Source organism: Profundibacterium mesophilum KAUST100406-0324 (assembly GCF_009835145.1).
GTDB lineage: Bacteria > Pseudomonadota > Alphaproteobacteria > Rhodobacterales > Rhodobacteraceae > Profundibacterium > Profundibacterium mesophilum.
Window position 1 is genome coordinate 1 of sequence record NZ_APKE01000026.1, and the last position, 56,137, is coordinate 56,137.

Consider the following 56,137-nt stretch of genomic DNA (forward strand, 5'->3'; position numbering starts at 1 on the left):
CGGCCGAGATCGTCCGCGTGGACTGATGACGGCGGGGAAAGGGGGCATCATGTCTCAGGCGTGAGTTACGCAACAACGCCGTGCGGAATGGTGGAGGCCATCGCTCTTTCCAAAGCCCGTCCGGGTGAGAAAAGAGAAGGCCAATTCAGTTCAGAATTGTGCCAGTTAACGATACTTGAATAGAGATATGAATTTCGAGATCTGGTAATTCGTTGAGCGAACCGGCTCGAAATGCTCACTAGAGGACGCGGGTGGGAGCAGGGCACAGAAGGCCTGCTTCCCCGACCCACGTGGATGGTCACTCAGATCGCAAAATCCTCGAGCGAGCCGCCATTCTCGAGCGCAGACTTGATCCAGCCGGGCTGCCTGCCACGGCCAGTCCAGGTTTGGCTTGGATCTTCGGGGTTGCGGTAGCGGGCTGGTGATTTTTTTGGCTTCTTGTCACGGACCATCAATTCATCCAGGGAAAAGCCATGCTCTTTCGCGGCCGTTTCCGCCGCTTTCCGGGCTTGTGCCCGGCGGCGCGCGTCATGTGTGCGAATGGCATTATCCACTTCCGTCCGGAGCTTTTCGAGCTCCTGCTGCGACATTCTTTCGAGATCCATCCAAGTCATCCCCATTGTATATGCATGCAGTTTTTCGTCGGGTCAGATAAGCGTATTATCCGACGGGTGCATGCACATTCGCAAGAAAAATTGTCACCTGTATTTTTATGCAGGTTAATGGTCGGATTTTCTACGCTTGCAGCCGATGATCATTTCATTGCGCGGCCAGTGTTTCGGGATCGGCGAGGGCGACGATATCCGTCATTATCAGATTCAATTCGAAATCCTTCGGCGTATAGACCCGCGCGACCCCAAGCGCCTTCAACGCCTCGGCATCGCTTTGCGGAATGATGCCGCCGACCACGACGGGCAGATGCGACAGCCCCGCTTCGCGCAATTGCTCCATCAGGGTTTCGATCAATGGCATATGGCTTCCCGAGAGAATCGAAAGACCGATGACATGCGGCGTTTCCCGGATTACGGCCTGCACGATTTCCGCGGGCGTAAGACGAATGCCCTCGTAATCGATTTCCATGCCGCAATCACGCGCCCGGGCCGCGATCTGCTCGGCGCCGTTTGAATGACCATCGAGCCCGGGTTTGCCGACCAGCAGTTTGAGGCGGCGTCCCAGCAGGGTGGAAATGGCATCGACCCGCGCGCGGATGTCGTCGAGACCCTCGGTGCGGTTCGATCTGGCGCGGGCGACGCCGGTCGGGCCGCGATACTGCCCGAAGACGGCGCGCACGATGTCGCCCCATTCGCCTGTCGTCGCACCGGCCCGCGCGGCCGCGATGGAGGGGGGCATGATGTTGTCGCCCTCCTGCGCGGCGCGGCGCAACTCGGCGAGCGCGCGCCGCAGGGCATCCTCGTCGCGCCCGTCGCGCCATTCCTGCAGGCGCGCGATCTGGTCGGCCTCCGCCGCGGGATCGCTGGCCATGATCGCGTCCGGCCCCGACGTCAGGGGAGAGGGCTCGGCCTCGATGTTGCGGTTCACCCCGATGACGGCGGTCTCTCCCGTCTCGATCCGGCCGATGCGCTCGGCATTGGCTTCGACGAGGCGCGATTTCATGTATTCGATCGCCTCGACCGCGCCGCCCATCGCGTCGATCTGCGCAAGCTCCTGGCGGGCGCCCTGTTTGAGGGCCTCCACCTTGCGCTCGACAGCCGGGTTGCCGTCGAAAAGGTCCTCGTATTCCAGCAGGTCGGTCTCGTAGGCCAGGATCTGCTGCATCCTGAGCGACCATTGCTGATCCCAGGGGCGCGGCAGGCCGAGTGCCTCGTTCCAGGCTGGAAGCTGCACGGCGCGGGCGCGGGCATTCTTGCTCAGCGTCACGGCCAGCATCTCGATCAGGATGCGGTAGACGTTGTTCTCTGGCTGCTGCTCGGTCAGCCCGAGACTGTTGACCTGAACACCGTAGCGGAATCGGCGATACTTGGGATCGGCGACCCCGTAGCGCGTCTCGCAAATCTCGTCCCACAGATCGACGAAAGCGCGCATCTTGCACATTTCGGTGACGAAACGGATGCCGGCATTCACGAAAAAGGAAATGCGCCCCGCCATTTTCGGGAAATCGGCTTCGGACACCTTTCCGCGAAGATCGTCGAGCACCGCGGTCGCGGTGGCGAGAGCGAAGGCAAGCTCCTGCTCGGGCGTCGCACCGGCCTCCTGCAAATGGTAGGAGCACACGTTCATCGGGTTCCAGCGCGGCAGGTGCTCGCGCGTATAGGCCGCGACATCCGTGATCATCCGCAAGCTGGGGCGCGGCGGACAGATATAGGTTCCGCGGCTGAGATATTCCTTGATGATGTCGTTCTGGACCGTGCCCTGCAACTGGCTGACATCGGCGCCCTGCTCCTCGGCGGCGGCAATATAGAGGGCGAGCAGCCACGGGGCGGTCGCGTTGATCGTCATCGACGTGTTCATCTTCTCGAGCGGGATGTTATCGAAAAGCGCACGCATGTCGCCAAGGTGGCTCACCGGCACACCGACCTTGCCGACCTCGCCGCGGGCCAGTTCGTGGTCGCTGTCATAGCCGGTCTGCGTCGGCAGGTCGAAGGCCACCGAAAGCCCGGTCTGCCCCTTCGCGAGGTTCCCGCGATAGAGCGCGTTCGAGGCGGTGGCCGTGGAATGGCCGGCATAGGTGCGGAACAGCCAGGGATGATCGCGGTTTTCCGTCTCGGACATCTCGAACCTCTGCACATTATTGTTGCTAGAATATCGGCTATACTGGCAATAATATTGCGTGTAAATGCTGCGCCGCAAAAAAAACGGCCGTGGCGCGTCGGCCCTATGCCGATCCGTGCCGCTGGCCGAATTCAGTGCACAAGCGTGCGTCCGGCCGTCTTCACCGGGCAGCGGCGCGGGCGCCCGCCTCGCCATGTCCGGTCTCGCGGTTGATGCCGCCCCGATGCGGATGCGTGAGGGCGCCCGGACGGGCCGGGGAATGGTCCGCCTTCGGCGGGCCGGCATCGCGGGTATCGCGCGCGGGTTTGTCCGGCCGGCCCTGTTGCGGGGCTGCACCCAATCGCGGTCCGTTGGAGCCACCGCACGCTGGCCGCTTTTCGACGGCGGGCAATGATGCCACGGTCCCGTGCAATGTTCGACACCGTACAAATCCCCGTCTGGCTGCTGGTCCTGATCCTGCTCTTCGCGGCGGCGACGTTGCTGACGCATTTCATCAACCCGCCGGTGCGCTGGTTCTTCCGCCGCCGGATGGAGCGGGCGGTAGAGCGGCTCAACAAGCGGCTCGAGCGGCCGATACAGCCTTTCAAGCTGGCCCGGCGTCACGACATGATCCAGCGCCTGATCTATGATCCGAAGGTTGCCGAGGCGGTGACCCGTCATGCGCGCGAGACGGGAATGCGCGAGGACGTCGCCTTCGCCGAGGCCCGGCGCTATGCACGGGAAATCGTCCCATCCTTCAGCGCATCCGCCTATTTCGGCGTCGCGATCCGGGCGGCGCGCTGGCTTTCGACCCGGCTCTACGACATCCGTCTCGGCGAGATCGGGCAGGCGGGGATGCAGAAGATCGACCCCGATGCCACGGTGATCTTCGTGATGAACCACCGCAGCAATACCGATTACGTCCTCGTCACCTATCTCGTCGCGGACCGCTCCGCGCTCAGTTATGCCGTGGGGGAATGGGCGCAGGTCTGGCCGCTCAGCCGGCTGATCCGCGCGATGGGGGCGTATTTCATTCGGCGCAAGTCGCGCAACACGCTCTACCGCAGGGTGCTGGCGCGCTATGTGCAGCTTTCCACCCAGGCCGGCGTCACCCAGGCGATCTTTCCCGAAGGCGGGCTGAGCCTGACCGGAAGCGTGGGCGCGGCACGGCTCGGGTTGCTGAGCTACATTGTCTCCGACTTCGACATGCGCGGGCGCGATGTCGTCTTCGTGCCGATCTCGTTGAACTACGACAGGGTGATCGAGGACCGCATCCTGGTCGAGGCCGCGCAATCGGGTGAGCGCCGCTTCCGCGCCTCCTTCCTGCGGGGCGCCTTCTTCGCCGGGCGATGGCTGCGGCGCCGCATCACGGGGCGGGCAAAGCGGTTCGGAATGGCGGCGGTCACCTTCGGCGAGCCGCTTTCGCTGAAAGCCTTCCTGGCCGCGCGTGCCGTGACGCAAGGCGATGTGACCGGCGAGCGCGGCGTGACCGCGATCGCGCAGGAGGTGATGCAGCGCATCCGCAAGGGGGTTCCGGCCCTTCCCGTGCCGCTCTTTCTCGCCGCGCTGATCGAGGGCTGCGAGACGCTCGGCGAGATCGAACTGTGGATGGCGCGGCGGGTCGAGATGCTGCGCGCGAGCGGTGCCGTTGCCCATCTGCGCGAGGACAGCATCTCGCTGACGGCGCGCGATGCGCTCGAACGGTTGAGGGTGCGGCGCATGCTCGACGAGAGCGGCGGGCGGATCAAGATCGCGCCGGGGCGCATGTCGATCGCGGCCTTCTACGCCGCCTCGGTCGGCGATCCGCTGGCCGATGATGCTGCGCCGCAGGAAAACGAGGCGATCGAGCCGCGACTGGAGACATAAAGTTGCTATAGGCCGCGCACGCGGGTTGCATTATTGCGCTTCGGACGATATTCCCGCAGCAGGGCGCCCAGTTTTCTGCAATGCGGCGCGAGGTGATGCCAAGGAGGTCCGAAATGGCGCTTGACGATGAACAGACCCTGCCCAGCTACGATGCGCCGGTGAAGGATATCTATGCGGTTGGAGAGATGCCTCCGATGGGCCATATCCCGGCGAAAATGCATGCTTGGGCGATCCGCCGGGAGCGTCACGGCGAGCCCGACAAGTCGTTCCAGCTCGAGCAGGTCGACACGCCGCGCCCCGACAGCCACGAGGTCCTCGTTCTGGTGATGGCGGCCGGGGTGAACTACAACGGCGTCTGGGCCGGTCTCGGCATTCCGATCAGCCCCTTCGACGTGCACAAGGCCGAGTATCACATTGCCGGATCGGACGCCTCTGGCATCGTCTGGGCGGTGGGCGACAAGGTCACCCGCTGGAAGGTCGGCGACGAGGTCGTGATCCACTGCAACCAGGACGATGGCGACGACGAGGAGTGCAACGGCGGCGATCCGATGTTCTCCACCAGCCAGCGCATCTGGGGCTACGAGACGCCCGACGGCTCCTTCGCGCAGTTCACCTGCGTGCAGGCTCAGCAGCTCATGCCGCGTCCGCGCCACCTGACCTGGGAAGAGAGCGCGTGCTACACGCTGACCCTCGCCACCGCCTACCGCATGCTCTTCGGCCATCACCCGCACGAGCTCAAGCCGGGTCAGAACGTGCTCGTCTGGGGCGCTTCCGGGGGTCTGGGTTCATACGCGATCCAGCTCATCAACACCGCCGGCGCGAATGCCATCGCGGTGATCTCCGAGGAGGACAAGCGCGACTTCGTCATGGGGCTCGGGGCCAAGGGGGTCATCAACCGCAAGGAATTCGACTGCTGGGGCCAGATGCCGGTCGTGAACACCGACGCGTACAAGAAATGGTTCGGCGAGGTGCGCAAGTTCGGAAAGGCCATCTGGGACTTCACCGGAAAGGGCAACAATGTCGACATGGTCTTCGAGCATCCCGGCGAGGCCACCTTCCCGGTTTCGACCTTCGTGTGCAAGAAGGGCGGCATGGTCGTGATCTGCGCCGGGACGACCGGTTACAACCTGACGATGGATGCGCGCTATCTGTGGATGCATCAAAAGCGCGTGCAGGGCAGCCATTTCGCCCATCTCAAGCAGGCGGCCGCCGCCAACAAGCTCATGGTCGAGCGGCGTCTCGATCCGTGCATGTCCGAAGTCTTCGAGTGGAACGAGATCCCGGCCGCGCATGTGAAAATGCGCCGCAACGAGCACAAGCCGGGCAACATGTCGGTGTTGGTTCAGGCACCAAAGACCGGACTGCGGACCTTCGAAGACACGTATGAGGCGAGCCTCAACCGCTAAGACGATGATCGGCTTCTGAAAAAAGCGCGGCGCTCAGGGCGCCGCGTTAATTTTATCTGCATTTACCACTGAAAAATACGTTCTCCCCATTTTGGGGGAGTTGCGCCGGCACTCCGCCTCGAGTCATAGTTCACATGCTAAGGTTGTATAAACAGCATTGACAGTGCAATGGGAGGTGGTCTTATCATGACCAACGACTGGTTGATCGACGTTCTTGCCGACCTGAAGGCTTTCGCGGACAAGAACGAGTATGCCGCCCTTGCCGTGCAACTTGAACGGACCGCCAATATCACGGCGTCCGAACTCGCCGCACATGAAGTCGGGGCGCTCCAGAGGGAAGCGGGAGCCTGGGCGGAGTGGAATGCAGAAGCGACTGCACGACATCATTGAGCATGTGAGTGGAGCCTCGAATATCGGCGAGATCGGCGCGACCATTCTTGGACTGACGGATGTTCTGGACGTCGAGCATATCGCCTATCATTCGGTCAATGGCGGCGGTGAATATGCAAGCTCCACCTACAAGGACGACTGGATCGATTGCTATCTGGGGAACGGCTACAGCCGCATAGACCCGGTGGTGCAGGCCGGGTTCACGCAATTCGGACCGGTCAACTGGAACGAGCTCGACTGGAGCGGCAAGTCGGCCAGGGCCTTCATGGGCGAGGCCCAGAGCGCCGGTGTCGGGAACCAGGGATTGTCCATTCCGATCCGCGGACCGCGCGGGCAGTTCGCGCTTTTCACCGTCTCGCAGCGTGACAGCATCGAGGGCTGGAAGAGCTATACCGACAATTTCGCGCTCGACCTTGTCATGCTCGCGCATGTCATCAACCAGAAGGCACTGGAACTCGACACCGTCCAGGGACGGGGCGAGATCCCCCGCCTCTCCCCACGGGAAGCGGATGCGCTGACCCTTCTGGCAGGCGGAATGAACCGTGCGCAATCGGCCGATTACCTGCGCATCTCGGAGCATACGTTGCGGGTCTATATCGAAAGCGCGCGCTTCAAGCTCAAGGCCAACAACACCACCCATGCGGTCGCGCGCGCCATCTGCCTTGGCATGATCGCCGTCTGAACCCGCCGCTCAGGCGCCCGAACCGCTCCGCGCAGGCGGCGGCCTTTCCCGCATTCAGGCGGGGCAGGGCGCTCGCCTTGGCATGCCGATTACCGAGCGCGCGCTGCCATCGGCCCCCGTTAACCGTCCCCGAATGAGGCTGGTCTTCCATTCAAGGAGGATCACCATGCTCAGATATGTCCGCGCCGAGGCTCTGCAGGCGCATCCAGTGCTGCGCGACGGCATGTTCCGCGATCGGGCTGCGCAATTCTCGCGCCGTCTCGGCTGGGAGGTGACGGTGGACGCGTCCGGCTGCGAGCGCGATGCATATGACGCCCTCTCGCCCGTCTACATGATCGCGCAGACGCCATCTGGCCATCATGCCGGCTCGATGCGGATGCTGCCCACGACCGGGCGCACGATGCTGGCCGAGCATTTCGCCGAGCTTTGGGGCGACAAGCCGATCGCCTCCCCTCATATCTGGGAGAGCACCCGGTTCTGCGCCGCGCCCGGCGCGCCGCCGCAGATCGCGGCACTGCTGATGCTGGGCGCACTCGAATTCGGCGTCGCACTGGGGCTCAGCCACCTCGTGGGCGTGTTCGACGCGAGGATGATCGGTGTCTACCGGCGGCTTGGCTGGTCCCCGGCCGTGACCGGGCGCTCACATGAGGGGCGCGACGCGATTTGCGCGGGGCTCTGGGCGATCGAGCCGGAGCTGCGCCCGGAGCTGCGCCGGAGGGCGGGCGTGTCGGCGCAGGTCACCGCGCATTGGACACGGCGTGCCTTCGGCACGCCCGGCAAACTGGTCGCGGCCTGACGATCCGATCTGGGCAAGGGCCGGGCCAGAAGTTAGGGTCCGGCCCATGCAAGAGCCGTCCATCCAGTATTCCGAAGACCAGTCCGCCGCCCGTGACCGCATCCTCAAGCTGCTCGAGGATGCCGGCGTGCACCATGCGGGCGATCCCGAGGAGGCCGCGCTGCGTCCCATGCCCGATGCGCGCGAGCAGGTCATGGCCGTCATCGGCAAGGCCGGATCTGGCAAGACCCTCCTGCTGGCCGATCTCTACAAGGCGCTCGCCGCGGCGGGCGTCGAGATCGTCTCGGGGGATTACGAAAGCCGCCGCAAGCGCGAGAGGCGCACGCTGGCCATCCTCGCCCCGACGAACAAGGCCGCGAGCGTGCTGCGCAATCGCGGCGTGCCCGCGACCACCATCCACCGCATCCTCTATACCCCGGTCTACGACCCCGAATACGAGAAGGTCGCCGAATGGCTGGCGGGCAATGGCGATCGCCCGGTGATCGAGGGGCTGAGCGAGGAGGCGCTCGACCGCGCGCTCGCCTTCTTCCAGACCAACAAGTCCGTCCCCGGCGCCCTTGCGACGGCGGGCCTGCGCGGGTCCGACTTCATCACCGGCTGGAAGCGACGCGAGGAGCCGCTCGATATCGGTTTCGTCGATGAGAGCTCGATGCTCGACAAGCGGCAGTTCGACGATCTCAAGGAAATCTTCCCGACGCTCCTGCTCTTTGGCGACCCCGCGCAGCTCGCCCCCGTGCAGCAATCGGGCGAGATGGTCTTCGACGGGCTGTCCGAAAGACAAAAGCTGATCCTGCACCGCGTGCACCGGCAGGACAGCGACAATCCGATCCTCGATCTCGCCCATGCGCTTGCCGATGACAGCCTGACTTTCGAGCAGTTCGAGAGGATGGTCGAAGAGGCGGCGGCCCGCGATGACCGCGTGGTGATGGCCGGGCGCGTCGAGGCACAGAAGATGGCCCGCAGTCCTGTCCTCGTCTGGCGCAACGCGACCCGCATCAGGCTGATCCATGCCTTCAGGGCCGCCTATGGCGCGCCGCCCGACGCGCTTCTGCCCGGCGAACCGCTGATCTGCGACGGGCTCGAATTGCCGCTCAAGCATCGCAAGAAGCGCATCGATCTGGAGGCACGCGGCCTCATCAAGGGTGCGCAGGTCGTCTACCTGGGGGCGGGGCGCAAGCCGGGCTTCTCACGGCTCCATGTCATGGGCGCCGAGGAGCCGCAGATCAGCGCCGCCTCGATCGTCAAGATCGAGCTTCCCGACGTCGAGGAGCCCTTCATCCCTTATGCTGCGCGGATGGGTGCCACCTTCCTGCACGGCGCCGCCGTGACGATCCACAAGGCGCAAGGCAGCCAGTGGCGCGAGGTTCAGGTCTTTGCCCCGGACCTTTGGGCGGCGGCGCGCGTGGGACGGATGGAGGCGGGGGTGCCCTTGTGGAAACGGCTGGCCTATGTCGCGATCACGCGCGCGGAGGAGCGGCTTTTCTGGGTGATGCGCAACCGCCTCGCCCGGCCCGAGGCACCGCTTTCGGTCGAGGATCTGGCCGCGCGTCCCGGCGCGCCCCTGGCGCTCGAGCCACAAGACGCCCCCGGAGAATGAGACGGGAGGCGGCGGGCCTCAGCTCTTGAACTGCCTGAAGGCTGCCGATGCGGCCCATCCCGCGAGAATGGCGATCGCGATGGAAAGCAGCCCGTAGAGAAGCGGCTGCTCATGCGCGAGTGTGAAAAGGAACCGCTCGAGGCCGACTTTCTGAACGAAGATGGCGGTCTTGAAACTGTTGGCGATGCGGCCCCCGCGGGTGAGGAAGACCCGGACCTCGTAATTGCCCTCGACGAGATTGGCCGGCAGCGCGACGCGCGTCTCGAACAGCGTCTCCTCGGTGATCCGCACTGTCCCCTCGTTGAGCTGGTAGAGCCCGACCGCCTCGCGGATGCGGATCAGCGCCTCGGTGAAACTCTTGGGATCGTCGATGCCGGGAGGGGCGCCGACCGAACGGATCGCGCGCTTGATGGTGATCGCGTGGCGCAGGTCCTCGGTATTGCTCAGGGCGGCGCGCAGCGGGCCACTGGTGGAGACCGCGTAGAAGCTCGGCGCACTGTCGATCTCGACCGAATCGCGGTTCAGCCAGATCGCCGCCCACCGCGCCTTGCGTCGCACCGCCACGGCCTCGTCGGGGCCCTCCACCGTGATCACCACTTCGAGCGGCGGACCATCGGGTGCCGGGGCATCGCGCTTGACCGCGCCGAAGATGAGGATCTCCGTGCCATCGAAATTGGCGGTGATAGAGATGCGGTTCTGGCTGAGCCCGGCCACGACCTGCTCGTCGGCGGTGCCGGATGCGGGCCATGACAGCGCCGCGATGCAGGCCAGCGCGATGAGACGCGGCAGGATCATTTCGTGGACCCGATCGAGTAAAGCTCCGCCGGTCGCACCAGCAGGTCGAAAGCCAGCTTGCCGCAGACCAGAAGGACCAGCGCCGCGAGCAGGATGCGCAACTGCTCGGCCCTGAGCAGCAATCCAAGACGTGTGCCGACCTGTGCCCCGATCACCCCGCCCACGATCAGCAGCAGGGCGAGGAGCATGTCCACGGTGTAGTTGGTCGTGGCATGCAGCAGCGTGGTGAAGGCGGTGACGAAGATGATCTGGAAAAGCGAGGTGCCGATCACGACTTTCGTGGGCATTCCAAGCAGGTAGATCATCGCGGGCACCATGATGAAGCCGCCGCCCACCCCCATGATCGCCGCAAGGACACCGACGAGCGTGCCGACCATCAGCGGCGGGATCACCGAGATATAAAGGCCGGATGTGCGGAACTTCATCTTCCCCGGAAGGGCATGGACCCAGTTATGACGCCGCCGCCGCGGCCTGGCGCCTCCGGGACGGCGGGCGCGGGCGATCGCGGTCAGCGATTCGGCGAACATCAGGGCCCCGATGATCCCGAGAAAGACGACGTAGCTGAGCTGAACCAGGAGATCGACCTGTCCCAACTCGCGCAGCCGGTTGAACAGCTGCACCCCCATCAGGGAGCCCAGCAGGCCCCCGGCGAGCAGCACCAGCCCCATTCGGAAATCCACCGTGCGCCGCCGGATATGCGCCAGGACGCCCGAAATGGAGGAGGCGACGATCTGATTGGCCGAGGTCGCGACGGCGACCGCGGGCGGGATCCCCACGAAGAAGAGCAGGGGCGTGATGAGGAAGCCGCCGCCGACGCCGAACATTCCCGACAGAAGGCCGACGATCCCGCCGAGCCCCAGCAGCAGGAAGGCGTTGACCGAAACCTCGGCGATGGGAAGGTAGATCTGCATGGCGGCGGTCCTGCGTACTGGCTTCCTTCAATCATTCATGGCGATCGATGACTATCCCCGGCAGGGCCGCGGCGGATCACCCTTGCGACAGGAACCGTCGAAGCACCGTTTCGAGCTTGGCGGCCCCGATGGGCGCCATCGCCTTGGTATGCTCATGGCTGATCGCCTCGTCGCTCATACCCGCAGCCATGTTGGTGATGGTCGAGATCGCCGCGCAGCGCAGCCCCAGGAACCGCCCCAGGATCACCTCCGGCACCGTCGACATCCCGACCGCGTCGGCGCCGAGGATGCGGATCGCCCTGATCTCGGCCGGGGTCTCGAAGGAGGGGCCGGAATACCAGGCATAGACGCCTTCGGGCAGGGCGATGTCGCTGTCCGCGGCCGCGCGGGCGAGCGCCGCGCGCATCTGCGGGTCGTAGGCATCGCCCATGGGGACGAAGCGCGCGTCCGTCGTCTCGCCGATCAACGGATTGAGACCCGAGAAGTTGATGTGATCACGCAGCATCATCAGGCTGCCCGTCCGCATCGCGGGATCGAGCGATCCGGCGGCATTGGTCAGGATCAGCTGCTCCGCGCCGAGACCGCGCAGCACCTCGAGCGGCAATCGCATCGCGTCGGCCTGTCCGCTCTCGTAGTAATGGGCCCGCCCGCCAAGCACCGCCACGCGCCGCCCCTCCAGCTGTCCGATCACCAGTTTCGGCGCATGTCCCGACACCCCGGCATGGGGAAAGCCTGGAAGCTGGCCGTAGGGAATGGACACGCCCTCGACCGTGTCGGCGAGATGGCCGAGCCCGGAGCCGAGGATCAGCCCCAGTTCAACCGGCTCGGGGCCGGCGCGATCGCGGATGAAGCGGACGAGGTCGTCAGCGTTCCTTGACATAGGGTTCTCCTCCGGCACGGGGCGGAATGGCGCGGCCGACGAAGCCGGCCAGGATGACGACGGTGAGGATATAGGGCAAAGCCTGCATGAATTGCGTCGGGATGCCGATGCCCAGGATATCGATGCTCTGGAACCGGTTGCCGACCGCCTCGAGCAGGCCGAAGAGCAGGCAGGCGAAGAGCGCATACCATGGCCGCCACTTGGCGAAGATCAGCGCGGCGAGGGCGATGAAGCCGCGCCCGGCGGTCATGTCCTTCACGAAGCCCGCCGCCAGCCCGGTCGCCAGATAGGCTCCGGCAAGGCCGCACAGCACGCCGGCGATCACAACGGCCGCATAGCGCAGGCGCACGACCGAGACACCGGCCGTGTCGACGGCGCCCGGGTTCTCGCCAACGGCCCGCAGGCGCAGCCCGAACCGGGTACGGAACAGGACGTACCAACTGACCGGGACCATCGCGATGGCGACGTAGACCAGCAATGTATGCCCCGAGATCAGGTCCCAGTAGATGGCGCTGACGCCGCTGGGTTCGACCCCGTCGGCGATCGTCTCCCGATAGCCTTCCCGCAGGGCGGTGGCGCCGGGCAGCGAGATCTCCGAAAAGCGCGCCCCGCCCGTCAGGCTCGGCGTGCGGCCGCCCTGCGAGAACCAGTCCTGCGCGATGAGCACGGTCATGCCGGATGCGAGGAAGTTGATCGCCACGCCCGAGATCAGCTGATCGCCGCGGAAGGTGATCGAGGCCAGCCCGTGGATCAGTGCGAAGGTCACCGAAGCCGTGACCCCCGCCGCGAGGCCGAGCCAGACCGATCCCGTTGCCGCGGCCACGGCCGCAGAAAAGAAGGCGGCGACCAGCATCTTTCCCTCGAGCCCGATGTCGATGACCCCGGCGCGTTCGGAGAAGAGCCCCGCGAGGCAGGCCAGAAGCAGGGGCGTGGCAAGGCGGACGGTGCTGTCGAGGATCTGGATGATCGTCAGGAGATCCATCTCGGGGCTCCTTTGTGGCGGCGCGGCGCGGCGGTTGAGGCTTGGGAGGCGGAAAGCGGTGGTGTCATGATGGCTTACTCCCCTCCGGCGGCGGGCGCGGGCCTGCGGCGACCGAAGCGCAGGAACATCCGGCTGAGCGGACGGCGCACCATCCCGTCGAGCGCGCCCGTGAAGAGGATGACGAGCGCCTGAATAACGACCACCATTTCGCGCGGGACGGAGGTTTCGAATTCGAGCTCGGCGCCCCCTTGGTAGAGCGCGCCGAAGAGGATCGCGGCCAGCAGCACGCCCAGGGGATGCGAGCGGCCCATGAGGGCCACGGCGATGCCGACGAAGCCGGCGCCCAAGACGTTGTCTTGCAGCAGGCGCTGCTGCTCGCCCATCACCGCGTTGATCGCCATCATGCCGGCCAGCCCGCCGGAGATCAGCATCGCCAGCATGATGATGCGGAACGGCGAGATACCGGCATAGACCGCCGCCGATTCGCTCTGTCCGAAAGCGCGGATCTCGTAGCCGAGCCTGGTGCGCCAGATCAGCAGCCAGGTTGCCCAGCAGGCCGCGAGGCCAAGCACGAAGCTGATGTTGAGCGGGGTGCGCCCGAAGCTGATGCCCATCGCCGCGAAGATGTCGCGCGCCGTGGGCAGGAACGTGGTCTCGGGGAAGCGCGCCGTCTCCGGCGCCATCGAGCCCGGCACCTTGAGCGCGCCCACGAGCAGGTAGACGAGCAGGGCGGATGCGATGAAGTTGAACATGATCGTGGTGATCACGATATGGCTGCCGCGGCGCGCCTGCAGATAGGCCGGGATCGCCGCCCAGGCGGCACCGAAAAGCGCGCCGCCCAGCACCGCCGCGGGCAGGGCCAGCGTCCAGTGCGGCCATGGCACCCAGAGCACCACCAGCGCGACGCCGAGCGCGCCGAGCTGCGCCTGTCCCTCGCCGCCGATATTGAAGAGCCGTGCATGGAAGGCGACGGCGACCGCGAGGCCGGTGAAGATGAAGTTGGTGGCATAGAAAAGCGTGTAGCCCCAGCCATAGGTCGAGCCCACGGCGCCCCGCACCATGATCTGCAATGCCTCGACCGGGTCCTCGCCGATCAGCAGGACCACGAGGCCGGAGACGAGCAGGGCGAGCAGCAGGTTGATCAGGGGGATCAGGGCGACATCGGCCCATTTGGGAAGCTTGTCCATCACGGAGTCCTCTGGCCGGTCAGGTCGAGATTGGCCTCGATCTCATCGAGGGTGGGATCGGCGTCCGTGTCGGTGATGCCCGCCATCAGGAGCCCCAGCTCGCGCTCGTCGGTCTCGGACGGGTGACGCTCGCCCATGATGCGGCCGTCGAACATGACGGCGATCCGGTCCGAGAGCGACAGGATCTCGTCAAGCTCGACCGAAACGAGAAGCACCGCCTTGCCGGCATCGCGAAGCGCGACGATCTGCTGATGGATGAACTCGATCGCCCCGATATCGACACCCCGCGTCGGCTGTCCGACAAGCAGCAGGTCGGGATTGCGCTCAAGCTCGCGGGCGATGACGATCTTCTGCTGGTTGCCTCCCGAGAAGTTCTTCGCGCTGAGCCAGCAATCGGCGGGGCGCACGTCGAATTTCTCGATCTTGGCCTGCATGTCGCGGCGCAGCGCATCGTTGTCCATGAGCAAGCCGCGCGCATAGGCCGGATCGTCGTGATAGCCGAAGGCGACATTCTCCCAGGCATGGAAATCGAGGATCAGCCCCTCGCGGTGCCGGTCCTCGGGCACATGCGCGATCCCGGCCTGCCGGCGGAACCTGGCCCCGGCCCGTGGACCCTCGAGCGGCAGGTCGCGGCCGTTGAGGGTGACGCGCCCCTCGGCCGCGCGCATGCCGCCCAGCACCTGGAGGAGTTCGGACTGGCCGTTGCCCGCCACCCCGGCAATGCCGAGGATCTCTCCGGCGCGCAAGGTAAGGTCGATACCGCGCAGGCGCTCGACCTTCTTCTCGTCCACCACCCTGAGCCCTTCGATCTCCAGGACCACGTCGCGCGGCACGGCGGGGGTCTTCTCGACCCGCAGCAGGACCTCGCGCCCCACCATCATCTCGGCAAGCCGGCTTGGATCGGTGCTCGCCGTGGCCACGGTCGCCGTCATCTCGCCGCGCCGCATGACACTGACGGTATCGGTGATGTCCATGATTTCCCGGAGCTTGTGGGTGATCAGGATGATCGTCTTTCCCTCCCGCCGCAGCCCCTCGAGGATGCGGAAGAGATGATCGGCCTCGGCGGGGGTGAGCACGCCCGTGGGCTCGTCGAGGATGAGGATGTCGGCCTGCCTGTAGAGCGCCTTGAGGATCTCCACGCGCTGCTGCATCCCGACGCCGAGATCCTCGATCCGGGCATCGGGATCGACATGCAGCTCGTAATCCTCCGACAGGCGCGAGAGCAGCTTGCGCGCCTTCGCGAGGCTCGGCCTCAACCAGGCGCCCTCCTCGGCGCCGAGCACGATGTTCTCGAGCACGGTGAAATTCTCGACCAGCTTGAAATGCTGGAAGACCATGCCGATGCCGGCGGCGATCGCGGCCTGGCTGTCGGGGATCTCGGCGGTCTTGCCGCGGATCATGACCTGGCCGGCATCGGCCTTGTAGAAGCCGTAGAGGATCGACATCAGCGTCGATTTTCCGGCACCGTTCTCGCCGATGATGCCGTGGATCGTCCCCGGCATCACCCGCATCGAGATATCCTTGTTGGCCTGCACCGGGCCGAAGGACTTGGAGATGCCGACAAGCTCGATCGCCGGAGTTGTCGCGTCGTCGCTCATGAGCCGCCTCTCATCTGTGTGAAAGGGCCGCGGCCTCCTTCGCGGCGGCGCGGCCCTTCGGCAGGGTTCAATCAAGGCCGGCGCCGGGCCGGCCCCGCGATCAGCTCGGGCAGCTGTCGTCGGAAGTGTAGTCGTGGACCTCGATCTCGCCGGCGATGATCTTCGCCTTGGCTTCCTCGACCCTGGACTTCATTTCCTCGTCGACGAGGTCGGCATTGTGCTCGTCCATCGCGTAGGCGACGCCGTCCGTGCCGAGGTCGAGCACTTGGATGCCGGTCTCGAAGCGGTCTTCCTCGGCGCTCTGGAACGCCTCGTAGACGGCGTTGTCCACGCGCTTGACCATCGAGGTCAGCATGGTGCCCGGATGCATGTAGTTCTGGTTGCTGTCGACGCCGATCGCCTTGATCCCCTCGTCGGCTGCGGTCTGCAGCACGCCCACGCCGGTGCCCCCGGCGGCGGCATAGACCACGTCCGAGCCCTGGCTGATCTGCGCGCGGGTCAGCTCGCCGCCCTTGACCGGATCGTTCCAGGCGGCGGGCGTCGTGCCGGTCATGTTCTCGATCACCGTGATGTCGGGGTTCACCGCCTTGGCGCCCTGCTTGTAGCCGCAGGCGAACTTGCGGATCAGCGGAACGTCCATGCCGCCCACGAAGCTCACGGTGCCGCTCTCGGAGGCGAGGGCGGCCATCATGCCGGCAAGGTAGCTGCCCTCGTGCTCGGTGAAGACCACCGACTGCACGTTGGGCTGATCGACGACCATGTCGACGATGGTGAAGTTGGTGTCGGGATAATCGGGCGCGACCTTCTCGAGCGTCGAGGCGTTTGCAAAGCCGAGGACCACCACGGGGTTCGCGCCGCGCTCGGCCATGCGGCGCATCGTCTGCTCGCGCTGGGCCTCGGATTGCAGTTCGGTCTCCATGTAATCATTGCCCGTCTCCTCCTTCCAACGCTGGGCGCCGGCATAGGCGCTCTCGTTGAAGGACTTGTCGAACTTGCCGCCGAGATCGATGATCAGCCCGGGCTCCGCAAGCGCCGAACCGGCGCCCAGCGCGGTGAGGGCGGCGGCGCCGAGTAGCTTGTGCATCAAGGTCATGGATGTCTCCCGTGTCTTTTGTCTTGGAACCGGCACAGTCGGCCGATCCATGGATCGCGTGGGTCCCGAAGGGGGGTCATCGCAGAATAAGGCCGCAGGGGCCTCTGGGGGTCAACTGGTTTTTCGGAAAGCTCCTGTCCCCGAAGCCCGCCGCGGGGCGGATTCGATGCTTGACGTCGGGGCCGCCCGGGGCGGGGGATCACAGCGCGCGGGCCATGATCACCGCATCCGAGGGCGGCGCGCCGGCGCGGGTGTAGTAACCCCGCCGCCGTCCCGTCTCGGCATAGCCCTCAAGCAGGTAGAGCGCCCGCGCCGCGTCATTTTCCGCATCGACCTCGAGAAAGGCCCGCTCTGCCCGCCCGGAACGCGCGATGTCGTGGAATTGGCCGAGCGCGGCGCGTCCGAGACCGCGCCGCCGCCGGCCCGGATCAACCGCCAGCGTCAGCAGCTCGGCCTCGTCGAGGATCACCCGCCCGAGGGCGAAGCCATGGCCGTCACCCACCGCGAAGACGCCCGGCATGCCGAGCAGCCGTTCGAACTCGCCGGCGCTCCAGGGCCGCGTGCCGCGCATCGCCGCCGCATGGATGCGGGCCATTGCGAGGGGCGTCAGGGCAACAGGCACGGGGCCGCGTGGCGCGAGGGGGCGGCATCCGGTGCCTTGATGTAATGCGGCGTGGGGCGCGGACTTTGCGCGGGGCGCGTCAGGGCGACATGCGCGATCGCCTCTGCGAGGGCGTCCGGCGCGAGCGTCACGTCCCTGTGGCCGCCGAGTGGAATGCCCTCCTGCGCATAGCGGCGCGCCAAGTCCCCGGCCCGCTCCCCCAGAAGGTGCAATGCCCCCGGATCGGCGAGGCGGGGCAGGGGGGTGGACGGCGCGGCATCGGGCAGCATCGCCGCCATGCCATCGATGCCGGAGGCGCTCGCCGGTTGCAGGTAGAGGCCGCCCTTGTAGGGAAGGGAGACGAGATGGCGCCCCGCGCCGAGCCTCTCATCTGACTGCCGCGCCGCGTGCAGCACGCATTCGAAATGGGTCACGCCGATCGCCGGGATCCCGAGGCCGAGCGCCAGTCCGCGCGCGGCCGAGACGGAGATGCGGATGCCCGTGAAGTTGCCGGGGCCCGTCCCGACCCCGATCCGCGTCAGGTCGGACCAGGCGGCGCCGCCTTCGGCCAGGACCTCCTCGAGCAGGCCGATCAGACGCTCGCCCTGGCCCCGCGCCATCTCCTCGTGCCGGCGCGCGTGCACGCCTTCCTCCGACAGAAGGGCGGCCGCGCAATGCGCGGCCGACGTATCGAAAGCCAGGATCACGGGTGCCAGGCGATCAGGCGGCGACGGGCCGCACCTCGACCACTTCGGGGATGTAGTGGCGCAGCAGGTTCTCGATCCCCATCTTCAGCGTCAGGGTCGAGGAGGGGCAACCGGCACAGGCGCCCTGCATGTGCAGATAGACGATGCCGCGCTCGAAGCCGTGGAAGGTGATGTCGCCGCCATCCTGCGCCACGGCGGGGCGCACCCGCGTGTCGAGCAGCTCCTTGATCTGTCCGACGATCTCGCCGTCGGGGCCCTCGTGCACGGCGTGACCCCCGCTCGCCTCGGCATCACTGGCCATCACCGGCTGACCGGACTGGAAATGCTCCATGATGGCGCCGAGAACGGCAGGCTTGATGTGATCCCACTCGACAGCCTCGGCCTTCGTCACGGTGACAAAGTCATTCCCGAGAAAGACCCCGGCCGTGCCGTCCACGGCGAAGATCCGGGCAGCGAGCGGTGACTTCCCGGATGTCTCGATGGTCGGGAAATCGGCGGTGCCCGCCTCCAGGATCGTTTGCCCGGGCAGGAATTTCAGGGTCGCGGGATTGGGCGTGGATTCGGTCTGGATGAACATGAAGGCAGCCTCCTGAATGGGAGGCAGATATGCGCCTCGATGCGGTCCATGTCAAGATTTGGCCGGGATCGCGAACCTGCGGCCGCCGCATCAGCAAACCGATTCGAGCCGCTCCTTGGACAGGCTTCCCGGCACGACCGTCACCGGCACCGGCAGGCTGCCCGCACTGCGCACGAGCTGGGTGACAAGCGGTCCCGGTCCCGATTTCTCGACCCCCGCGCCAAGCACCAGCACGCCGATATCGGGGTCGTCCTGCAGCAGGGCGAGGATCTCCGGAACTGCCTCGCCCTCCCTGATCACCAGTTCCGGGTCGATCCCCTGCCGGTCGCGCATCCACTTGGCGAAGACCTCGTAATGGGCCTCGATCCGCTCGCGCGCCTCGTCGCGCATGATCTCGCCGACGCCGATCCAGTGGTTGAACTCCTCGGGATGGATGACCGACAGGATGGTCACGCCGGCATCTGTGCGGGCGGCACGCATCGCGGCAAAGCGCATCGCGTTCAGACATTCGCGTGTATCGTCGAGAATGACGAGGAACTTGCGCATCTTTGGCCTCCGGGACGGAACGGGCGGATGATGACCGAGGGGCGCGGGACTGGCAACAGCGCAAGCGCGTCCCGCGCCCCGTCCCGCGCCTTGTCCCCGTTTCAAAGCGCCGGCTCGCTCGCTGCCCAGTCCCAGTACATCTCGCGCACCCGCCGCGTCACCGGCCCGATCTGGAAGCTGCGGCTCTCGAAGGCGTCGACCGGGATCACTTTCATCAAGTTGCCCGAAAGGAACACTTCGTCCGCCTCGCGGAAGTCGTCGAAGCCGAGGACCGTCTCCGTCACCGTGATGCCCGCATCGCGCATGTTGGCGATGTGGCGCGCCCTGGTGATTCCGGCGAGGAAGGTGCCGTTGGGAATGGGCGTCAGCACCTCGCCGTCGCGCACCATGAAGACATTGGCCGTCGCCGCCTCGGCCACGTTGCCCATCGCATCGGCGACAAGCGCGTTGGCAAAGCCCTTGGCCCGCGCCTCCGCGAGCATCCGCGCGTTGTTGGGATAGAGGCACCCGGCCTTCGCATCGACCACGTTGTCGTCGAGCACCGGGCGGCGGAACCGCGTCGTGGTCAGTCCGACCGAACTGGCCGGATCGATCATCGGGATATCCTCGAGGCAGATGCAGAAGCCGATTTCCTCGTCCAGCGGCATGATCGCCGAAGGGCCGCCTTGCGTGCTCCAATACATCGGGCGGATGTAGACCGCCGCATCCGGCGCGTAGCCGCGCAGGCCCTCGCGCACGATCTCGACCATGTCCTCGGGACTGACGGTGGGGGTCATCATCAGCGCGCGCGCGGACCGGTTGACGCGCCTGCAATGGGCCAGCAGATCCGGCGCCCGCCCATGGATGTAGCGTGCACCGTCGAACACCGTTCCGCCGAGCCAGCTGCCGTGATCGGCCGCCCGCATGATCGGAACGTCCCCATCATGCCAGCGTCCTTCGAAATAGGTTCGGATATTGGTGCCCGTGGCCATGTTGCCCCCGTCTCGTTGCGAATGCCGCAGACTAGGGGCGGGGGTCACTCTTGGCCAGAGCAGGCGCCCCCCTTCCGGCGCGCCGCGGCGACGCGCGGCGCGTTTCTTCTCATCCGCGGCCCCGGCGGCCGCGCCGCTCTCCCCCGCGGACGGTGCCGGGAGAGCGACACGATACCGGTGGCTCAGCCCATCACGCCGCCATCGGTGCGGGTGATCATCACCACCCCCGAGCGCGGCAAACCGCCATCGGGGAAGTTGGAATTGCCGTCCTCGCCGGGATGCTGGACACCCACGAACATGGTCTTGCCGTCAGGCGACAGCTGCATGCCCGTCAGCTCGCATTCGCGCGGGCCGACCATGAAGCGGCGGATCTCGCCGGTTTCGGTGTCGCCGGCAAGCATCTGGTTGTTGCCCATCCCCTCGAACGGACCCTCGTCCGAGTAATTGCCATCGGTCAGGATCCACAGCATCCCGCGCGTGTCGAAGGCAAGGCAATCGGGCGAGTTGAACATGTTGCCCGCGGTCACGTTCTCTGACCCCGGATAGACATTTTCGACCGCGAGACCGGGATCGGCGGGCTCGGCCATTTCCGCATCGGTGACGCCTTCGAGAGCCTCGGCCAGAACCGGGTTGCCCGCCAGCGCGAACAGGCGCCATTCGAACCCATCGGCGGTATGGTCACCGTTATCCGGGGTCCAGCGCAGGATTTGCCCGTAATTGTTGACCTCGCGCGGGTTAGGGCCGTTCACGTCTTGGTTGTCGCCGCCCTCGTTGGGTTTCACCCCGCGATTCTTGTTGTTGGTCAGCGCGACGTAAAGCTCGGGCTTGCTGGGGTTCGCGGCGACCCATTCGGGCCGGTCCATCGTCGTCGCCCCGACCCTGGAGGCGGCGATGCGGGTATGGATGGCGATTTCGGGCGCGCTCATCCCGGTGGCATCGGGGGTCAGGGCGACCCATTTGCCGGTCATCTCGGGGTCGAACACGGCCACGTAGAGCTGGCCCTTGTCCAGCAGATCGCCGCCATCCTGACCCTCGGCCCATGTCCCTTCGGAGACATAGCGATAGAGGAACTCGCCACGCTCGTCATCGCCCATGTAGACGACCACCCGGCCATCGTCGTTGATCACCAGCTCGGCATTCTCGTGCTTGAACCGGCCGAGCGCCGTGCGTTTGACGGGCCGGGCCTCGGGGTCGAAGGGGTCGAGCTCGACCACGTAGCCATTGCGGTTCGGCTCGTTGGGTTCGGCCGAGATGTCGAAGCGCGGATCGACGCGGGCCCAGCCGTAACCCCAGTCCGAATAGTTGATGCCGTAGCGCCTGAACGCCTCGCTGCGGGTGTCCTCGGCATCCTCGGCGCGCTCCTCGCTCGAGGAGTAGTAGCCGTTGAAGTTCTCCTCGCAGGCGAGGTAGGTCCCCCATGGCGTGCGCCCGTTGCCGCAGTTGTTCCAGGTGCCGAGCGACATCATGCCTTCGGGATCGGCGGAGGTCCTGAGAAGATCATGCCCTGCGGCCGGCCCGGCGATGTCCATCTCGGTATCGGTGGTCACGCGGCGGTTCAGATCGCTGTCGCGCTTGACCTCCCAGCCGTCGGCGCCCTCGACGATCTCGAAGACCGACAGGCCATGCGCCATCATGCTCTTTCGGATCTGCTCGTCGGTCGGGGCTTCGCCCTCGGCCATCTCGCCCCAGAGGATATCGAGATTGGTGTATTCGTTGTTAATCGCAAAGACATGCCGGCCGTCGCGTGTGAACAGGGCCATGCCGTCATTGTTGTCGCCAAAGGCGCGGGCCTGGCTTTCGACGGTGCCGCGGGTCTCGGGGTCGAACTCGGGCGCGTCGGGATGCAGCGGGTCGCCCCATTTCACCAGCATCTTCCACTCGTAGCCCTCGGGCAGGGTCACGGTATCGGCCGTGGTTGCCTCGACGGCGGCGAAGTCGAACCTGGCGCCCTGGGTCTGCGCCGCCGCCCGCCGGTTCAGCGCCGTGCTGCCGACGAGGAAGCTGCCGAGGCCGAAGCTCATCGCGCCGCCGAGAAAGCCGCGACGGCTGATCGCGGTCTCGATCACCCGGTCGATATCGGTCTGTTCGGCGCGGGGGCTGTTGATCTCGTCGTAGTCGTCAAATGAGGGTCTGATGTCTTGCATGATTCGATCTCCCATGATGCCGGACCGGACGCATTGTCCGCCTCGAGCGGGTTCTCGTCCGTCCGCGATTCAGGAGTGTGACGCTTTCACGAAGGTTTTGCGACACCGGTTTCCGGAATTTTCCGGCGACCCCGCACCGGAGGCGCGGGGCGGAAGAGGTCAGCGGACCATGCCGACAATCTCGTAGGTGCGTGCCAGGATCGGGGCGGCGATTTCGCGCGCCCGCTCGGCGCCGCGGGCAAGGATGCGGTCGATCTCGGCGGTGTCCTGCATCAGCCGGGCCATCTCGGAGGAGATCGGCGACAGTTTCTCGACCGCAAGATCGGCGAGCATCGGCTTGAACTGGCCAAATTGCTGCCCGCCCACATGCGCCATCGCCTGCTCGGCCGTAAGGTCCGACAGCGCGGCGTAGATGTTCACCAGGTTGCGCGCCTCGGGGCGGCCTTCCAGGCCTTCGAGCGTTTCGGGCAGGGGCTCGGGATCGGTCTTGGCCTTGCGGATCTTCTTGGCGATCGCATCGGCATCGTCGGTCATGTTGATCCGGCTGGCATCCGAGGGGTCGGATTTCGACATCTTCTTGGTGCCATCGCGCAGGCTCATGACCCGCGTGGCCGCGCCTTCGATCACAGGCTCGGTCATGGGGAAGAAATCGACGCCGTAATCGTGGTTGAACTTGGCGGCGATGTCGCGCGTCAGCTCCAGGTGCTGTTTCTGATCCTCGCCGACCGGCACATGGGTCGCGTGATAGATCAGGATGTCGGCCGCCATCAGCGCGGGGTAGCCGAAGAGCCCCAGCGAAGCGTTTTCGGCATGCTTGCCCGCCTTGTCCTTGAACTGCGTCATCCGCTTCATCCAGCCCATCCGGGCGACGCAGTTGAGCACCCAGCCAAGCTGCGCGTGTTCGGGCACCTGGCTTTGGTTGATGAGGATGGATTTCTCGGGATCGATGCCGCTGGCGATGAAGCCGGCCGCCAGCTCGCGCGTGTTGCGGCGCAGCGCCGCCGGATCCTGCCAGACGGTGATCGCGTGCAGATCGACCATGCAGTAGATTGTCTGGTGCCCGCCGCGATCCTGCATCTCGGCGAACCGTCGGATGGCGCCCAGATAATTGCCAAGCGTCAGCCCGCCGGACGGCTGGATCCCCGAAAAGACCCGCGGCGCGAAATCAGGCTGCGTCATGGCACGCTCCATCTGGAAATAACTGCTCTGCTCGCTTACCCAGAGCCGGCACCCCCGTCAAGGAAGGCCCCCCGATGACACCTTTCGGCCCCGATCACACAGCATCGCCTTTCAACAGCCTGCCCCCCGTGGTGGTGGCCCTGGCACTCGTCATCGGCGGGATCGAGTTGGTCTTCCAGCTCGGCGATGCCGGACTGGCCGGCGGGGCCGGTGCCGTCGGCTGGCGGCTCGACGCGCTCAACGCCTGGGCTTTCTCGCCGGGCATCATGGAGAGGATGGTGCAGACAGGCTCGGTCGATCCGCGGCAACTCGTGCGCATGGTCACCTATCTCTTCGTGCATATGGGCTTCAGCCATGTCCTGTTCGTCATCGTGTTCCTGCTGGCGCTCGGCAAGCTGGTCGGAGAGGCGTTCAGCACACCGGCCCTGCTGGCGGTGTTCTTCGGCGCCGGCATCGCGGGGGCGGCGGTCTACGGGCTGATCCCCGGGATGCAGATGGCGCTGATCGGCGGCTACCCGGCAGTCTACGGGCTGATCGGGGCCTATACCTACATCCTGTGGACGGGGCTCGGTGCGGCCGGGGAGAGCCGGGCGCGTGCCTTCACGCTGATCGGCTTCCTGCTGGGCATACAGCTTTTCTTCGCCTTCGCCCTCGGCGGCGGCAATGACTGGATCGGGGACATTGCCGGCTTCGCGGCGGGCTTCCTGATCTCCTTCGCGGTCAGCCCCGGCGGCTGGCGGCGGGTCATGGACCGTACCCGCCGCCGGAACTGAAGAGTTACTAGCGGCGGATCGCGGCGCGGATGTCGCGCAGCGAGAAGGCCCCGATCGCGTTGCCGATGCCGAAATAGCTGATCGCGCCGATCATCACGAGGGCGAGCAGGGCCACGAACTTCCACGCGCCCATGCCGAAGAGCGGTCCGATGACGATCATCGACAGCCAAAGGCACAGCCCCATCGCCGCCGCCGCCGCGACGATGCGCGGCACGCGGCGGCGCAGGCGCGCGTCGCTCTGCGCGGCATCGCCCATCCGGCGGGTGCCGCGCCTGAGCAGCCAGACCATGGACCATCCCGCGATGGTGGTCCCGATCGCGGCGGCGAGAAAGCCCGCAACCGGCGCGAGGCCGATCGCGAGCAGGGCGTTCACGACCATCGACACGAGCGCGAAGTAGAAGGGGCGGCGGGTATCCTCGCGCGCGAAGTAGAGCGGTTGCAGCACCTTTTGCAGCACGAAGGCCGGAAGCCCGAGCCCGTAGATCGCCAGCGCCAGGGCCGTCGCCGCAGCATCGTCGGGCCCGAATGCGCCGCGCTGGAACAGGGTCATGACGAGCGGCATCGGGATCACCAGGAAGGCCACCGTCGCGGGCACCGTCAGGATCAGGGCGAACTCGGCGGCGCGGTTGATCGCGTCGCGCCCTCCCGCGTCGTCGCCGGCACGCAGGCGCCGCGACAGGTCGGGCAGCAGGACGACCCCGATGGCGATCCCCACCACGCCGAGCGGCAGCTGGTAGAGACGGTCGGCATAGCTCAGCCATGCGATCGCCCCGTCGAAGAAGCTCGCGACCTGGCGGCCGACCAGGAGGTTCACCTGCACCACTCCGCCGGCGAGTGCCGCCGGCGCGGCGATCGCCGCGAGGCGGCGCAGCTCGGGCGTGAGGCGGGGGCGGCGCGGAACGAGCCTGTAGCCGGCGCGCCCGGCGGCGATCCAGAGGAGGACGAGCTGTGCGATGCCGGCGATCGGCACGCCCCAGGCGAGGGTCAGGCCCGCCGGCCAGCCCTGCCTGCCGGCCACCAGCAAAAGCCCCACGAGGATGAGGTTGAGCAGGATGGGGGCCGCCGCCGCGGCCGCGAAGCGCCCGGTCGAGTTGAGCACGCCCGATAGCAGCGCGGCCAGTGAAATCAGGAGGATGTAGGGAAAGGCGATGCGCCCGTAGGTCACCGCGAGAGGCAGACGCTCGTCCTCAGCAAAGCCTGAAGCCATGAGCAGGACCAGCCACGGCATGAAAACTTGCGCCAGGACAGTGAGCACGATCAGCAGGCTCGCGAGGGTCGAGAAGGCGTCCCGTGCGAAGCCATGCGGGTCGTCGTCGCTCTCGAGCTTCTTGGAGAACATCGGCACGAAGGCCATGTTGAAGGCGCCCTCGGCGAAGAACCTGCGGAACATGTTGGGCAGCGAGAAGGCAATGAGGAAGGCCTCGGCCGCGGGCCCGGCACCCAGTGTCGCGGCGATCATGATGTCGCGCGCGAACCCCATGACACGGCTTGCGAGGGTCCAGCCCCCGACGGTGACGAAACCGCGCATCATCGAAGGCGCTTGCATTAGCTGATCGCTCGTTTCGCGCCGCTCTCGATGGCGTCGCGCAGACGCCGCTCGAGCGTGCGCTGCTTGGTTTCGGAATAGATTTTCAACCCGAACATGTCCTTGACATAAAAGGTGTCGACGACCTGCGCACCATAGGTGGCGATGACGGCGCTGGCGATCGAGATGTTGCTGCTGGCGAAGGTCCGCGTCAGATCGTGCAGCAGGCCGGGGCGATCACGGGTATCGACCTCGATGATGGTGTAGATCTCGGAGCCCTCGTTGTCGAAGGCGATGGATGTGGGAACCCTGAAATCGCGCTCGCGCTTGCGGATCTTGTCGCGCGATTCTAGGGCGGTCCTGGTGATGACCTCGCCCTTGAGGGTCTTGTCGATCATGCTGCGCAGCCGGGGCAGGCGGGCCTGCTCGTAGGGGTGGCCATCGGCGTCCTGCACCCAGAAGACGGCCGTGGCAAAGCCGTCCTTGGAGGTGTAGGTGCGCGCATCCACGACATTGGCCCCGACAAGGGCGAGGGCACCGGCGAGCCTGCTGAAGATGCCGGGATGGTCGGCCATCACGAAACAGGCCCGCGTCGCGTCGCGGTCCTCGTCGGGCATGAGGTCGATGCGGATCTCGTTGCTGCCGATATCGCCCAGCATCCGCGCGAAGGTGACATGGCTCGATGTGTTGAGCCCGGTCCAGTAGGGCGGGTAGTGGCGCTGGGTTTCCCGGCGCAGGAGCTTGGGGTCCCAGTCCGGCAGGGCGGCGCGCAGCGCCCGGCGCGCCTCGTTGCCGCGGGTTTCGCGGTTGAGCGCCTCGAGCCCGTTCTCCAGCGCATTGGCCGTCTCGGCGTGAAGCGCGCGCAAGAGCTGCGCTTTCCAGTTGTTCCAGGTGCCGGGCCCGACACCGCGGATGTCGCAGACGGTGAGGACGGTGAGCAGGTCGAGCCGTTTGCGGGTGCGCACCGCCTTGGCGAAATCGCGCACCGTGCGCGGGTCCGACAGGTCGCGCTTCTGCGCCATGTCGGACATCAAAAGGTGATAGCGCACCAGCCATTCGACCGTCTCGCAATCAGCCCGGTTCAGCCCCAGGCGCGGGGCCACGCTGCGCGCGATGCGGGCGCCGACGACCGAGTGATCCTCGGGGCGGCCCTTGCCGATGTCATGCAGCAGCAGCGCGACATAGAGGACCTTGCGGTTCACCCCCGCCTTCATGATGGAAGTGGCGAGGGGAAGGTCCTCCTCCAGCGCGCCCTGCTCGATCTGGCTCAGATGCCAGATGCACTGGATGGTGTGCTCGTCGACCGTGTAATGGTGATACATGTTGAACTGCATCATCGCGACGATCGGTTCGAATTCGGGCAGGAAGGCCGCGAGAACGCCAAGCTCGTTCATCCGCCTCAGCGCGCGTTCCGGGGACTGGTGACGCAGCATCAGGTCGAGAAAGAGCCGCACCGCCTCCGGGTTGCTCCGCACCTCGTCATCGATGAGATGCAGGTTGCGCGCGATCAGCCGCATCGCGTCGGGATGCAGCAGGTTGCCGGTGCGCAGCGCCTCGTCGAAGATCCGCAGAAGGTTCAGCTTGTCGGACAGGAAGCTCGTCTCGTCGTCATAGGAGAGGCGGTTCTGCACGATCCTGTAGCCCGGACGGGCGCGCCGGCGGCGGCGGAAGAAGCCCACGAGGCTGGGCGCCTCCTTCTTGGCATCGGCCTCGAGCGCGGTCAGCAGGATACGGGTCAGCTCGCCCACCCGCGTGGCATGGCGGAAATAGGCCTGCATGAAATGCTCGACCGCCCGGCGCCCGCCCTTGTCGACATAGCCCATGCGCTCGGCGATCTCGACCTGCCGGTCGAAGGTCAGCTGCTCCATCGCGCGGCCGGAGACGAGATGCAGGTGGCAGCGCACGCCCAGGAGGAAACTCTCGGCCTTGACGAAGGCGTCGAACTCGCCGCGGGTAAAGACGTCGGCGGCGACCAGCTCGGCTGCGTCCTGCACGCCGTTCACGTATTTCGCGATCCAGAAGAGGGTCTGCAGATCGCGCAAGCCCCCCTTGCCCTCCTTGACGTTGGGCTCCACGACATAGCGCTGGCCGCCCTGCTTGGCATGGCGCGCCGAGCGCTCGTCGAGCTTGGCACGGATGAAGTCCGGCCCGGTGCCGTCGAAGAGGTCCCGCCAGAGCGTTTCCTGCAACTCGTCGGCGAGGGCGGCATTGCCGGCGAGGAACCGGTGTTCGAGCAGGGCGGTCCGGATCGTGTAATCCTCGGCGCCAAGGCGCAGGCAGTCATGCACCGTGCGGCTCGAATGACCCACCTTCAGATGCAGGTCCCAGAGAATGTAGAGCATCGATTCGATAACGCTCTCGGCCCAGCCGGTGAGCTTGTAGGGGCTCAGGAACAGCAGGTCGACATCGGAATGGGGGGCCATCTCGGCGCGGCCGTAACCGCCCACGGCGATCACCGCGAGACGTTCGGCCTCGGTGGGATTGGGGCAGGGGTGAAGATGGACCGTCACCACCTCGAGCACCGCGGTCACGATGCAATCGGTCAGGTAGCTGTATGCGGAGACGGTGGGGCGCGCGGCATCGGGCGCGGCGGTAAAGGCGGCCGCGATCACGGCGCGCCCCCGCTCCATCGCGGCCTTGAGCTCGCGCACCGCGATGGCGCGCACCTGTGCGGGGTCGGTGCACCCGTCGAGCGCGGCGCGCAGGGCCTCCATCCGCGTGTCGGGATCGAAGATCTCCGACGGCGGACGGATCAGGTCGCGTGGAACCCTGTGCGTGTCGTCCGGCGCGGCGGGATCAGAAACCGGCACGGCCGAAACGCTTGGGCGCGGCATCGATGACCATCACGCGCCCGTCCTGAACCTGCGCGACCGCGAGGCCGCGCTGGTTGGTTCCGTCGGGCAGGAGGCGGAAGGCGCCCGTCGCGCCGGAGAAGCCCTGCGCGGCGGTCAATGCGCCGCCCGAGAAGGCGTCGCGCCGGCCGGAGGCCACGAGCGTGCCGACCGCCTTGACCCCGTCATAGGCAAGCCCGGCCAGCGGATGGGGCATCTCGCCATAGGCCGCGCGATACCGGGTCTCGAAGCCGGACTGCATCGCCTGGTCGGGGAGGGTGAACCAGCCGCCCTGCAGCGCGGGAAGGCTCGTCGCGCTCGCCACGCTGTTCCAGCGGGTCAGGCCGAGGAAACGGACGCTGTCGGGCGCGATGCCGGCATTCACCAGCGCATCCGAGATCAGCGGCAGGTCGCTGTCGACATTGGCGGTGAGGAAGACCGATTGCGCGCCGCTCTGGCGGATCATCTCGGCGATGCGCGGGGCCGCCTCGCTGATGCCGCGCTGCGAGAGCGGATAGCTGCCCACCGTGGCGACGCTCAGACCGTTCGCGGCGGCCGCCTCGGCGATCGCCACGCGCCCCGCCTCGCCGGCCACGTCCTGCGCATGGACGATGGCGACGCTACCGACGCCCTGGTTGCGGGCGAAGGCGGTCATGCGGTTGGCGGTGTCGCGGAAGGTCTGGCCGAGGATGAAGACGTTGCCGCCCGCGACGGCGGTGTTGTTCGAGAAGGACAGCATGTTGATGTCCTGGCCCGCGATCACCCCGGTGGCCGCGCTGGTCGATTGGGTGTAGAGGGGGCCGATGAGGATCTGCGCCCCTTCCCTGACGGCCGTCGTCGCCACGCTCGCCGTGACGCCGGGATCGCCGGCCGTGTCGTAGATGCGCAGATCGACCGGACGGCCGGGCATCTCGCTGAGCGCCAGGAGCGCCGCGTTCTCGAGGCTGCGGCCGACGACCCCGCCGCCGCCCTCGGCGCCCTTCGGAACGAGGAGGGCGACCGGCACCGGCTTGCTGCTGTCGATCTGCGGACCGGTGGCGCCGCCCAGGCCGGGCACGGAGACCGACTGGCAGGCCGCGAGGCCAAGGAGGGCGAAGGCCGCGATCGCGGTTCTCAGGACCGGCTTGGCGCCGGGGCGGGGAAAGGCAAACATCGGCCTCGAACTCCTGTATCAAGCTTAGGGAAAACGTATCGTGATGGACTTTAGGGCCAGCGGGGGAGAGTGTAAATTGTCCCAGATGGAGCGAATGGCATGAGTTTGCCGCCGACCCGACCCTCCGCCCTCGCGGCGGGGCTCTATTTCGTCGCCACGCCGATCGGCTCGGCGCGTGACATCACGCTGCGCGCGCTCGACATCCTGCGTGATGCCGACGTGATCGCGGCCGAGGATACGCGCACGCTGCGCAAGCTGCTCGAGATCCACGGCGTGCCGCTCGCCGGCCGGCAGGTCTTGCCCTACCACGACCATAACGGGCCGGCGATGCGTCCCAAACTGCTCGCCCTGATCGCCGAGGGGCGCTCGGTGGCCTATGCCTCGGATGCCGGCACGCCGCTGGTGGCCGATCCGGGTTTCGCGCTGGGACGCGACGCCATCGCGGCGGGGTTGCCGGTGACGGGTGCGCCCGGGCCATCGGCGGTGCTGGCGGCGCTCACCCTGGCGGGCCTGCCGAGCGACCGGTTCCTCTTCGCGGGCTTCCTGCCGCCGGCGCAGGGCGCGAGGAAGCGTGCGCTGCGCGAGCTGGGCGCGGTCCCCGCGACGCTGGTTCTCTTCGAGGCGCCGAAAAGATGCGCCAAGACGCTTAACGATATCGTGGATGTTCTGGGCGAGGATCGGCGCATGGCGCTGTGCAGGGAGCTGACCAAGCGCTTCGAGGAAGTTCGGCGCGGCACGGCGGGCGAGATCGCGCAAGGCGCCGCGACCGATCCGCCGCGCGGCGAGATCGTGCTGGTCATCGACCGTGGCAGGCGGCAGGCCAGCGCCGAGGACATGGAGGCGGCATTGAGCGAGGCGCTCGAAACGATGAGCATGAAGGACGCGGCGCGCGAGGTGGCCGAACAGCTCGGGCTGGCGCGGCGCGACGTCTATCAGGCCGCCCTCGCGATGGGGCGGGCGCGGTGAGCGGCGCAGCCTCCTATCACGCAGGATGCGCCGCGGAGATGCAGGTCGCGGCGCTCTACGAGGCGCGGGGGTGCCGGGTGCTCGCGCGGCGCTGGCGGGGCCGGGGCGGCGAGATCGACCTGATCTTGTCCGAACGGGAGAAGGGCGAGGATGCGGATTGCGGCCTGATCTTCGTCGAGGTCAAGAAGGCCCCGAGCTTTGCCCGCGCCGCCGAGCGGATCGGCCCCGCGCAGATTGCCCGCATTCTGGCGGCGGCGCAGGAATATGCCGGACGGCAGCCGCGCGGCCTCGGCACGCCGATGCGTTTCGACGCGGCACTGGTGGATGCCGCCGGCCGGATCGAGATCCGCGCCGGCGCCTTTCCCTGAATCTGCGCGGCGGGCAGCCGCCCCGGACCGGCCGTCCTGCCGGCACGCCCTTGCCAGACTTGCACCCGTGCGCCATGTAGATGCCTGTTTTGCATGCAGGAGACCCCATGTCGCTCAAGGTTGCCATCCAGATGGATCCGATCGGACCTGTCAACATCGACGCCGACAGCAGCTTCCGCATCGCGGAGGAGGCGCAGGCGCGCGGACATGAGCTGTTCTACTACACGCCCGACCGTCTGAGCTGGCGCGACGGCGCGGTGCGCGCGCGCGGATGGCCGCTCCGGGTCCAGCGGGTGCGGGGCGATCACTTCACCCTGGGCGAAGAGACCGAGCATCCGCTATCGCAATTCGACGTCATCTGGCTGCGCCAGGATCCGCCCTTCGACATGGGCTACATCACCACGACCCACCTGCTCGATCTGGCCGGACCGCGCACCCTCGTCGTCAACGATCCCTTCTGGGTGCGCAACTACCCCGAGAAGCTTCTCGTGCTGCAGTTTCCCGATCTGACGCCCCCCACGGCGATCGCCAGGGACCTGGAGGTCCTGCGCCGCTTCAAGGAGGATCACGGGGACATCATCGTCAAGCCGCTCTACGGCAATGGCGGGGCGGGCGTGTTCCGCCTTGGCCCCGACGACCGCAACCTCGGCGCGCTGCACGAGCTTTTCGGCAACATCAACAATGAGCCGCTGATCGCGCAGAAGTTCCTGCCCGCCGTTTCCAGGGGCGACAAGCGCATCATCCTCGTCGATGGCGAGGTTGCCGGAGCGATCAACCGGGTGCCCGCCACCGGCGAGACCCGCTCGAACATGCATGTCGGCGGACGGCCCGAGAAGGTCGCCCTGACCGAGAGGGACAGGGAAATCTGTGCGGCGATCGGCCCGCTCCTGCGCGAAAAAGGGCAGGTTTTCGTCGGGATCGACGTGATCGGAGACTACCTCACGGAAATCAACCTGACCTCGCCAACCGGCATACAAGAGCTGGAACGTTTCGACGGAACCAATGTCGCCGGCATGATCTGGGAAGCCATCGAAAGGCGCTGCGCCGCGCGGCCCTGACGCGGCACGGGCCCGGAGCACCGCACCGCGCGGGATGCGGCCGTGGCGGGTTCGAAGGCGGGGCGGGGATTTCAGGGAACTGGCCCGGTGGGGGCGGCGCCTTCGCGGTCGCTCCGCCCTTGCGGTCCCGGTTGATCCGGCGCGCTCCCTCACCCGGGGTCGCAACTGGCTCGACACCCCTGTATTTCCGGCACTCCGCTTGTCCCGATCGATCCGAGCTCCCCGGCCGTTCCCATGCCGTCAGCCTGTCATGCCCATGCGCAATCCAATCGCCTCGGCAAGATGGGCCGTGCCGACCTCCGTCGCGCCGTCGAGATCGGCGATCGTGCGGGCCACGCGCAGCGTCCGGTGATAGCCCCGCCCGGTCAAGCCGAAGCGCTCGGATGCCCGCTTCAGAAGCGCGCGTCCCTCGGCGTCGATCTGGACCACCTCCTCGAGCACCGCGCCCTGCATGTCGGCATTGACGCGCGCCGTGCCGCCGAAGGCCGCGAGGCGTTCGCCCTGGATGCCTCGGGCCGTGGCCACGCGCGCGGCGATCGCGGCGCTGGGCTCTGCGCAGGGCGCGCCGGCAAGATCGTCGAAGCTGACGGGTGGAACGTCGATGCGCAGATCGAACCTGTCGAGAAGGGGGCCCGAGATGCGCTCGAGGTAATCGTTCGAGCAGGCCGGCGCCCTCGCACAGGCCCGTGCCGGATCGGCAAGATAGCCGCAGCGGCAGGGATTGGCGGCGGCCACCAGCAGGAAGCGGCAGGGATAGCGCAGCTGGGCATGGGCCCGCGCCACTACGATCTCCCCGGTCTCGAGCGGCTGGCGCAGGGATTCGAGCACCGGGCGCGCGAATTCGGGCAATTCGTCGAGAAAGAGAATGCCGTTATGAGCCAGCGAGATCTGCCCGGGACGGGCCAGCCGCCCGCCGCCGGCGATGGCCGCCATCGAGGCGGTGTGATGCGGCTCCTGAACCGGCCGTGCGGTACTGATCCCGCCCTCCGGCGCGGCGCCCGCGACGGACCGAACGAGCGAGGTCTCCAGCGCTTCCTGTGCGTCCATCGGCGGCAGGATCCCCGCGATGCGCCGCGCCAACATCGATTTCCCCGAGCCCGGCGGTCCGATGAGGAGGAGATGGTGGCGCCCCGCCGCCGCGATCTCGGCGGCGCGCTTGGCACGTTCCTGGCCGCGGATCTCGGCCATGTCCGGGACTGGTGGGGCCGTTGCGATCGGCCCCGGCAGGGCCTCGGCGATGATCGTGCGGCCCGTGAAATGGGCAATCACCTCGGCCAGTCCGCGCGCCGGAAGCACTTGCGCGGCGCCGACCCAGGCGGCCTCCGCGCCGCATTCGAGCGGGCATAGAAGCGCGCGCTCGCGCTCGGCGGCGGCAAGCGCGGCCGCGAGCGCGCCGGCGACCCTCACCAGCGTTCCGTCCAGCGCCAGCTCTCCCAGCGCCACGGTGCCCGCCACCATGTCCGGCGGCAAAAGCTCGAGCGCGGCCAGGAGCGACAGAGCGATCGGCAGGTCGAAATGCGAGCCTTCCTTGGGTAGATCGGCCGGTGAGAGGTTGATGGTGATGCGCCTGGACGGCAGGCAGATGGCCAGGGCCGAAAGAGCCGCGCGGATCCGCTCGCGCGCCTCGCTTACAGCCTTGTCGGGCAGCCCGACGATCGTGAAGGCGGGCAGGCCGGGGGCGATGGCGCATTGCACCTCGACCATGCGGGCCTCGATGCCTTGAAAGGCCACGGTATAGGCGAGCGCAACCATCCCGCACTCCTCGGCGGCGCGGGTCTCGGTCCGCGATCCTCACAAAGATATCCTCGTCGGCCCGGGGCTCGGCTTCGATACGACCGCAACCATGCTCCGCCGTGCTGAAACCTCCCCGGCCGGGCCGTCCCTCACTATTGCCCCGAGTGGTTAGCGGGATGTTAATGCCGCGGCATCACTTGATCTCGTTGACCGAACGCAGCGTCCAGCGCCCCGCAGGGCCTCGCTCCGTCACGGTCAGCGAGAGCGGCGTGATATGCTGTGCGAAGGCCTCCTGGGCGGGGATGGCGCGGGCCCTTTGCACCTGGCTGAGGATGGCGCCGAAATGGGCGACCACGATGATGTCGCCGCCCCGCGCGGCGAGCCTGTCGGCCGCGGCGCAGACCCGCGCGGACAGCGCGTTCCAGCTCTCGCCGCCCGGGGGGGCAAGATCGCCGGGCCGCTCCCAGAAGGCGCGGGCGAGACCAGGGTCCTCGGCCTCGATGTCATCATGCAGGCGGCGCTCCCAGCCCCCGAAATGCAGCTCCCTGAGATCGCGATCGTCACCCAGGCGCGGGCGCGAGCCTGCGATCGCATCGGCGGTGCGCCGTGCCCTGTCGAGATCGGAGGATATGACCGGCGCCCCCTCGGGCAGGGACGCCGACAGGCGGCCGATCGCGGCCTCGTCCGACAGGTCCGCCGGCAGGTCGGTCCAGCCGATCATGCCGCGGGCGTGGGTCGGTCCATGGCGCACCCACCACAGGCGCGCGGTCACGCGTCCACCTCGCGCGGGAGCCGGCCCTTGAGCGCGAAGGGCAGCCCGGCCATCACCCCGATAACCGCATCCGCCTCCGCCGCGACGATCCGGTTGAGCCGTCCTTGCGCATTGCGAAAGCGGCGCCCGAGCGCGGTATCCGGCACGATCCCGGCGCCCACTTCGTTCGAGACCAGCACGAGGGGGCCCGGCGCGGCGCGGATCGCCTGGGCGAGCGCGGCGAATTGCGGGTCCGGATCGCGCTCGGCGAGGATCAGGTTGCTCAGCCACATGGTGAGGCAATCGGCGAGCACCGCATGGCCGGCCGGCGCGGCGCGGATCGCGTCGGGAAGGGTCTGCGGCACCTCCTGGGTGAGCCAGTTCTCCCCGCGCGCGGCACGGTGCGCCGCGATCTTGTCGCGCATCTCCGCATCGAGCCCCTGCGCGGTCGCGAGATAGAGCCGCGGCCCCTCGATCCGGGCGAGCAAACGTTCGGCAATATCCGATTTCCCGGAGGCCGCTCCCCCTAGCACGAAGCTCAGTCTAGGCAATGTTGATGGGAACTTTCTTTGCTGCAACTGCGTAGTCCATCCGTGAAACAGCTTTTGAACGACACTATCGGGCCCTGCCAGACGGGGCCATCGGGGGAACGACCATGGCACTTGACGGCTTCTCAGACCAAAGCATGTCCCGGCGCGCGATGCAGGCCGAGCTTCTCGACGCCGAGACCGAGCTGCGGCTCGCCTATGCCTGGCGCGACCAGCGTGACGAGGCGGCGCTTCACCGTCTGATCACCGCCTACATGCGGCTTGCGATCTCGATGGCAGGCAAGTTCCGCCGCTATGGCGCCCCGATGAACGACCTGATCCAGGAGGCCGGCCTGGGACTGATGAAGGCCGCCGACAAGTTCGATCCCGATCGCGGCGTCCGGTTCTCGACCTATGCCGTCTGGTGGATCAAGGCAAGCATTCAGGACTACGTGATGCGCAACTGGTCGATGGTGCGCACCGGAAGCACCTCCAGCCAGAAGTCGCTCTTCTTCAACATGCGGCGCGTGCAGGCCCGTCTCGAGCGCGAGGCCGCCTCGCGCGGTGAGCGGCTCGACCGTCACCAGATGCGGCAGATGATCTCGATCGAGGTCGGTGTGCCGATGCATGATGTCGAGATGATGGAAGGGCGCCTCGCGGGGTCCGACTACTCGCTGAATGCAACGCAATCCTCCGATGACGAGGGCCGCGAATGGATCGAGGCGCTCGAGGATGATGGCCAGCAGGCCGCCGACGCGGTCGCGCATGAGCGGGATCTGGGCACCTTGCGCAACTGGCTTCTTGCGGCGATGTCGCAGCTCAACGAACGCGAGCGGTTCATCGTCCGCGAGCGCAAGCTGCGCGAGACGCCGCGCACCCTCGAATCGCTGGGCGGAGAACTGGGCCTTTCGAAAGAGCGGGTGCGCCAGCTGGAGGCGGCCGCGTTCCAGAAGATGCGCAAGACCCTCGAGGGCCAGTCGCGCGAAGTGCACAACTTCTTTGCCTGACACGGTGCGCGCGGCGATACGGCCGGGCCTGTGTATCGCCGCGATGGCCGCGCTTTTCGCGGGCGCGGTGGCAGCCGGCCCGGCGCTCGCACAGAAGGCGCCGGGTATCGAGCGGCCGGGTGCCGCTCCTGCCAGGGGCGGACCGACGGCGGAGGATTTCGCGGCGCATGACGTCGCGATCTTCGGCGAGATCCATGACAATCCCGACCATCACGCGAACCAGGCCGTCTGGGTCGCCCTGCAGCGCCCCAGGGCGCTTGTCTTCGAGATGTTGACCCCTGCACTGGGACGAGAGGCGATGCGGCTGCGGGACGCGCCGCGCGCGGTGCTCCAGGAGGCGCTGCAATGGGAAGCGCGGGGTTGGCCCGACTTCGATCTTTATGTTCCGATCTTCGAGGCCGCGCCGCAGGCGTCGATCCACGGGGCCGATCCGGGGCGCGACGCGGTGCGGATGGCCGCGGCCGAGGGCGCCGCGGCGGCTTTCGGCGAGGGTGCATTCCGCTTCGGTCTGGAGCTTGCCTTGCCGGAGGAGGAGGCGACCGCGCGCATCGCCGCGCAGGCCGAGGCCCATTGCGGCCTGCTGCCGAGCGCGATGCTTCCCGGAATGGTCGAGGCGCAAAGGTTGCGCGACGCGGCGCTGGCACGCGCCGTCATCGCGGCGATGGAGGAAACCGGCGGGCCGGTGGCGGTGATCACCGGAACCGGTCACGCGCGCCGCGATTACGGGATACCGGCGGCCCTTGCGCGTGCCGCGCCGGGCTACGAGGTCCTCTCCATCGGGCAGGGCGAGGGGAGCGATCATGACGGGCTCGCCCCGTTCGACATTGTCGCCCATGCCCCCGCGCCCGAGCGCGGCGATCCCTGTGATGCGCTCCGCTGAGCCTTGCGCGCGCGGGCGGCGCCCGGGGGGTGCTTGCCTCAGGGTGCCGTGCGGCATACGGTGCCCGGCGCGGCGCGCCAGGGGAGAGCCAGAATGCTGTCAGGCAGACATGTCCTACTGATCATCGGGGGCGGGATCGCCGCTTTCAAATCGCTCGACCTGATCCGCCGACTGCGTGCGCGGGGGGCGGAGGTGACGCCGGTCCTGACATCCGGCGGCGCGCAATTCGTCACGCCCCTATCCGTCTCCGCCCTCGCGGGGCGCAAGGTGCATACCGACCTGTTCGACCTGACCGCCGAGGCCGAGATGGGTCATATCCAGCTCAGCCGCGCGGCGGACCTGGTGGTGGTGACCCCCGCGACGGCCAACCTGATGGCGAAGATGGCGCAGGGCCATGCCGACGATCTTGCCTCGACCCTGCTGATGGCGACCGACAAGAGGGTGCTGATCGCGCCCGCGATGAATGTCAGGATGTGGCAGCATCCCGCAACGCGCCGCAACGCGCGCATCCTCGAGGGCGACGGCGTGATCCTCGTGGGGCCGGACGAGGGGGAGATGGCCTGCGGCGAGTTCGGACCGGGCCGCATGGCGGAGCCCGAGCGGATCGTGGCGGCCATCGAGGAGGTGTTTGATCCGGACACGGGCACGGACATTGGCACGGAAACGGGCACCGGCATCGACGCCGCGGCCGCGCGCGGGGGAGGCGGCGGGCGCGCACGCCCACTCGAGGGCCGTCATGCCCTCGTGACCTCCGGCCCGACACATGAGCCGATCGACCCCGTGCGCTACATCGCCAACCGCTCTTCCGGCGCACAGGGCAGCGCCATCGCCGCCGCGCTGCGCGCGCTGGGCGCGCGGGTGACGTTCATCACGGGGCCGGCCACGGCGCCGCCGCCCGATGGAGTTCGTATCGTCGCGGTCGAGACCGCCGCCCAGATGCTCGCTGCCGTGAACGACGCCCTCCCTGCCGATATCGCCGTCTTCGCGGCCGCCGTCGCCGACTGGCGCGTGGCGGAGGCCTCGGAGCGCAAGATCAAGAAGGATGCCGGCGGCCTGCCCGAATTGCAGCTTGCCGAGAATGCCGACATTCTCGCACGGATCGCGCGGATGGAGGCGGGGCGCCCGGAACTCGTGATCGGTTTCGCGGCCGAGACGCATGATCTGCACGAGGCGGCGCGTGCCAAGCGGCAGCGCAAGGGCTGCGACTGGATCGTGGCCAACGACGTCTCGCCCGGAACCTGCATCATGGGCGGCAGCGAGAATGCGGTCACGCTGATCACCGGCGACGGCGCGGAGGATTGGCCGCGCATGAGCAAGGCGGCAGTGGCCGCGCAGCTCGCCGAGCGCGTGGCCGGACATTTCGCCCTGCAGGCCGCACGATGAGCGCCGCGCCGAGAGTGCAGATCATGCGCGCACCCGGCGCCGATCCGGACTTGCCTTTGCCGGCCTATGAAAGCGCGGGCGCGGCGGGGGCGGACCTGCGCGCGGATCTGCCGCTCTCCGTCCGGTCCGGCGGGCTGCGCCTTGCGCCCATGGAGCGTATGCTCGTTCCCACGGGCCTGTGCCTTGCGATCCCGCCGGGCTACGAGGTGCAGCTGCGGGCGCGCTCCGGCCTCGCGCTGCGCCACGGGATCGCGCTGGTCAACGCGCCCGGCACGATCGACAGCGACTATCGCGGTCCCCTGGGCGTGATCCTGGTGAACCTGTCGGCGGATCCTTTCGTGATCGAGCACGGGGCACGCATCGCGCAGATGATCGTCGCTCCGGTCGTCCAGGCAATGCTCGTCGAGGTATCCGCGCTCGGGGAGACGGCGCGCGGCGCGGGCGGTTTCGGCTCGACGGGGAGGGACTGATGCTTCTGGTCGGATTGATCGGCGGGGGCATCTGGCTCCTTGGTGCGGTGATGGGCGTGGCGCGGCGCCGGCGGGCCGTGCTTCTGGGACTGCTGCTCGGGGTGGTCCTGCTGATCCAGCTGACGCTTCCGGCGGGCAACGCCCTTCGTGTGGCGACGGGCGGGAGCGCCGCGCCCTGGCTGCTTCTCCTGGGGCTTGGCGGGCTTGCCGCCCTCTATGCGGCGCTGCTCGGTGTTCTGCGCGGCCGCGTGCGCCAGGAGAACAAGCCCCCGCAGGAGCCGCAGACCCAGCCGGGGCGTTTCGCGCCGGGCGAGATCGAGCGCTACGCGCGTCACATCGTCCTGCGGGAGATCGGCGGGGGCGGGCAGAAGGCGCTGAAGAACGCGCGTGTGCTGGTCATCGGGGCCGGGGGCCTCGGCGCGCCCGCGCTACTCTATCTGGCGGCGGCCGGCGTGGGGCGGATCGGCGTGGTCGACGATGACGTCGTCGAGGGCGCGAACCTGCAGCGGCAGGTGATCCATACGGATGCGCGGATCGGCATGCCCAAGGTCTTCTCCGCGCAGATCGCGATGCAGGCGATCAATCCCTGGGCCGACATACGCCCCTACAATCGCCGCTTCGTCAAGGCGGACGCGGCGCTTTTCGAGGACTATGACCTGGTGCTCGAAGGGTCCGACAACTTCGAAACGCGCTATTTGGTGAACCGGACGGCCGCGCGCCTGGGGGTGCCGCTCGTGTCCGGCGCGCTCAGCCAGTGGGAGGGCCAGGTGGCCCTGTTCGATCCGGCGCGCGGCGGGCCATGCTACCAATGTGTTTTCCCCGAGGCCCCCGCGCCGCATCTCGCGCCCTCCTGCGCCGAGGCCGGTGTCTTGAGCCCGCTGCCCGGGATCATCGGCTCGATGATGGCGGCCGAGGCGATCAAGAGGATCACGGGTGCCGGGGCCGACCTGACGGGACGCATGATGATCCATGATGCCCTTTATGCCGAGGCGCGGGTGATCACGCTTAAACGGCGCGCGGACTGTCCCGTTTGCGGTGGCCACGCCGCACCCTGACGGGCGGGCCGTTCGGCTTGCGGTGGCGGCGGACGCCTCCAGCGGGGAGGTATTTTCGCGAAGCTGAATCAGCCGGCGGCGCGGTATCCGGGCCGCCGGCTTGCGGCCGCGGACAGCATGGCCCGCACTTGCAGCAGGAGGCCCGCCTCTCGATATGTCGTGAATGGATAAAGGAGTGACCTGATGACCAACCCCCTTCTGCAGCCGTGGAGCGGCCCTCACCAGCTGCCGCCGTTCGAGCGCATAAAGGACGAGGATTTCGCGCCGGCCGTCGAAGCCGCCCTGCAGGAGGCGCGTGCGCGGATCGGCGATATCGCCGCCAATCCCGCCCCCCCGGACTTTGCCAATACGATCGAGGCGCTCGAGCGTGCGGATGAGACGCTGGGCCGGGTCCTGTCGGTGTTCTACACGCTTGCCGGCTCCGACAGCTCACCCGCCCGCCAGGAGCTCAGCCGCCGGTTCTCGCCGCTCCTGTCGGCCTACTCGTCCGAGGTCGCGATGAATGCGGACCTTTTCGGCAGGATCGAGACCCTTTGGCAGTCGCGCGAGGTGCTCGGGCTGACCGCCGAGCAGGAGCGGCTGCTCATGCTGACGCGGCGCGGGTTCGTGCGCCAGGGTGCGCAGCTTGAGGGTGCTGCGCGCGACAGGCTGACGGAGGTCAAGGCACGGCTCGCGGTGCTGGGCACGCAGTTCACGCAGAACCTGCTGGCCGACGAGAGCGACTGGATCATGCCGCTGCAGGAGGGTGATCTCGACGGTTTGCCCGATTTCGTCGCCGATGCCGCGCGCGGGGCCGGGGCGGAGCGGGGACATGCCGGTCCGGCGATCACCTTGTCGCGCTCGGTCATCGTGCCGTTCTTGCAATTCTCCCCTCGACGCGATCTGCGCGAGGCGGCGCATACCGCATGGAGCCTGCGCGGCGCCAATGGCGGACAGACCGACAACCGCGAGATCGCGACCGAGATCCTGGCCCTGCGCGCGGAGCGGGCGATGCTGCTCGGCTATGACGATTTCGCCTCCTACAAGCTCGAGACGGAGATGGCCGGCACGCCAGAGCAGGTCCGCGCGCTGCTGATGCGTGTATGGGAGCCCGCCAAGGCCGCCGCTCAGGCCGATCAGACCCGCCTGACGGCGATGATGCATGGCGACGGTGTGAACGGGGACCTCGCGCCTTGGGACTGGCGCTATTACGCGCAGAAGCGGCGCGCGGCGGAGCACGATCTCGACGAGGCGGCGCTCAAGCCCTACCTGCAGCTCGACAAGATGATCGAGGCGGCGTTCTGGACCGCGGGACGGCTTTTCGGCCTGAGCTTCGAGCCGATCGAGGTGTCGCTGTACCATCCTGACATCCGGGCCTGGGAGGTGCGCCGCGATGGCGCGCATGTGGGGATCTTCCTTGGGGATTATTTCGCGCGGGCCTCGAAGCGGTCGGGCGCCTGGTGCTCGGCCCTGCGCAGCCAGCAGAAGCTTGCGGGAGACATTCGGCCCGTGGTGGTCAATGTCTGCAACTTCGCCAAGCCCTCGAAGGGGCACCCGGCGCTTCTGTCGCATGATGACGCGCGCACCCTGTTCCACGAGTTCGGCCATGCGCTGCACCAGCTTCTGTCCGATGTGACCTATGAGTCGGTGTCGGGTACCTCGGTGGCGCGCGATTTCGTGGAATTGCCGAGCCAGCTCTTCGAGCATTGGCTGGACGTGCCGGACCTGCTGGAGCGGTTCGCGACCCATGTCGAGACGGGTGCGCCGATGCCCGGGGAGATGCGCGATCGGCTGCTTGCGGCCGCAACTTTCGACATGGGCTTCCAGACGGTCGAATACCTTGCCTCGGCCATCGTGGACCTGGAGTTCCATGCGGGGCCGGCGCCGGCTGATGCAATGGCGCGGCAGACCGAAATCCTCGAAGCGCTCGACATGCCCTCGGCGATCACGATGCGCCATGCGACACCGCATTTCGCCCACGTCTTCGCCGGTGATGGCTATTCCTCGGGCTATTACAGCTACATGTGGTCGGAGGTGATGGATGCCGATGCCTTCGCCGCCTTCGAGGAGGCCGGCGATCCCTTCGATCCGCAAACGGCGCGCGCGCTCGAGACGCATGTTCTCTCGACCGGGGGAACGGTCGAGCCGGAAGCGCTCTACACCGCGTTCCGGGGACGCATGCCCGGCGTGGAGGCGCTCTTGAAGGGGCGCGGCCTGTTCCAGGCGGCCTGAGCGTTCATTCCCCTTTCTGCCCGTGCACGCCGCGGGGACAGGAAGGGGAGGGCAGACAAAGAACGGGCGCCCGACTGGGCGCCCGTTTCCGATCTCGATAACCAATCCGGGGGATCAGGCGCCGATCAGCCCGAGGCTTTCGAGTTTCAGCAGGATCTGATGGGCACAATGGTCCACATCGACCGTTTCGGTGTCGAGGCGCAGTTCGGGATTCTCGGGAACGTCATAGGGATCGGAAATCCCGGTGAATTCCTTGATCTTGCCCTCGCGCGCCAGCTTGTAGAGGCCCTTGCGGTCGCGGCGCTCGCATTCCTCGATGCTGGTTGCGACATGCACTTCGATGAAGGCGCCGAACTGCTCGATATCCTCGCGCACCGCGCGGCGCGTCGTGGCATAGGGCGCGATCGGGGCACAGATGGCAATGCCGCCATTCTTGGTGATCTCGCTCGCGACATAGCCGATCCGGCGGATGTTGAGGTCGCGATGCTCCTTGGAGAAGCCAAGCTCGGAGCTGAGATTCTTGCGCACGATATCGCCGTCGAGAAGGGTCACGGGACGCCCGCCCATCTCCATCAGCTTGATCATCAGCGCGTTGGCGATGGTCGACTTGCCGGAGCCTGACAGCCCGGTCAGGAACACCGTGAAGCCCTGCTGGGCCCGCGGCGGACGGGTGCGGCGCAGCTCCTTGACCACCTGCGGGAAGGAGAACCATTCGGGGATCTCGAGCCCTTCGGCCAGGCGGCGGCGCAGCTCGGTGCCGGAGATGTTGAGGACGGTCGCGCCTTCCTCGACCTCGTCGGCGGGCTCGTATTGGGCGCGCTCCTGCACATAGACCATGTGTTTGAAGTCGACCATCTCGATGCCCATCTCCTCCTGGTGCTCGCGGAAGAGGTCCTGTGCGTCATAGGGCCCGTAGAAATCCTCGCCGGCGGAGTTCTTGCCGGGGCCGGCATGGTCGCGGCCGACGATGAAGTGGGTCACACCATGGTTCTTGCGGATCAGCCCGTGCCAGACCGCCTCGCGCGGGCCGGCCATGCGCATGGCAAGGTTCAGCAGGCTCATCGTGGTGGTGGCGGCCGGATACTGGTCGAGCACGGCTTCGTAGCAGCGCACGCGGGTAAAGTGATCGACATCGCCGGGCTTCGTCATGCCGACAACGGGATGGATCAGCAGGTTGGCCTGCGCTTCCTTGGCGGCGCGGAAGGTCAGCTCCTGGTGCGCGCGATGCAGCGGGTTGCGCGTCTGGAAGGCCACGACCTTGCGCCAGCCCATCTTGCGGAAGAAGGCACGCAACTCGTTGGGCGTGTCGCGGCGGGCCTTGAAGTCGTAATGCACGGGCTGCTGGATGCCGGTGATCGGCCCGCCAAGATAGACCTTGCCGGCCTGGTTGTGCAGGTAGTTCACCGCCGGATGGGCCGAATCATCGGCGCCGAAGACCTTCTCGGCCTCGCGCGATTTGTTGGGCACCCACTTGTCGGTGACGGACATGATCGCGAGGATCACGCCCTCCTGGTCGCGCAGGGCGATGTCCTGACCGGTCTCGACCCCTTCGGCGAACGTCTCGGACACGTCGAGCGTGATCGGCATCGGCCAGAGCGCACCGTCCTTCAGGCGCATGGTCTCGACGACGCTGTCGTAATCGGCCTCGCCCAGGAAGCCCTTGAGCGGGTTGAACGCCCCGTTCATCAGCATTTCCAGATCGCACAGCTGGCGCGGGCTCAGATCGTGGGAGATCAGATCACCGGCCTCCGTCTTCAGCTTCTGGGCGCTGTCATAGGAGACATAGAGTTCGGGGACGGGCGCGAGATTCGCGAGAGTCATCGGTTTTCCTGACTTAACGGCTTGTGCCGGCAAGGAAGGCCGGCGAATTCGGGAATGCGGGCCAGCGGCCCGGCGCGGAACGCAGACCGGGGCCTGCGGAGAATGTTTGAGGGCCCGATTACCCCGGAGCCGGACGAAAGTTCAACCCGCCAGCATCGCTCGGGCAGGATTGAGGCGCGATTCCCGGACATTCCCCCTCACGGGCATGGCCTGTTCGCGATTCGCGGATGATCGGCGGACAGATCTCCCGCCCGGGCCGGGCATGGGAAGGAGACCCTGCCCATCGCCCGGGCCGTGTCTGCCCCCCATGCAAAAGGGGGGGCAAGCGGGTCAGACCGGCGCGCCGTATCCCAGGGGCTCGTGCATGTCGCGCCCCTCGGTGGTGCCGACCTCGGCCAGGAAGCGCTCCGCCTCGAGCGCCGCCATGCAGCCCATCCCGGCGCTGGTGACCGCCTGCCGGTAGATGTGATCAGTCAAATCGCCCGCCGCGAAGACGCCGGGAATGGAGGTCGCGGTGCTGTCGGGCTTGGTGACGACATAGCCGCCCATCTGCGTCTCGAGCTGATCCTTGACCAGTTCGGAAGCCGGCGCGTGGCCGATCGCCACGAAGACGCCCTTGCACGGCAGCTCGGTGATCGCGCCGGTCTCGACATGCCTCAGGCGCACGCCCTCGACGCCGGGCGGGGTCTGACTTCCGGTGATCTCCTCGATGCCGTGATCCCAGACCACCTCGACCTTGGGATGGGCAAAAAGACGGTTTTGCAGGATCTTCTCGGCACGCAATTCGCCGCGGCGATGGACCAGCGTCACCTTGGAGGCGAAATTGGTCAGGAACAGGGCCTCCTCGACGGCCGTGTTGCCGCCGCCGACGACCACGACATCCTGGCCGCGATAGAAGAAGCCGTCGCAGGTGGCGCAGGCGCTGACGCCGAAACCCTTGAACTTCTCCTCGGATTCGAGCCCGAGCCACTTGGCCTGCGCCCCCGTCGCCAGGATGATCGCATCGGCGGTATAGACCGCGCCGCTATCGGCGCGGGCGGTGAATGGACGCGAGGACAGATCGAGCGAGGAGATGTGGTCGGAGACGATCTCGGCGCCCATCTCCTTGGCATGGGCCTCCATGCGCACCATCAGGTCGGGCCCCATGATCGACGCCTCGCCCGGCCAGTTCTCGACATCGGTCGTGATGGTGAGCTGTCCGCCGGGCTGGATGCCCTGCACCAGGACCGGCTCGAGCATCGCGCGTGCGGCATAGACGGCCGCCGTGTAGCCGGCCGGGCCCGATCCGACGATCAGGAGTTTGACATGGCGTGTATCGGCCATCGCTGTGGTCCTCGCGTTCTGTGCATTCGCCTCGCGGCGCCGGGCCGATATAACCACTCGGGCAGGGCTGCGAAACCCCCGTGGTCATCCGGGCGCGACGCGCGATACCGGCGATGGGGCGAGGCTCGGGGCCATGTCCGGGAATGGCCATGAGATTGTCGCGGAAGGGGTGGATGCCGCGCACCTATAACGATATTGCGCATCGTTGAAACAATGTTGCGCATGGATGCGCGCTTTCGTAAAGTTACGAAATTCTCAGGGGTAGGGTTCGACCATGGCGGGTCACAAGCTGGATACCATCGATCGCATGATCCTGTCCGAGCTGCAGTCGGACGGGCGAATGACGAATGTCGAACTGGCGCGCCGGGTCGGCATTTCGGCGCCCCCCTGCCTGCGGCGCGTCAGGACGCTGGAGGAGGCGGGCTACATTCGCGGCTACCATGCCGTCGTCGATCCGCGGCTTCTCGGCTTCGAGGTGCATGTCTTCGCGATGGTCGGGCTGCAGAGCCAGGCCGAGGCCGATCTCGCCGCCTTCGAGGAGCGCTGTCGCGGTTGGCCCCTGATTCGGGAATGCCACATGCTCAACGGCGAGGTGGATTTCGTGCTCAAATGCGTGGCGCCCGACCTGAGCACCTTCCAGAGCTTCCTGACCGAGGAGCTGACGGCCGCGCCGAATGTCGGCAGCGTCAAGACCTCCCTCGTGATCCGGGGGGCCAAGGACGAGCCCGGCGTGCCCTTCGACATCCTCGAGCAGCGCCTGGCGCGGGAGGCTTGACGGGCCGTCCCCGGGCGAGCCGTCAGGCGGCGCCCAGGGTCTGATACTGCTCGACCGTCAGGCGCGGACAGGTCATGCGCCCGAAGCCCGACAGGCTCGCGACATGCGGGAAGAGACCCAGGAAAAGCTCGGTCATCGCCGGCCCCAGGCGCGCGGTGTCGACCGGGCCGGGATGGTGGCTCTCGATCTCGACGCCGTTGACCGTCAGCAGGCAATGCTCGGCAAAACCGATATGGAACAGCTCGACCGACGCCACGGGTGTCACCTCGATGACCGACATGCCATCGGCGAAGGGCGCGACGGGCACAAGGGCCGCCCCGTCGGGCGTTACCGTCCGCAATGCCGGCGCGCGATCCACCAGCCGGGCCGCCGGCCCGAGAACGAGATCGGGCATCGGGCGGCCGAAGCCGAAGGCGTCGGCGGGAATGCGATAGAGGCGGATCCCGCCGGCCTGTCCGATCGGGGCGGGCGCGAAGGCGCTGCTGCCCTTCCAGAGCAAGGTCTGAAGCCCGTTCGATGTCGACACGCGCATTCCCGGCAGCACGTCCTCGATAGCCACCGGACCCTCTTCCGTCGGCAGGAGCGATCCGCGCGCGAGGGCGGAAAAAGCGTCGCGGAACAGGGGGATCGACGGTCCCTTGCGCGACAAATCCTCGATCTGCCCGTCAGGGGCGAGCCAGCATGAGTGATAAAGCCGGTTGCAAGGCAGGTTGGGCGCCGGCGGGCGGGGCGCGCTCGGGATGCGCCGCTTGACGGTCCAGGGCACGTTGCCCGAGGGCGCCGGAACGCCGGTGCGCATGTGCGGGGTGTGGGACATGGTAGCAGCCTTTCGGTCTCACCACATCTGCATTGGCCCCCACCAATTTGCAGAAGGACAAGACAAGCATATGGGTTTGCGCAAGCTTATGTCAAAATTGCCCTGGAATTGACGCCGGTGCGGCGTCATTGCGCCGCCAGGCGCAACATTGTTCCGCGAGGCCGAGGGTCCGCCTGCCCGTGCCGGCATGCCGGCGCGGGCGGGCGCGGCCGCTTCAGGCGGAGCCGGCGCGCAGCGGCGCGGTCTGAAGGCGCGGGACAATCGTGGCGGCGGGCGGCACGCGGCCGGCGCTGCGTGCCCAGGGCAGGTTGGGTTGGGGCTTCGAGGCCTCGTCGAGGACCGATTTCATCCAGCGCGGGGTCTTCTTCATGCCGATCTCCTGTCTCGCGGGCTCTTTCTGAGCGCATGCTGCAATGGTCGTTGCAGACAGACTGGTCGGGAAATCGGGCGTTCGCATGGCGGAGACGGGGTAAGACCGCGCCGTTTCGCGGATCAAATCTGGCGCGATGGCGCGCCCGGACGGCGCGCGCCGCGCCGGTGTCACAGCCGGATGGCCGCGATCAGCCGCCCGTAATCGGCTTCCTTGAAATGCACCGAGCGGCGGTAGGAGTAGAAACGCTGCGGATCGGAATAGGTGCAGTGCCGGGTCCATTGCGCCCCGGCCACGCGCGCCAGCCCGAGCCGCGAGAGTCCGTAGCCCGGCAGGTCGAAATGCAGCCGGTCCGCGCGTCCGCGCGCGAAATGATGCACGCTTTGCGGATCGCGCGCGGCGAAGGTTTCCATGAACTCGGGGCCGACCTCGTAGGCGCGCTGGCTGATCGAGGGGCCGATCACCGCGTTGATCCGTTCGCGCCGCGCGCCCAGCGTCTCCATCGCGTCGACCACCGCTTCGAGAATGCCGGCGAGCGCTCCCTTCCAGCCGGCATGCGCCGCGCCGATGACCCCCGCTTCGGGATCGCTGAAAAGCACCGGCTGGCAGTCGGCGGTCAGGATCCCGAGGGCGATGCCCGGCCGGTCGGTGACCATCGCGTCGGCCTCGCGCCGGGCGGGCGCCCGGTCCTCGATCACCGCCACCTTCGCCGAATGGACCTGGCGCATGGTGATGAGGGCCCCGGGCGCGACGCCCATCGCCTCGGCCACGCGGGCGCGATTGATGCGCACCGCATCGCATTGATCCGACGAGCCCTCGCCGCAATTGAGCCCCTCGAAGACGCCGGAAGACGCCCCGCCGCGCCGGGTGAAGAAGCCGTGCCGGGTCGACAGCAGGCTGTCGGCCGTGATGATTTCGAGGGTCATGGGACGGTTCCCGGATCGAGGCCCGGAAGCGGTTGCGATCCGGAGCCGAACGACATTGCCTGGAAAAGGTGTCCCATTTGGGCGGGGTGGGTCAACCGTCGATGCGCGGCGACATGCGCCTCGAGTGCGGCGCCCTCGAGGTTGCGGGCGAGGATGCGTGCGCGTTCCGTGATCCCAAGGCGCTCGAGCCAGAGCCCCTGCGGCGTCGGGGCGGATGCATGCAGGCCGCCGGCGCGGGCCAGCGCGCCGAAATCGACATGCGCGGTCAGGTCCGCCTCGCCGGGAGCCGCGAGGGGATGCACGCGGCAATGGGCCTGCACGGCCTGGAACGTGTCGCCGCGGGGCAGGGTGCTGCCGTAATCCACGATGAGGGCCGCGCCGCCATGCGCCGCGATATGCCCGCCGATCGCGGCCGCGATGCCGGTGCCCTGCACGCAGGTCTCGACCATGTCGCCCTGCGCCGTGTCCCCGAGCCGGTGCGCCAGCGCGTCGAGTTTGGCGACCGGACCCAGGCCGAAGGCAAGGGCTTCGCCGCGCGCCATCACCATCCGCTCGCGCCAGCCGTCGCCATCGCGCAGGAATTGCCGGATCGGCAGCGCGTCGAAGAACTCGTTCGCCACGAGCAGAAGGGGCAGGTCGGGAAGTCCCGCGATGTCCGCGTGCCACTGCGGATCATATGCCGACAGGCGCTGTGCCTGCGCCGCACGCAGGCGCGGCGAGACCTCCACCAGGTGCAGCGTGACCGCATCGGCAAAGCCCGGCACGGCGGCGGCGGCGGCGCGCAGCGCGTCGGCCATCAACGTGCCACGCCCCGGTCCGAGCTCGGCCAGGGCGATCCGGTCGGGACGCCCCAGATCGATCCAGCCCTGCGCCAGCGACAGGCCGACGAGTTCGCCGAACATCTGGCTGATCTCGGGCGCGGTAATGAAGTCGCCCTCCGCGCCCAAGGGGTCGCGGGTGGTGTAATAGCCCCATTCGGGATGCAGCAGGCAGGCCTGCATGTAGTCGGCGATGCGCATCGGCCCGGTCGCCGCGATCTGCCGAAGCAGGATTCCGGCCAGGGGCGTCGTGGCGGCGAAGCTTTCGCCCCGGTTCGCCGGGGCGCTCACGCGGGCACCGGGCGCCGCCGCGCCCAGATAACGAAGCCGATGCCGATCGCGATCATCGGCAGCGACAGAAGCTGTCCCATGCTGAGCCCGGTGCCGCCGAGCCCGATCACGTGGCCGAGCGGGTTCGTTTCGGTGATGAATTGCGGGTCGGCCTGTCGCACGAATTCGACGGCGAATCGCGACAATCCATAGCCGATCAGGAAAACGCCCGTGATCTGCCCCGGACGTCGCAGCCAGCCGCGCCCGAAGACCAGGATGATCAGGGCAATGCCGAGGATGATCCCCTCGAGACCCGCCTCGTAGAGCTGCGAGGGGTGACGGGCGCAGGGACCCTCGATGCCAGGGCAGTCCTGTGCCCTGATGCCGGGAAAGACGACGCCCCAGGGCAGGTCGGTGGGCCGGCCCCACAGCTCGGCATTGATGAAATTGGCGATTCGGCCGAGCAGCAGCCCCGGCGGTGTGGCGAGCGCCATGATGTCGAGCACGCTGGCCAGTGGCACCGCGCGGCGCCATGCAAAATACAGGCCCGCCGCCGCCACCCCCAGCATCCCGCCATGGAAGGACATGCCGCCCTGCCAGATCATCGCGATCTCGGCCGGATTGGCGAGGTAGTATCCCGGTTGATAGAAAAGCACGAAGCCCAGGCGCCCGCCGATGATGATCCCGAGGATCACGGAGGTCATCAGGTCATCGATCGCCTCCATGGTGAAGGGCGCGGTGCCGCCCGGCCACAGGGCGGGGCGGCGGACCGCCATGATCGCGAGGCGCCAGCCGGCGAGAATGCCCACGATGTAGGCCAAGGCATACCAGCGCAATGCGAGGGTGAAACCGCCGAGGTCGATCGAGAAGATCTCGGGGGCGATGTCCGGGAAGGGGAGGATGGTTTGCATGGCCTGACATGGGCCGGAACGCGGCGGCGAAGTCAACAGGCTTGCCCAGGGGGAAGCGCGCGCGGCGGGGCCGGGCTGAACGGGGCCGTCCATTCGGGTCGGGGCGGCCGCCTCCGGTCATGTGCATCGCCCTCTTCCTTCGGCCCCCTTCCTTAGATCGGGAGCCTTGCCCGCGCGGGACCGCATGCCGGAGGCCCGCGGGGGTCCGGGCGGCCCTTGCAGCGCGGCCGGCCCGCCGCCATATGATGCCTCATATCCATTCAGGAGGCTTTGATGCAGACACGCGGCAGAATGTTCGACGACCTTTCGCAGCTCATGACGAACGCGATGGGCGTGGCCCAGGGTGCGCGCGGCGAGGCGGAGAATGCCATGAAGGGCATGATCGACCGCTGGCTGGCGGACCGTGATTTCGTGACCCGCGAGGAGTTCGACGCGGTGCGCATCATGGCCCAGAAGGCGCGCGAGGAGAACGCGGCGCTGAAATCCCGGCTCGATGCGCTCGAAAAGGACGCGGCGGGCAACAAGAGCGTCTGACAGCGCTTCCGGGCGGGCGTGCCATCCCTGCATGGCGCGCGGCGGGGTGCGAGAGGGCCGCCCGCCGCTCTCGCGGCCATGTGCGCGGCCCCCGAGGGGCCCGGTGGCGGCTTCGGCCCCGCGCGCGCTTTCTCCTGCCGTCATGCCCCGTGGGATCTGCGCGGGCTCCACGGCGTTTCTGGCAATGCTGTGCCGCGGGGGCGGGCGCGGCGAAGGTTCCGAACGGTCTTGCATCCCGTGCGGCGAGCCGCGATCTTGCCGCGAGCCCGCCCCCGACAGGCGCGGCGCGCGCCGGGGGAGGGCTACCGATGGGCAAGACGAAGAGTGCAGCGGGATTGCGGTCCCGCCAATGGTTCGACAACCCGGACAATCCGGGGATGACGGCCCTCTATCTCGAGCGGTACCTCAACCAGGAATACACCCGCGAGGAGTTGCAAAGCGACCGTCCGGTCATCGGCATCGCGCAGACCGGGAGCGACCTGGCGCCCTGCAACAAGATCCATGTCTTCCTGATGGACCGCATCAAGGCGGGGATCCGCGATGCGGGCGGGATCCCGATGGAATTTCCCGTCCACCCCATTCAGGAGACCGGCAAGCGTCCCACGGCGGGGCTCGACCGCAACCTGGCCTATCTGGGGCTGGTCGAGGTGCTGCACGGCTATCCCATCGACGGGGTGGTGCTGACCACCGGATGCGACAAGACCACGCCGGCCATGCTGATGGGGGCGGCGACGGTCGATCTGCCGGCGATCGCGCTCAGTGGCGGGCCGATGCTCGACGGCTGGTGGAACGGCAAGCTGGCGGGGTCTGGAACGATCATCTGGGAGAGCCGCCGCCTGCTGGCCGAGGGCGAGATCGACTACGACGAGTTCATGGCCCGTGTCTGCGCCTCAGCGCCCTCGCTTGGCCATTGCAACACGATGGGCACGGCGAGCACGATGAACGCGATGGCAGAGGCGCTGGGCATGACCCTGCCGGGCTGCTCGGCGATCCCCGCGCCATTCCGCGAGCGCATGGCGATGGCCTACGAGACGGGCCGCAGGATCGTCGACATGGTGCACGAGGATCTCAAGCCCTCCGACATCCTGACGCGCGAGGCTTTCGAGAATGCCATCGTGACCAATACCGCGATCGGGGGCTCGACCAACGCGCCACCGCATCTGCAGGCGATCGCCCGCCATGCCGGCGTGCCGCTTGCGATGGAGGACTGGGAGACGATCGGCCTCGACGTGCCGCTGCTGGTGAACATGCAGCCCGCGGGCGCCTATCTGGGCGAGTCGTTCTACCGGGCGGGCGGCGTTCCGGCGGTGATGGGCGAGCTGCGCGCGGCGGGCCGTTTGCGCGAGGGTGCAATGACCGCGACCGGCCGCAGCATCGGCGCCAATCTCGAAGGCTGGTCGAGCCGCGACCGCGAGGTGATCCGCGATGTTTCCGCGCCGCTGCGCGAGAAGGCGGGCTTCAAGGTCCTGCGGGGCAACCTCTTCGACTCGGCGCTGATGAAGACTTCCGTGATTTCCGAGGATTTCCGGCGTCGCTTTCTCAGCGATGCCGGCAAGGAGGGCATCCACGAGGGCGTGGCCGTCGTCTTCGAAGGCCCCGAGGATTATCACGAGCGGATCAACGACGAGGGGCTCGGGATCGACGAGCGCTCGATCCTCTTCATTCGCGGTGTCGGATGCGTCGGCTATCCCGGCTCGGCAGAGGTCGTGAACATGCTGCCCCCCGACGCGGTGGTGCGCGGCGGCATCGCCCATCTGCCCACGGTGGGCGACGGGCGCCAGTCCGGCACCTCCGAATCGCCCTCGATCCTCAACGCCTCGCCCGAGGCCGCCGTCGGGGGCGGGCTCGCCTACCTGCGCAGTGGTGATCGGGTCAGGCTCGATCTGAACGCGGGCACGATGATGGCCCTCGTGCCCGAGGAGGAATGGAAGGAGCGGCAGGCCGAATGGCGCGCGCCCGCGCTCGAGAACCAGACCCCCTGGCAGGAACTCTATCGCCGGCATGTGGGGCAGCTGGCCGAGGGTGGCTGTCTGGAGCTGGCCACGGCCTATCGCAAGGTCGCCCGCCAGTTGCCGCGCGACAGTCACTGAAAACCGGCCGCGCCGGCGGCGGGACGGCGCGGCGATCACCTCGGGGGGAGGGGAGCCATGACAAGGGACGGACAAGGAAACGGTGCGGAAGGCCGCGTCATCGCGATCACCGGCGCCGGCAGCGGGATCGGCAAGGCCACCGCCGAGCTCTTTGCCGGGCGCGGCTGGCGCGTGGCGCTGATCGGCCGCCGGGCAGAGCCGCTCGAGGCGGTGGCGCGGGGCGCGGAAACCTGTCTCGTGCTGCCTTGCGACGTGTCCGATCCCGGCGCCGTCGAGGCGGCCTTCTCGCGGATCGAGGACCGCTGGGGCAGGCTCGACGTGCTCTTCAACAATGCCGGTATCGCCGCCCCCGCCGCCCCGATCGACGAGATCGCCGTCGCCGACTGGCAGGCGGTCTGCGACATCAACATCACCGGCGCCTTCCTCGCGGCGCGCGCGGCTTTCGGCCTGATGCGACGGCAGGAGCCGCAGGGGGGGCGGATCATCAACAACGGCTCCATCTCGGCCCATGCGCCCCGGCCCGGATCGGTGCCCTACACCGTCAGCAAGCACGCGATGACCGGCCTGACGCGCACCCTGTCACTCGACGGGCGGCGCTTCGGCATCGCCTGCGGGCAAATCGACATCGGCAATGCGATGACCGACATGGCGGAGGTCTTCACCCGCGGCGTGCCGCAGGCCGATGGCGCGGTGCGCGCGGAGCCGGTAATGGATGTCGCCCATGTCGCGGCCTCCGTGCTCTACATGGCCGAGCTGCCGCCGGAGGCGAATGTCCAGTTCCACACCATCATGGCCACGGCGATGCCGTTCATCGGCCGTGGATAGGCATGACGCGATGGCCGTGATGGCGGCCGGGTGCCGTTTGCAAGGGAGACGAGAATGAAATTGCTCAGAGTTGGGCCGGCCGGGGCGGAACGTCCTGCGATCCTGGATGCGCAGGGCACGCCGCGCGACCTGTCGGTGAAGAACATCATGCCGCTCGCGGGGGAGGGGGTCTCGATCGAGGCGCTCGACCGGCTGCGCGGCATCGATGTCGAGAGCCTTCCGCCGATCGAGGGCACCCCGCGCATCGGGTCCTGCCTCGGCTGGGTGCCCAATTTCTTCTGCGTGGGGCTGAACTATGCCAAGCACGCGGCAGAGGCCGGGGCCGAGCCGCCGAAGGAGCCGATCCTCTTTTCCAAGGCCAGTTCGGCGCTCTCGGGTCCGAATGACACGATTACCCTGCCGCAGGGATCGCGGAAGGGCGACTGGGAGGTCGAACTCGGCGTGGTGATCGGGCGCGACTGTCACGGCGTGTCGGAGGCCGATGCGCTGTCGCATGTCGCCGGCTACTGCACCATCAACGACGTAAGCGAGCGCGAATTCCAGATCGAGCGCGGCGGGCAGTGGATCAAGGGCAAGTCCGCTCCGGGGTTCGGTCCGATCGGGCCTTGGCTGGTGACGGCGGACGAGGTTCCCGACCCGCAGGCCCTGCGCCTGTGGCTGTCGCTGAACGGGACGCGTGTGCAGGATGGCGAGACGTCGGACATGATCTTCGGGGTGGCCGAGATCATTTCCTACATGTCGCGCTTCATGCGGCTCCAGCCGGGCGACATCATCGCGACGGGAACCCCTTCGGGGGTCGGCATGGGGATGTCGCCGCAGCGGTTCTTGCAACCGGGCGACCGGCTCGAGCTCGAGGTTTCGGGGCTTGGACGCCAGGTCCAGGAGATCGCGGTAGCCGGCGGCTGAGGCCGCAGCTTGCGCGCGGCGCCGCGCGCAAGCCCCTCCGGGGGAGGTATTTTCCGCGAAGATGAAGCGCCGCTCGAAGGGGTGGGCGTCTCCTCCGCTCCGTCAGGCGACCGGTGTCAGAAGGTCCTCGCGGGCGAAATGCGCCGCGATGTTGTCGCGTTGCAGCTGGCCCATCGCCTTGCGGGTCTGCACCGTGCCCGAGGCCTGGTGCGGTTGAAGCACCACGTTTCCGAGCGCGAGGAACCGGGGGTTGGGCCGTGGCTCGCCAAGATAGACATCGAGGCCGGCACCCATCAGGCGCCCGGCCTCCAGCGCATCGAGGAGGGCATCCTCGTCGACCGTGGTTCCGCGCGAGATGTTGTAGAGCGCGCCCTCGGCGCCAAGGGCCGCGATCACCTCGGCTGAAACGTATTTCTCGGTCGCGGGGCCGCCCACGAGAGCGATGACGAGGTGATCGACCGCCCCGGCGAGCGAGACCGGATCGTCGTGATAGGTCCAGCCCGGCGTGTCCTTCTCGGAGCGCGCGTGGTAGTGGATCTCCATTCCGAAGGGAACGAGACGCTCGGCGATGGCGCGGCCGATCCGTCCCAGGCCGAGGATGCCGGCGCGCCCGCCGCTGAATTTTCTGTTGAGCGGGAGCGGCCCGTCCGCCCAGGCCCCCGAGCGGACATGCGCCTCGCCGTCGCGCATCCGCCGCGTCAGCATCAGCATCATTCCGATCGTCAGGTCGGCGACGTCGTCATTGAGCACATCGGGCGTGTTGGTGACCCGGATGCCGCGTTCCCGGGCCGCGGCAATGTCGATGGAATCGTAGCCGACGCCGTAATTGGAAATCATCGCGAGATCGGGGAGCAGGTCCATCTCATCGGGGCCGAAACTGCCGAACTTGAAGGCGGAGGCGGTGATGCCGGCACGGGTCTGTGCGTCCAGCTCGCCGATCTGCGCGGAACTGCCGAGGTGGATCAGGTCGAAATCGGCCTCCATGGCCGAGATGTCCCAAGGGTCGTAATTGCCGATGGCCAGGACCCGGTTGTTCATGAACGTTCCTCCAGTAGGGTGCGAATGCGCGCGATGGCGGCCTGGATATGCTCGAGGCTGGCGGCATAGGAAAAGCGCAGGTAGCCCTCGCCGGATGCGCCGAAACTGGTGCCGGCCACGGTCGCGACGCCGGCCTGTTGCAAGAAGAGGTCCTGCGCGCCGCGCGCATCGAGCCCCGTGCCCTCGATACTGGGGAAGGCGTAGAAGGCGCCCGCCGCATCGGCGCAGCGCATTCCGGGCAGCGCGTCGAGCGCCGGGACGATCTCGGTGCGCCGCCGGTCGAACTGCGCCAGCATGTCGTTCACGGCATCCTGCGGTCCTTCGAGCGCCGCGAGACCGGCAAATTGCGCCGCCGCGTTGACGCAGGAATGATCGTTGATACAGAGCCTGACCGCGTGCTCGAC

At 67.5% G+C, this 56,137-nt stretch carries 52 protein-coding genes (1 of these 52 cut by a window edge); 21 read left to right on the forward strand and 31 right to left on the reverse strand.

Annotation, left to right across the window (positions count from 1 at the left end; translation table 11 throughout):
- Positions 1-302: 302 nt before the first annotated feature.
- Positions 303-605 carry an H-NS histone family protein gene (locus tag PMES_RS10905; RefSeq protein ID WP_159965723.1) on the reverse strand — a complete coding sequence of 101 codons (303 nt, stop codon included), beginning with the start codon at positions 603-605 and terminating at the stop codon, positions 303-305.
- A 154-nt stretch (positions 606-759) separates the two neighbouring features.
- Positions 760-2,730 (reverse strand): protein meaA, encoded by a 1,971-nt coding sequence (locus PMES_RS10910; protein WP_159965724.1) that lies wholly within the window; start codon positions 2,728-2,730, stop codon positions 760-762.
- 411 nt (positions 2,731-3,141) lie between these two features.
- Here PMES_RS10910 and PMES_RS10915 point away from each other — a divergent pair, with 411 nt between their 5' ends.
- The 6 genes from PMES_RS10915 (at position 3,142) to PMES_RS10940 (ending at position 9,446) form a co-directional block, all read left to right on the forward strand.
- Positions 3,142-4,575 (forward strand): 1-acyl-sn-glycerol-3-phosphate acyltransferase, encoded by a 1,434-nt coding sequence (locus tag PMES_RS10915; RefSeq protein WP_159965725.1) that lies wholly within the window; start codon positions 3,142-3,144, stop codon positions 4,573-4,575.
- A gap of 113 nt (positions 4,576-4,688) precedes the next feature.
- A complete protein-coding gene (gene ccrA, locus PMES_RS10920) occupies positions 4,689-5,981 on the forward strand; it encodes a crotonyl-CoA carboxylase/reductase (protein WP_159965726.1) in 1,293 nt (430 codons plus the stop codon).
- 186 nt (positions 5,982-6,167) lie between these two features.
- Positions 6,168-6,371, forward strand: a complete 204-nt coding sequence (locus tag PMES_RS10925; RefSeq protein ID WP_159965727.1) for a hypothetical protein — start codon at positions 6,168-6,170, stop codon at positions 6,369-6,371.
- On the forward strand, positions 6,343-7,053 hold the full coding sequence (locus PMES_RS10930; RefSeq protein ID WP_159965728.1) for a helix-turn-helix transcriptional regulator: 711 nt from the start codon (positions 6,343-6,345) through the stop codon (positions 7,051-7,053). The genes PMES_RS10925 and PMES_RS10930 overlap by 29 nt, the downstream gene beginning before the upstream one ends.
- Before the next feature lie 166 nt (positions 7,054-7,219).
- Positions 7,220-7,849: an acyl-homoserine-lactone synthase gene (locus tag PMES_RS10935; protein WP_159965729.1), complete on the forward strand. Its 630-nt coding sequence runs from the start codon at positions 7,220-7,222 to the stop codon at positions 7,847-7,849.
- Positions 7,850-7,895: 46 nt separating this feature from the next.
- A complete protein-coding gene (locus PMES_RS10940) occupies positions 7,896-9,446 on the forward strand; it encodes an AAA family ATPase (protein WP_159965730.1) in 1,551 nt (516 codons plus the stop codon).
- Positions 9,447-9,464: 18 nt separating this feature from the next.
- On the opposite strand, the gene PMES_RS10945 is transcribed toward PMES_RS10940, so the two are convergent.
- From PMES_RS10945 to trpS, 14 genes are all read right to left on the reverse strand, one after another.
- Positions 9,465-10,241, reverse strand: a complete 777-nt coding sequence (locus PMES_RS10945; RefSeq protein ID WP_159965731.1) for a TIGR02186 family protein — start codon at positions 10,239-10,241, stop codon at positions 9,465-9,467.
- The gene (locus tag PMES_RS10950) at positions 10,238-11,152 is read right to left on the reverse strand and encodes a sulfite exporter TauE/SafE family protein (RefSeq protein WP_159965732.1); all 915 of its coding nucleotides are present in this window, start codon (positions 11,150-11,152) and stop codon (positions 10,238-10,240) included. Before PMES_RS10950 ends, PMES_RS10945 begins: the two co-directional genes overlap by 4 nt.
- A gap of 76 nt (positions 11,153-11,228) precedes the next feature.
- Positions 11,229-12,032, reverse strand: a complete 804-nt coding sequence (locus PMES_RS10955; RefSeq protein WP_159965733.1) for a purine-nucleoside phosphorylase — start codon at positions 12,030-12,032, stop codon at positions 11,229-11,231.
- Positions 12,016-13,014: an ABC transporter permease gene (locus PMES_RS10960; protein WP_159965734.1), complete on the reverse strand. Its 999-nt coding sequence runs from the start codon at positions 13,012-13,014 to the stop codon at positions 12,016-12,018. Before PMES_RS10960 ends, PMES_RS10955 begins: the two co-directional genes overlap by 17 nt.
- A 74-nt stretch (positions 13,015-13,088) precedes the next feature.
- Positions 13,089-14,201 (reverse strand): ABC transporter permease, encoded by a 1,113-nt coding sequence (locus tag PMES_RS10965; RefSeq protein WP_159965735.1) that lies wholly within the window; start codon positions 14,199-14,201, stop codon positions 13,089-13,091.
- Positions 14,201-15,799: an ABC transporter ATP-binding protein gene (locus PMES_RS10970; protein ID WP_159965736.1), complete on the reverse strand. Its 1,599-nt coding sequence runs from the start codon at positions 15,797-15,799 to the stop codon at positions 14,201-14,203. Before PMES_RS10970 ends, PMES_RS10965 begins: the two co-directional genes overlap by 1 nt.
- Positions 15,800-15,899: 100 nt before the next feature.
- A complete protein-coding gene (locus PMES_RS10975; protein WP_159965737.1) occupies positions 15,900-16,892 on the reverse strand; it encodes a BMP family lipoprotein in 993 nt (330 codons plus the stop codon).
- A gap of 199 nt (positions 16,893-17,091) precedes the next feature.
- Positions 17,092-17,487, reverse strand: a complete 396-nt coding sequence (locus tag PMES_RS10980; protein WP_159965738.1) for a GNAT family N-acetyltransferase — start codon at positions 17,485-17,487, stop codon at positions 17,092-17,094.
- Between the two features lie 11 nt (positions 17,488-17,498).
- Positions 17,499-18,200, reverse strand: a complete 702-nt coding sequence (gene tsaB, locus PMES_RS10985; RefSeq protein WP_328809156.1) for a tRNA (adenosine(37)-N6)-threonylcarbamoyltransferase complex dimerization subunit type 1 TsaB — start codon at positions 18,198-18,200, stop codon at positions 17,499-17,501.
- Between the two features lie 13 nt (positions 18,201-18,213).
- Positions 18,214-18,777 carry a NifU family protein gene (locus tag PMES_RS10990; RefSeq protein ID WP_159965739.1) on the reverse strand — a complete coding sequence of 188 codons (564 nt, stop codon included), beginning with the start codon at positions 18,775-18,777 and terminating at the stop codon, positions 18,214-18,216.
- A 90-nt stretch (positions 18,778-18,867) separates the two neighbouring features.
- Positions 18,868-19,323, reverse strand: a complete 456-nt coding sequence (locus PMES_RS10995) for a universal stress protein (RefSeq protein WP_159965740.1) — start codon at positions 19,321-19,323, stop codon at positions 18,868-18,870.
- A 101-nt stretch (positions 19,324-19,424) separates the two neighbouring features.
- The gene (locus PMES_RS11000; RefSeq protein ID WP_159965741.1) at positions 19,425-20,294 is read right to left on the reverse strand and encodes a branched-chain amino acid aminotransferase; all 870 of its coding nucleotides are present in this window, start codon (positions 20,292-20,294) and stop codon (positions 19,425-19,427) included.
- Positions 20,295-20,476: 182 nt separating this feature from the next.
- Positions 20,477-22,438 (reverse strand): PhoX family protein, encoded by a 1,962-nt coding sequence (locus PMES_RS11005; protein ID WP_236549779.1) that lies wholly within the window; start codon positions 22,436-22,438, stop codon positions 20,477-20,479.
- Between the two features lie 159 nt (positions 22,439-22,597).
- Positions 22,598-23,617, reverse strand: a complete 1,020-nt coding sequence (trpS, locus tag PMES_RS11010) for a tryptophan--tRNA ligase (protein WP_159965743.1) — start codon at positions 23,615-23,617, stop codon at positions 22,598-22,600.
- 74 nt (positions 23,618-23,691) lie between these two features.
- On the opposite strand from trpS, the gene PMES_RS11015 reads away from it, so the two are divergent.
- Entirely contained in the window at positions 23,692-24,390 is a 699-nt protein-coding gene (locus PMES_RS11015) for a rhomboid family intramembrane serine protease (protein ID WP_159965744.1), read from the forward strand.
- 7 nt (positions 24,391-24,397) lie between these two features.
- Here the strand turns inward: PMES_RS11015 and murJ are convergent, their stop codons facing one another.
- The 3 genes from murJ to PMES_RS11030 are packed head-to-tail and all read right to left on the reverse strand — an operon-like array spanning position 24,398 to position 29,899.
- Positions 24,398-25,936, reverse strand: coding sequence for a murein biosynthesis integral membrane protein MurJ (gene murJ / locus PMES_RS11020; RefSeq protein ID WP_159965745.1), 1,539 nt, complete (start codon positions 25,934-25,936; stop codon positions 24,398-24,400).
- Positions 25,936-28,749, reverse strand: a complete 2,814-nt coding sequence (locus PMES_RS11025; RefSeq protein ID WP_159965746.1) for a [protein-PII] uridylyltransferase — start codon at positions 28,747-28,749, stop codon at positions 25,936-25,938. Before PMES_RS11025 ends, murJ begins: the two co-directional genes overlap by 1 nt.
- On the reverse strand, positions 28,712-29,899 hold the full coding sequence (locus PMES_RS11030) for a penicillin-binding protein activator (RefSeq protein ID WP_159965747.1): 1,188 nt from the start codon (positions 29,897-29,899) through the stop codon (positions 28,712-28,714). The genes PMES_RS11025 and PMES_RS11030 overlap by 38 nt, the downstream gene beginning before the upstream one ends.
- 99 nt (positions 29,900-29,998) lie before the next feature.
- Here PMES_RS11030 and rsmI point away from each other — a divergent pair, with 99 nt between their 5' ends.
- The 3 genes from rsmI (at position 29,999) to gshB (ending at position 32,291) form a co-directional block, all read left to right on the forward strand.
- Positions 29,999-30,865 carry a 16S rRNA (cytidine(1402)-2'-O)-methyltransferase gene (gene rsmI, locus PMES_RS11035; protein WP_159965748.1) on the forward strand — a complete coding sequence of 289 codons (867 nt, stop codon included), beginning with the start codon at positions 29,999-30,001 and terminating at the stop codon, positions 30,863-30,865.
- Entirely contained in the window at positions 30,862-31,233 is a 372-nt protein-coding gene (locus tag PMES_RS11040; RefSeq protein ID WP_159965749.1) for a YraN family protein, read from the forward strand. The genes rsmI and PMES_RS11040 overlap by 4 nt, the downstream gene beginning before the upstream one ends.
- A gap of 107 nt (positions 31,234-31,340) precedes the next feature.
- Complete coding sequence (gene gshB, locus PMES_RS11045) at positions 31,341-32,291, forward strand: glutathione synthase (RefSeq protein WP_159965750.1); 951 nt, start codon at positions 31,341-31,343, stop codon at positions 32,289-32,291.
- Positions 32,292-32,531: 240 nt separating this feature from the next.
- Here the strand turns inward: gshB and PMES_RS11050 are convergent, their stop codons facing one another.
- The 3 genes from PMES_RS11050 to cobU form a co-directional block, all read right to left on the reverse strand.
- On the reverse strand, positions 32,532-34,043 hold the full coding sequence (locus PMES_RS11050; protein WP_159965751.1) for a YifB family Mg chelatase-like AAA ATPase: 1,512 nt from the start codon (positions 34,041-34,043) through the stop codon (positions 32,532-32,534).
- A gap of 175 nt (positions 34,044-34,218) precedes the next feature.
- Positions 34,219-34,797, reverse strand: a complete 579-nt coding sequence (locus PMES_RS11055) for a histidine phosphatase family protein (protein ID WP_159965752.1) — start codon at positions 34,795-34,797, stop codon at positions 34,219-34,221.
- On the reverse strand, positions 34,794-35,327 hold the full coding sequence (gene cobU, locus PMES_RS11060) for a bifunctional adenosylcobinamide kinase/adenosylcobinamide-phosphate guanylyltransferase (protein WP_159965753.1): 534 nt from the start codon (positions 35,325-35,327) through the stop codon (positions 34,794-34,796). The genes PMES_RS11055 and cobU overlap by 4 nt, the downstream gene beginning before the upstream one ends.
- Positions 35,328-35,431: 104 nt before the next feature.
- Between cobU and PMES_RS11065 the strand changes: the two genes are divergently transcribed.
- From PMES_RS11065 to PMES_RS11090, 6 genes are all read left to right on the forward strand, one after another.
- The gene (locus tag PMES_RS11065) at positions 35,432-36,310 is read left to right on the forward strand and encodes an RNA polymerase factor sigma-32 (protein ID WP_159965754.1); all 879 of its coding nucleotides are present in this window, start codon (positions 35,432-35,434) and stop codon (positions 36,308-36,310) included.
- 43 nt (positions 36,311-36,353) lie between these two features.
- Entirely contained in the window at positions 36,354-37,190 is an 837-nt protein-coding gene (locus tag PMES_RS11070) for a ChaN family lipoprotein (RefSeq protein ID WP_159965755.1), read from the forward strand.
- Positions 37,191-37,283: 93 nt separating this feature from the next.
- Positions 37,284-38,573, forward strand: coding sequence for a bifunctional phosphopantothenoylcysteine decarboxylase/phosphopantothenate synthase (locus PMES_RS11075; RefSeq protein WP_159965756.1), 1,290 nt, complete (start codon positions 37,284-37,286; stop codon positions 38,571-38,573).
- The gene (gene dut, locus PMES_RS11080) at positions 38,570-39,043 is read left to right on the forward strand and encodes a dUTP diphosphatase (protein ID WP_159965757.1); all 474 of its coding nucleotides are present in this window, start codon (positions 38,570-38,572) and stop codon (positions 39,041-39,043) included. Before PMES_RS11075 ends, dut begins: the two co-directional genes overlap by 4 nt.
- Positions 39,043-40,098 carry a HesA/MoeB/ThiF family protein gene (locus tag PMES_RS11085; RefSeq protein ID WP_159965758.1) on the forward strand — a complete coding sequence of 352 codons (1,056 nt, stop codon included), beginning with the start codon at positions 39,043-39,045 and terminating at the stop codon, positions 40,096-40,098. The genes dut and PMES_RS11085 overlap by 1 nt, the downstream gene beginning before the upstream one ends.
- 183 nt (positions 40,099-40,281) lie before the next feature.
- Positions 40,282-42,309, forward strand: coding sequence for a M3 family metallopeptidase (locus PMES_RS11090; protein WP_159965759.1), 2,028 nt, complete (start codon positions 40,282-40,284; stop codon positions 42,307-42,309).
- Positions 42,310-42,423: 114 nt separating this feature from the next.
- Here PMES_RS11090 and PMES_RS11095 read toward each other — a convergent pair whose 3' ends face one another.
- Together PMES_RS11095 and trxB are read right to left on the reverse strand one after the other, a co-directional pair.
- On the reverse strand, positions 42,424-44,130 hold the full coding sequence (locus tag PMES_RS11095; RefSeq protein ID WP_159965760.1) for a bifunctional sulfate adenylyltransferase/adenylylsulfate kinase: 1,707 nt from the start codon (positions 44,128-44,130) through the stop codon (positions 42,424-42,426).
- Positions 44,131-44,460: 330 nt separating this feature from the next.
- Complete coding sequence (gene trxB / locus PMES_RS11100; RefSeq protein WP_159965761.1) at positions 44,461-45,453, reverse strand: thioredoxin-disulfide reductase; 993 nt, start codon at positions 45,451-45,453, stop codon at positions 44,461-44,463.
- A gap of 274 nt (positions 45,454-45,727) precedes the next feature.
- Here trxB and PMES_RS11105 point away from each other — a divergent pair, with 274 nt between their 5' ends.
- On the forward strand, positions 45,728-46,228 hold the full coding sequence (locus PMES_RS11105) for an Lrp/AsnC family transcriptional regulator (RefSeq protein WP_159965762.1): 501 nt from the start codon (positions 45,728-45,730) through the stop codon (positions 46,226-46,228).
- 22 nt (positions 46,229-46,250) lie between these two features.
- Here PMES_RS11105 and PMES_RS11110 read toward each other — a convergent pair whose 3' ends face one another.
- The 5 genes from PMES_RS11110 to lgt all read right to left on the reverse strand — a co-directional run bounded on the left by PMES_RS11110 (position 46,251) and on the right by lgt (position 50,340).
- A complete protein-coding gene (locus PMES_RS11110; protein ID WP_159965763.1) occupies positions 46,251-47,045 on the reverse strand; it encodes a Hint domain-containing protein in 795 nt (264 codons plus the stop codon).
- Positions 47,046-47,259: 214 nt separating this feature from the next.
- Entirely contained in the window at positions 47,260-47,415 is a 156-nt protein-coding gene (locus PMES_RS11115) for a hypothetical protein (RefSeq protein WP_159965764.1), read from the reverse strand.
- A gap of 170 nt (positions 47,416-47,585) precedes the next feature.
- On the reverse strand, positions 47,586-48,341 hold the full coding sequence (gene pgeF, locus PMES_RS11120; RefSeq protein WP_159965765.1) for a peptidoglycan editing factor PgeF: 756 nt from the start codon (positions 48,339-48,341) through the stop codon (positions 47,586-47,588).
- Positions 48,338-49,360 (reverse strand): class I SAM-dependent methyltransferase, encoded by a 1,023-nt coding sequence (locus PMES_RS11125; protein WP_159965866.1) that lies wholly within the window; start codon positions 49,358-49,360, stop codon positions 48,338-48,340. The genes pgeF and PMES_RS11125 overlap by 4 nt, the downstream gene beginning before the upstream one ends.
- 86 nt (positions 49,361-49,446) lie before the next feature.
- Positions 49,447-50,340, reverse strand: coding sequence for a prolipoprotein diacylglyceryl transferase (gene lgt / locus PMES_RS11130; protein WP_159965766.1), 894 nt, complete (start codon positions 50,338-50,340; stop codon positions 49,447-49,449).
- A 273-nt stretch (positions 50,341-50,613) separates the two neighbouring features.
- On the opposite strand from lgt, the gene PMES_RS11135 reads away from it, so the two are divergent.
- From PMES_RS11135 to PMES_RS11150, 4 genes are all read left to right on the forward strand, one after another.
- Positions 50,614-50,874, forward strand: coding sequence for an accessory factor UbiK family protein (locus PMES_RS11135; RefSeq protein WP_159965767.1), 261 nt, complete (start codon positions 50,614-50,616; stop codon positions 50,872-50,874).
- Between the two features lie 308 nt (positions 50,875-51,182).
- Positions 51,183-52,964: an IlvD/Edd family dehydratase gene (locus PMES_RS11140; RefSeq protein ID WP_159965768.1), complete on the forward strand. Its 1,782-nt coding sequence runs from the start codon at positions 51,183-51,185 to the stop codon at positions 52,962-52,964.
- Positions 52,965-53,021: 57 nt separating this feature from the next.
- On the forward strand, positions 53,022-53,789 hold the full coding sequence (locus PMES_RS11145; RefSeq protein ID WP_159965769.1) for an SDR family oxidoreductase: 768 nt from the start codon (positions 53,022-53,024) through the stop codon (positions 53,787-53,789).
- Positions 53,790-53,843: 54 nt separating this feature from the next.
- Positions 53,844-54,695 carry a fumarylacetoacetate hydrolase family protein gene (locus PMES_RS11150; protein ID WP_159965770.1) on the forward strand — a complete coding sequence of 284 codons (852 nt, stop codon included), beginning with the start codon at positions 53,844-53,846 and terminating at the stop codon, positions 54,693-54,695.
- A gap of 102 nt (positions 54,696-54,797) precedes the next feature.
- Here the strand turns inward: PMES_RS11150 and PMES_RS11155 are convergent, their stop codons facing one another.
- Together PMES_RS11155 and PMES_RS11160 are read right to left on the reverse strand one after the other, a co-directional pair.
- The gene (locus PMES_RS11155) at positions 54,798-55,733 is read right to left on the reverse strand and encodes a 2-hydroxyacid dehydrogenase (RefSeq protein ID WP_159965771.1); all 936 of its coding nucleotides are present in this window, start codon (positions 55,731-55,733) and stop codon (positions 54,798-54,800) included.
- Positions 55,730-56,137 carry the final stretch of a pyridoxal phosphate-dependent aminotransferase gene (locus PMES_RS11160; RefSeq protein WP_159965772.1) on the reverse strand. Its footprint extends 789 nt past the window's final position, so 408 of the gene's 1,197 nt are visible here — the last part of the coding sequence; its start codon lies beyond the right edge, outside the window — the gene reads right to left on this strand; its stop codon occupies positions 55,730-55,732. The genes PMES_RS11155 and PMES_RS11160 overlap by 4 nt, the downstream gene beginning before the upstream one ends.

What these genes read in the sequence shown, in the direction of transcription:
- PMES_RS10950 (WP_159965732.1), bottom strand. Translation starts at nt 11,152, where the DNA reads ATGCAGATCTACCTTCCCATCGCCGAGGTTTCGGTCAACGCCTTCCTG.
- PMES_RS11110 (WP_159965763.1), bottom strand. Translation starts at nt 47,045, where the DNA reads ATGTCCCACACCCCGCACATGCGCACCGGCGTTCCGGCGCCCTCGGGC.
- gshB (WP_159965750.1), top strand. Translation starts at nt 31,341, where the DNA reads ATGTCGCTCAAGGTTGCCATCCAGATGGATCCGATCGGACCTGTCAAC.
- PMES_RS11075 (WP_159965756.1), top strand. Translation starts at nt 37,284, where the DNA reads ATGCTGTCAGGCAGACATGTCCTACTGATCATCGGGGGCGGGATCGCC.
- PMES_RS11015 (WP_159965744.1), top strand. Translation starts at nt 23,692, where the DNA reads ATGACACCTTTCGGCCCCGATCACACAGCATCGCCTTTCAACAGCCTG.
- PMES_RS10995 (WP_159965740.1), bottom strand. Translation starts at nt 19,323, where the DNA reads ATGCGCAAGTTCCTCGTCATTCTCGACGATACACGCGAATGTCTGAAC.
- PMES_RS10935 (WP_159965729.1), top strand. Translation starts at nt 7,220, where the DNA reads ATGCTCAGATATGTCCGCGCCGAGGCTCTGCAGGCGCATCCAGTGCTG.
- pgeF (WP_159965765.1), bottom strand. Translation starts at nt 48,341, where the DNA reads ATGACCCTCGAAATCATCACGGCCGACAGCCTGCTGTCGACCCGGCAC.
- PMES_RS11005 (WP_236549779.1), bottom strand. Translation starts at nt 22,438, where the DNA reads ATGCAAGACATCAGACCCTCATTTGACGACTACGACGAGATCAACAGC.
- ccrA (WP_159965726.1), top strand. Translation starts at nt 4,689, where the DNA reads ATGGCGCTTGACGATGAACAGACCCTGCCCAGCTACGATGCGCCGGTG.
- PMES_RS10915 (WP_159965725.1), top strand. Translation starts at nt 3,142, where the DNA reads ATGTTCGACACCGTACAAATCCCCGTCTGGCTGCTGGTCCTGATCCTG.
- PMES_RS10960 (WP_159965734.1), bottom strand. Translation starts at nt 13,014, where the DNA reads ATGGATCTCCTGACGATCATCCAGATCCTCGACAGCACCGTCCGCCTT.
- PMES_RS11140 (WP_159965768.1), top strand. Translation starts at nt 51,183, where the DNA reads ATGGGCAAGACGAAGAGTGCAGCGGGATTGCGGTCCCGCCAATGGTTC.
- PMES_RS11065 (WP_159965754.1), top strand. Translation starts at nt 35,432, where the DNA reads ATGGCACTTGACGGCTTCTCAGACCAAAGCATGTCCCGGCGCGCGATG.
- PMES_RS11070 (WP_159965755.1), top strand. Translation starts at nt 36,354, where the DNA reads ATGGCCGCGCTTTTCGCGGGCGCGGTGGCAGCCGGCCCGGCGCTCGCA.
- PMES_RS11050 (WP_159965751.1), bottom strand. Translation starts at nt 34,043, where the DNA reads ATGGTTGCGCTCGCCTATACCGTGGCCTTTCAAGGCATCGAGGCCCGC.
- PMES_RS11145 (WP_159965769.1), top strand. Translation starts at nt 53,022, where the DNA reads ATGACAAGGGACGGACAAGGAAACGGTGCGGAAGGCCGCGTCATCGCG.
- PMES_RS11115 (WP_159965764.1), bottom strand. Translation starts at nt 47,415, where the DNA reads ATGAAGAAGACCCCGCGCTGGATGAAATCGGTCCTCGACGAGGCCTCG.
- PMES_RS10910 (WP_159965724.1), bottom strand. Translation starts at nt 2,730, where the DNA reads ATGTCCGAGACGGAAAACCGCGATCATCCCTGGCTGTTCCGCACCTAT.
- trxB (WP_159965761.1), bottom strand. Translation starts at nt 45,453, where the DNA reads ATGGCCGATACACGCCATGTCAAACTCCTGATCGTCGGATCGGGCCCG.
- PMES_RS11150 (WP_159965770.1), top strand. Translation starts at nt 53,844, where the DNA reads ATGAAATTGCTCAGAGTTGGGCCGGCCGGGGCGGAACGTCCTGCGATC.
- PMES_RS11095 (WP_159965760.1), bottom strand. Translation starts at nt 44,130, where the DNA reads ATGACTCTCGCGAATCTCGCGCCCGTCCCCGAACTCTATGTCTCCTAT.
- rsmI (WP_159965748.1), top strand. Translation starts at nt 29,999, where the DNA reads ATGAGTTTGCCGCCGACCCGACCCTCCGCCCTCGCGGCGGGGCTCTAT.
- PMES_RS11155 (WP_159965771.1), bottom strand. Translation starts at nt 55,733, where the DNA reads ATGAACAACCGGGTCCTGGCCATCGGCAATTACGACCCTTGGGACATC.
- PMES_RS11030 (WP_159965747.1), bottom strand. Translation starts at nt 29,899, where the DNA reads ATGTTTGCCTTTCCCCGCCCCGGCGCCAAGCCGGTCCTGAGAACCGCG.
- PMES_RS10980 (WP_159965738.1), bottom strand. Translation starts at nt 17,487, where the DNA reads ATGGCCCGCATCCATGCGGCGGCGATGCGCGGCACGCGGCCCTGGAGC.
- PMES_RS11135 (WP_159965767.1), top strand. Translation starts at nt 50,614, where the DNA reads ATGCAGACACGCGGCAGAATGTTCGACGACCTTTCGCAGCTCATGACG.
- PMES_RS10925 (WP_159965727.1), top strand. Translation starts at nt 6,168, where the DNA reads ATGACCAACGACTGGTTGATCGACGTTCTTGCCGACCTGAAGGCTTTC.
- PMES_RS11000 (WP_159965741.1), bottom strand. Translation starts at nt 20,294, where the DNA reads ATGGCCACGGGCACCAATATCCGAACCTATTTCGAAGGACGCTGGCAT.
- trpS (WP_159965743.1), bottom strand. Translation starts at nt 23,617, where the DNA reads ATGACGCAGCCTGATTTCGCGCCGCGGGTCTTTTCGGGGATCCAGCCG.
- dut (WP_159965757.1), top strand. Translation starts at nt 38,570, where the DNA reads ATGAGCGCCGCGCCGAGAGTGCAGATCATGCGCGCACCCGGCGCCGAT.
- murJ (WP_159965745.1), bottom strand. Translation starts at nt 25,936, where the DNA reads ATGCAAGCGCCTTCGATGATGCGCGGTTTCGTCACCGTCGGGGGCTGG.
- PMES_RS11105 (WP_159965762.1), top strand. Translation starts at nt 45,728, where the DNA reads ATGGCGGGTCACAAGCTGGATACCATCGATCGCATGATCCTGTCCGAG.
- PMES_RS11025 (WP_159965746.1), bottom strand. Translation starts at nt 28,749, where the DNA reads ATGCCGCGCCCAAGCGTTTCGGCCGTGCCGGTTTCTGATCCCGCCGCG.
- lgt (WP_159965766.1), bottom strand. Translation starts at nt 50,340, where the DNA reads ATGCAAACCATCCTCCCCTTCCCGGACATCGCCCCCGAGATCTTCTCG.
- PMES_RS11125 (WP_159965866.1), bottom strand. Translation starts at nt 49,360, where the DNA reads ATGCGCATCGCCGACTACATGCAGGCCTGCCTGCTGCATCCCGAATGG.
- PMES_RS10945 (WP_159965731.1), bottom strand. Translation starts at nt 10,241, where the DNA reads ATGATCCTGCCGCGTCTCATCGCGCTGGCCTGCATCGCGGCGCTGTCA.
- PMES_RS10990 (WP_159965739.1), bottom strand. Translation starts at nt 18,777, where the DNA reads ATGTTCATCCAGACCGAATCCACGCCCAATCCCGCGACCCTGAAATTC.
- PMES_RS10905 (WP_159965723.1), bottom strand. Translation starts at nt 605, where the DNA reads ATGGATCTCGAAAGAATGTCGCAGCAGGAGCTCGAAAAGCTCCGGACG.
- PMES_RS10975 (WP_159965737.1), bottom strand. Translation starts at nt 16,892, where the DNA reads ATGACCTTGATGCACAAGCTACTCGGCGCCGCCGCCCTCACCGCGCTG.
- PMES_RS11090 (WP_159965759.1), top strand. Translation starts at nt 40,282, where the DNA reads ATGACCAACCCCCTTCTGCAGCCGTGGAGCGGCCCTCACCAGCTGCCG.
- PMES_RS10930 (WP_159965728.1), top strand. Translation starts at nt 6,343, where the DNA reads ATGCAGAAGCGACTGCACGACATCATTGAGCATGTGAGTGGAGCCTCG.
- PMES_RS10940 (WP_159965730.1), top strand. Translation starts at nt 7,896, where the DNA reads ATGCAAGAGCCGTCCATCCAGTATTCCGAAGACCAGTCCGCCGCCCGT.
- PMES_RS10965 (WP_159965735.1), bottom strand. Translation starts at nt 14,201, where the DNA reads ATGGACAAGCTTCCCAAATGGGCCGATGTCGCCCTGATCCCCCTGATC.
- PMES_RS11085 (WP_159965758.1), top strand. Translation starts at nt 39,043, where the DNA reads ATGCTTCTGGTCGGATTGATCGGCGGGGGCATCTGGCTCCTTGGTGCG.
- PMES_RS10970 (WP_159965736.1), bottom strand. Translation starts at nt 15,799, where the DNA reads ATGAGCGACGACGCGACAACTCCGGCGATCGAGCTTGTCGGCATCTCC.
- PMES_RS10955 (WP_159965733.1), bottom strand. Translation starts at nt 12,032, where the DNA reads ATGTCAAGGAACGCTGACGACCTCGTCCGCTTCATCCGCGATCGCGCC.